Here is a 40,402-nt window from a genome sequence, read left to right on the forward strand (position 1 = left end):
TAACCAAGACGGAGTAAGACCTGCAAGTGTAACAGTTAGATTATTAGCTGACGGACAACCAACAGATAAAACTCTTACTTTAACAGAAGCAAATAACTGGACAGGAAGTTTCACAGATCTTGATGAATACAAAGCCGGAAAGAAAATAGAATATACTGTAAAAGAAGAAGCTGTAGGAAATGACTATACAAGTGTAATTACAGGAAGTGCTAAAGACGGCTTTACAGTAACAAACACAAGAGAACCTGAAAAGACAGAAGTAGAAGGAAGTAAGACTTGGAAAGACAATAATAACCAAGACGGAAAGAGACCAAAAGAAATTAAGATTAATCTGTTAAAGAACGGAACTGTAGTAGAAACAAAGACAGTAACAGAAAAAGACGGTTGGAAATGGAAATTTGAAAATCTTGATAAATTTGAAGCCGGACAATTAATCAACTATACAATAACTGAAGAAAAGGTTGAAGAATATACAACAGAAGTAAAAGGAAACGATGTTGTAAATACACATACACCGGGAAAGACATCAGTACAAGTAACAAAGGCTTGGAAAGATAATAATAACCAAGACGGAGTAAGACCTGGAATAGTAACAGTTAGATTGATAGCTGATGGAGTAGAAACAGATAAGACAGTAACTTTAACAAAAGATAATAACTGGACAGGAAGTTTCACAGACCTTGATGAATACAAAGACGGAAAGAAAATAGAATATACTGTAAGAGAAGAAAATGTTGGAAACGGATATACAAGTGTAGTAACAAAAACAGGAGAAAATAACTTTACAGTAACAAATACAAGAGAACCTGAAAAGACATTTGTAGAAGGAAGTAAGACTTGGGACGATGCAAATAACCAAGACGGAAAGAGACCAACAGAAATAACAGTAAATCTATTAAAGAACGGAACAAAAGTAGCTACAAAGAAAGTTACTGAAAAAGATGGCTGGAAATGGAGATTTGAAAATCTTGACAAATATGAAAATGGAGAATTAATCAACTACACAATCGTAGAAGAAAAGGTAGAAGGTTATACAACAGAAGTAGAAGGACATAATGTTAAGAACTCATACACACCGGGAAAGACATCAGTACAAGTAACAAAGGCTTGGAAAGATAATAATGATCAAGATAAGAAGAGACCTGATAGTGTAACAATAGAATTACTGGCTGACGGAAAAGAAACAGGAAAGAAAGTTGTATTAACAAAAGAAAATAACTGGACAGGAAGTTTCACAGACCTTGACGAATATAAAGACGGAAAGAAAATAGAATATACAGTTAAGGAAAAAGCGGTAGGAAATGGATATAAGAGTGTAATTACAGGAAATGCAAAAGAAGGATTTGTAGTAACAAATGTAAGAACACCAAAACCAAGAATACCAAAGACAGGAGCAGGAAGTAATTCAGCACTATACACAGTATTATTGGGATTATCAGGAACAGCATTATTCTCAGTATTTAGAAGAAAGAGAAAAGAAGAATTATAAGATTTCAAAAACTTTTAAATAACAAGAGATAAAAAATACAATATTGATTGTTGTTAATCGGAGGACATCTTTTGAGATGTTCTCCTTTTTTGTATAAAAAATCAATTATATCGCTTTCCGAATCAAATCCTTGCTAATATTTTTACTATAAGTGATATTCTTCAGTTATACTTGAAAGATAATATCAAATTGTAGTAAAATATAATAAAGGATAAGAGTTAAGAAGGAGGTATGAGTGTGGAAAATTTACTTAATGGTGTAGAAGATACTTTATATATTCCTCTTGTTGCAAGAATATGTATATCTGAAAAATTTCCGGAATTTTTCTATGATGAAAAAGCCTTGTCATTAAAAGCATATATTCCTGCAAATCTTATAGAAAAGAATGCCAGTGAGTATTTTCATATGGCAAGTGTATGCAGACAAGATGTAATAGATAAAAAGATAATAAAGTTTCTTGAAGAAAATGAAAATTGTAATGTTGTGTTTTTAGGTGCCGGGCTTGAAACTGCCTATAATCGTATTAATAATAAAACAGCTAATTTTTATCAAGTGGATTTGCCTGATGTTATAGAAATTAGAAAAAAAGTGCTTGGTAATGCGGAAAATGAAAAGCTAATTTCAGGGGATATGTTTACTCTTGAATGGATAAAAGAAATAGATACCGAATTGCCAACTATGATTGCAGTTTCTGGAGTTTATCAATATTTTTATAAAGAAAAATTGTAGAAATGATTAAAAAAATGAAATCTTTTTTTCCTAAAGGAGAGTTGGTCTTTGATGCGACTAACACAAAAGGACTTAAAATTGCAAATAAATATGTTAAGAAAACCGGTAATGCAAATGCACAAATGTATTTTAGTATTGACAATGTAAAAGAATTTGCAGATATTACCGGAACAAAATTAATTGAAGTTCAAGGTTTCTACGAAAAAGCATTGAAAATCTGTTCAAATGCAAAATTAATAACTAAATTATTTATGTATTTTTCTGATAAGTGGAATAGGACAAAGGTTATTCATTTGAAATTAAATTAATGGAGAAGTTATGGACAAGTTTATTATTTTAGGGATATTAATTTTACTTGGATTAGTATTTTTATATTTAATGTTTAATCCGCCAAAAAGAAAAAATATAATTTAAAAAGTCTAACTTTTAAAAATAATAATTTATATACAGAAGCACTTGGAAAAGAGCTATTTGTAGCAAAAAGTAGTAGAAAATTTATTTTGCCGACAGAATTTGACCTATGGACTGAAATTGTTCTTTTTGAAAATGGCATTGTATTTAAAAGAAATAATAAGGAAGAGAAGTTATATTTTTCTGAAATAAATGAGATAGAGCCAATGCTTATTAATTCATTTTTTGTAAATGGTAAATACTTTGGGTATATATTTAAATTTAAAGACAATAGCAAAATTATTGTAAAAAGTAATGATATAGAAGACTTAGAATTATTTATGGAAAAACTTTTTGATCTTTTTCCTAAAGAAATGATAAGAGAAATTTAAAAGGAATTTGTCGATGTGTTTTTTTAACTTTATATGAAACTACAAGTGTCATAAAGCCGATATAGAAACATAGCTTAAAACTGGTATAATATAAGACAAAAATGAGATAAAACAAAAAGTTTGAGAAGGAAACTAAAATGAATCAATACTTGAAAGAAACTAAAATGCTGGATTTTTCAAATCCGAGTATTCAAAAATTAATAGAGATGAAATGTTGGAAAGAAAAAAATAAGTTTGATTGTATTAAAGCTATTTATAATTTCGTAAGAGATGATATAGTATTTGGATACAATGTGGATGACAATATTCCTGCTTCTAAAGTTCTTAAGGATGGATATGGTCAATGCAATACAAAAGGAACTCTTTTTATGGCATTGCTTCGTGCCTGCAAAATTCCTTGCAGAATTCATGGGTTTACCATAGATAAACAACTACAAAAAGGTGCAATGAGTGGATTTGTTTATAAAAATGCACCAAAGAATATATTTCACAGTTGGGTTGAAGTGTATTTTGAAGATAAATGGTATGAACTGGAGGCTTTTATACTGGATAAAAAATATTTATACAAGTTGCAGAAACGATTTGCAAACTGCACAGGATTTTTTTGTGGATATGGTGTTGCGGTAAAGGATTTTCAGCATCCAATAATTGATTTTGACAGAAACAACACATATATACAAAGCGAGGGAATAACTAAGGATTTTGGAGTATATGATTCTCCGGATGAATTATTGAAAAATCATCATCAGGAGTTATCAGGCATCAAGACTTTTTTATACAGACATTTGGGAAGACATTTGATGAATTGGAATGTAAAGAACATAAGAAATTCCTAAATCCCGGTTGTCACAACAATAACTAAATATAACTAATACAGGGACAGTAAACCAAAAAAGTTTACTGTTTTTTTGTCTTTGAAATTTTATAATATGACAAAAAATGTCAGGTTGTGATATAATAGACATAGGTGATGTTAAGAAATGAGAGATAGTAGATTATTTAGAATATTATATTATGTTTTGGAAAAGGGAAAAGTTACAGCAAATGAACTTTCTGAAAAATTTGAAGTATCAGTGAGGACAATATATCGAGATATTGATGTGATTAGCTCTGCTGGAATCCCGATTTATGCCACACAGGGAAAAGGTGGAGGAATAGAGATAGCAGATGATTTTGTATTAAAAAAATCTTTGCTTTCTGAAAAAGAGCAGGAACAGATTTTAGTTGCATTAAAAGGTTTAGAGGGAATAAATAAACAATATGAAAATGAGCTTTTAACAAAATTGTCTGCCTTTTTCAAAATTAAAAATACAAATTGGATTGAAGTTGATTTTACAAATTGGAAAAGAGGTAATGAATATGACGAATTGTTTAATGATATAAAATCAGCAATTATAAATAAAAATATTATTAGATTTACATATTTTTCAAGCAATGAAAAAGAGACAAGTAGAGAAGTAAAGCCGATTAGACTCTTATTTAAGGGTTGGGATTGGTATGTTTATACCTTTTGTTTACTTCGAAACGAATTTCGATATTTTAAATTATCAAGGATTAGGGATTTAAAAATTCTTGATGAAAATTTTGAAGATAGTTATGAAGATGTTGTTCTAATAAAAAAAATGGAGTATAAGGATACTGTCCATGTTAAGTTAAAATTTGACAGAAAAGTAGCTTTTAGAGTTTATGATGAAATGGGAGATATTAAAGAAGATGAAGAAGGTAATTTATATGCAGAAATAGAGCTACCAAATGATTATAATCTTTATAATTATATTTTTTCTTTTGGAGAATCCGTAGAAGTTTTAGAGCCGATAGAAATTATAAATAATATTAGAGATATGATAAATAAAATGTCTAGAATATATAATATGACAAGAGGTGTCAGGTAATCTTTTGTATAATTAATATATAAGATACAAAGGAGGTTTGTTATGAAATACGAATGGAAGAAAAACGAAAAAAATTTATATGGTGTTAAACAAAAACCACAGTTAATTGAAATTCCAAGTGCATATTATATTATGATTAAGGGAGAGGGTAATCCAAATGAGAGCGACTTTTCCAATAGGGTTTCTGCTTTGTACTCTCTTGCATATGGAATAAAGATGTTATTTAAAAATATGAATGACAAGAAAAACGAATACTCTGATTTTGCTGTATTCCCACTTGAGGGGATTTGGGAGAAATCAGATGATGAAGAATTTGATAAGAGCAAACTAAAATATACAATTATGATTAAACAACCTTATTTTATTACAAAGGAAATTTTTGAGTTAGCTTTTGAAAAAGTGAAAAAGAAAAAGCCAAACGAATTATATGATGAAGTAAGTTTTGATTGTATTGAAAGTAAAAAGGCAATTCAGATTTTGCATATTGGTAGTTTTGATACAGAGATTGAGTCCTTTGAAAAATTGGATAATTTTGCAAATGAAATGAATTTAGAGAGAAGTGAAAAACTTCATACAGAAATATACTTAAATAATAAAAATCGAACTGCAGAAGATAAACTTAAAACAATATTAAGATACAATGTGAAATAAGGAGGCTTATTATGGCTAGACCAACTACTAAAGAAGATTTGCTTATTAGTGCAAAAGAAAATTATGGAAAGTTAAATGAATTGATTTCTAAATTGTCAGAAAAAGAGCTGAATACTCCTTTTGACTTTTCGGCTGATGTAAAAAAGAAAGAGGCACATTGGAAAAGAGATAAGAATTTAAGGGATATTTTAATTCATCTTTATGAATGGCATATGTTAATTTTAAATTGGGTAAATTCCAATCAAAATGGCGAAGAAAAGCCATTTATACCAAAGCCTTATAATTGGAAAACTTATGGAGATATGAATGTAGAATTTTGGAAAAAACATCAAAATACACCTTTAGAAGAGGCAAAGAAAATGCTTAATAAATCTCATAAGGATGTTTTAGTTTTAGCTGAAAAGTTTTCAAATGAGGAATTGTTTTCTAAAAATGTTTTTAAATGGGTTGGAGGGAGTACATTAGGTTCATATTTTGTAAGTGCCACTTCAAGTCATTATGATTGGGCGATTAAGAAACTTAAAGCACATCAAAAGAATTGTAAAAATTAATTCTAAATAGAAAAGGGATTAATATGCATTTTGTAAAAGTAAAGGGAATATTATCTTCAAAAAACGGAATGAATTTATTTCGTGGTTGCACACATGGTTGTATTTATTGCGATTCAAGAAGTAAATGTTATCAGATGAATCATAGTTTTGAAGATATTGAAGTAAAAGAAAATTCAATAGAGCTTTTGGAAGATAGACTTAAAAGAAAAAGAAAAAAATGTATGATTGGTATGGGGTCAATGACTGACCCCTACATTAATGAGGAATTAAAACTGAATTATACAAGACAAGCAATAGAAATAATAAATAAATATGGTTTTGGACTTACACTCATTACAAAGTCATCAAATATAATCAGGGATTTGGATTTGTTAAAAGAGATTAACTCCAAGACAAAATGTGTTGTTCAAATGACACTCACAACCTATGATGAAAGATTATGTAGGATAATTGAACCAAATGTTTCTACTACAAAGGAAAGAGTTGAAACCTTGATTAAATTAAGAGAAGCAGGAATACCTACGGTAGTATGGATGACTCCGATTTTACCATATATTAATGATACAGAAGAAAATATTAGAGGTATTTTGAATTATTGCAAAGAGGCGAAAGTAAAAGGAATTCTCTGCTTTGGAATGGGACTTACCTTGCGAGAGGGAAATAGGGAATACTTTTATTCTAAACTGGATAAACACTTCCCATATCTTAAAGATAAATATATTAGAGAGTTTGGTAATTCTTATGTTATTAACAGTAAAAATAATTATAGATTAATGAAAATTTTTCGAGACTTCTGTGAAAACGAAAAAATTATGCATGATTATAATAAAATTTTTAGCTATTTAAATACATTTGAAGAAAAAGAAATATCAAAACAACTAAGTATTTTTGATTTGTAATAAAAAATAAATAATTCGATAGATTTTATGAAAGAATATTCTTTTTTAGAGTATTCTTTTTTGTTGAAATAAGAAGTAAAGTTATTATATTTTTGTGTATGTATCTACGATACATTCACTTTTGTTTGCAACAAAAGTGTGAGATTTTTTGCAGTCGATTGTAGTCAAATTAAAGATTTGAACAATCTTTGTGTCAGACCTACAATAGATAAAATACAAGTAAATAATCTAAGTTATGAGATTTCTCCACTACACTCAGCTATGCTTCGTTTCGGTCGAAATGACGTATAAGATAATAATTTTCGTTTAGTACTCTGACGTTAAAAGTAAATAAACTTCAATTGTTTAAAAATTTATAAGAAGTAAAATGTTGCACGTCATAGTAACTATTAAAGTAATGTCTCCAACACGTCATCTTGAGCGTAGTGTAACGGAGTCAATCTAGCCCTAACTTTGTTTACTTGTAAACAAAAGTAGGTCTGACGGGGTCGTTGTATCATTTGATACAATGACTCTGGAGATCTCCTAAAGCCCCGCAATTGTGAAAGAAATGTTTTTAGTAGTTTGTATTGTAATTAAAGTTAATAAAATTTTATATTGTATGTATCTACGATACATTTAGTTTTACTTGTAAACAAGTAAAACTATGAGATTTCTCGGCTTCGCTCAAAATGACGTGTTGGGGGACTTTCATATGCAACATACTATGACGTGAATTGTTTTATTTTTATATATAAAATTTTCAATAATTTTTTTGATACCTTTTATATTTTTAAAATATTTTTTTAATTTGAAGTTTATTTTCTTTTAATGTCTATCAACTAAACAAAGCATTCTTCTTTATACGTCATTTCGACCGAAACGAAGCATAGCTGAGTGTAGTGGAGAAATCTCCTAAGGCTCTATGCTAGTAAACAAAAGTAGGTCTGACGGAGTTATTGTATTATTTGAAACAATGAATCTGTGGATTTTCTAAAGCCCCTTAACTATTAAATTTACAAAAATATTTCATATATCTAGTTTAGGATGTAAAAATAGAATTATAAATATTTCATTTGGGTAATATAGTAAAAAGAGGGTGATTATATGAATAGAAACAAAGAACAAATGTTGGATTTTTTAGTAAAAGCATTTATAGCTGATTCGGATAACTATAAAAATATGGAAATTCCTGAAGATGAAACTCAAAAAAAGGTAGTTTTACGTTCTCTTATGAATATCCGTATACCAAGAAAAATGGATGATAAAGTTTTAGAAGTTCAAGATGAATATTTAAAACTTTGCGCAGAAGAAAAGAGAATAGTAGAGATTAAGGATATTCCTGTTGTAAAAGATATTTTTCTATTTGGCAAGGAGATATTACAAGACTTAAGGTTGATGCTATAGTTAATGCGGCGAATTCAATAATGCTTGGATGTTGGGTTCCAATGCATCTATGTATTGATAATCAAATACATACTTTTGCAGGAATTCAACTAAGGGCAGAATGTAACGAAAAAATGCAGGAACTTAAGAAAAAATATGGTCAAGATTATGAACAGCCTACTGCTGTTCCGATGCTTACAGGTGCCTATAATCTACCTTCAAAAAAAGTAATTCATATAGTTGGTCCAATTGTTTATGGAGAGCTTACTAAAGAGCTTGAAAAAGAATTAGCTGACTGTTACGAAAAAACTTTGGATATGTGTTTGGAAAATGGACTAAAAAGTGTAGCATTTTGTTGTATATCAACAGGTGAATTTAGATTTCCAAAGGAAAGAGCAGCAGAGATTGCAATTGATACAACTAAAAAGTGGGTTTTAGAACACCCTTTAGCTATGGATAGGATCATTTTTAATGTTTTCAAAGATGAAGATAAAAAATATTATGAAAAAATGATATAATATTAATGATTATACTATTTTAAAAAGGAGATAATTATGAGTTTTGATTTATTTGTCTTTGAAAAAAGAGAAGAAATAAAAACTTCTTTGGATGTATTTGCATATCAGGAGGAGTTCACAGAATATAAAGAAAATAAAGATTATGAATCTTTGGATGGCTGTTCTGATGTAATATCCTGTTGGGCTAAAAAGATGTTTGAAAAATTTCCACCAATAAGTGGGAAGTATGCTTTGCCTGATGAGATTGCCTATGCAACAGAGGATTCAGAAAATCATTTGACTGATTATAGCTTAGGAAAGAATGGAGTATATTGTGCATTCTCATACAATGTTGAAGATGATGCATTGGAATTTGTAAAAAGTATTGCAGATGAATATGGTGTAGGAATTTATAATCTTCAAAGCAATGATGCAATTTTTTGTAAAGGGATTGACATATTAAAATGTAGAACAGAAAGCACGGACGACTTCGAATGTGATTGGGAAAATATTGAAAACTTTATTGAAAAATTTAATGATATTGACCGAGTAAATGAAAATGGAGGACTAACATTCATTACCATTTGGTATGAAACTGATGGAAAACAAGGTAATTTTATACAATGTACTCCTTGTTATAAAAATAAGGGATTTTTTTCATCATTATTTAGTAAGAAAATTTCAAATGAAATAGATTCTTATATTTTTGAAATAGAAAAAAACGGCGGGGTATATCAAACATTTATAGAAGATAAATCTGAACTTATAAAAGTTATAAAAGAATGGTGCATAGATAGAAAAGAGCCTGATATAAGAGAATATAAAAGAATTATAGATTTGTAGGTAAAATATGAAAGAAAATTATAATAAAACAGATGGATATAGAGAAAATATTGAAATGGGACTTAAGGGATTAAAGACTGCTGGGAAAAATATAACTTCTGAAAGTGAGTTAAATAAGGAAAAGATTGAATTTTTAAAAAAGAAATAGAAAATGCAGATGCGATTGTAATAGGTGCTGGAGCGGGGCTTTCAACTTCAGCAGGTTTGACTTATAGTGGTGAGAGATTCGAAAAATATTTCTTTGATTTTTCAAAAAAATTCGGTATAACTGATATGTATTCAGGTGGATTTTACCCTTTTCCGGATAGAGAAACACTTTGGGCTTGGTGGGCAAGACATATATATTTTAATAGATATATCGAACCACCAAAACCGGTTTACAGAGATTTGTTTTCCATTATAAAGGATAAAGAATATTTTGTTATAACGACAAATGTAGATCATCAATTTCAAAGAGCGGGATTTGATAAAAAACGTCTTTTCTATACTCAAGGTGATTATGGATTATTTCAAAGCGTGAATTCACAAAATCAAAAGACCTATGATAATGAAGAATGGGTTATGAGAGCGATAGAAGTTCAAGGATTTAAGAAAAATGAAGAGGGCGTTTTTGATATACCTGAAAATATGGAAATATCAATGAAAATTCCTACAGATATGATTCCAAAATGTCCTGATGATGACTCCGATGTTACAATGAATCTTCGTGCTGATACTTCCTTTGTCGAAGATGAAGGTTGGTATAAAGCATCGAAAGAATATTATAATTTCCTTGAAAAGTATAAAGATAAACATATACTCTTTTTAGAGTTGGGTGTTGGAAATAATACTCCTGTAATAATAAAATATCCTTTTTGGCAAATGACTATGGAAAATAAAAATTCAATTTATGCCTGTATTAATTATAAAGAAGCATTTTACCCTGAACAAATAAAAGACAGAAGCATTTGTATTGACGGAGATATTGGAGAAATACTAAAGAAAATTATGGAATAATAAATAAAAGTTTTATTAAAGAATATTCTTTTTAAGAGTATTCTTTTTTGTGTAAATAATATTTAAAAAATAAACAATGCACGTCATAGCAACAAGCAAAGTGAATCCCCCAACACGTCATCTCGAGTGAAGTGTAACGCAATCGAGAGATCTCATAAATCCCTGTAATTGTGAATGAAATATTTTTAGTAGATTGTATTGTAATTAAAGTTAAGAAAATTTTATTTTTTATGTATCTCCGATACATTCATTTTTGTTTGCAACAAAAATGTGAGATTTCCACAGTCGATTGTACCCAAATTAAAGATTTGGACAATATGCGTCAGACCTACTATAGATTATTTACAAGTAAATAATCTAAGTTATAAGATTTCTCCACTACACTCAGCTATGCTTCGTTTCGGTCGAAATGACGTATGAAGAAGAATCTTCGTTTAGGAGCTTAACGTTAAAAGAAAATAATCTTCAAATTTCAAAAGAAATATTTTAAAAAATATAAAAGGCATCAAAAATTTTTCATTTCATAAATATTTCATTTTCATTTCATAAATATTTCATAAATCTGGTTTAAAATAGCTACTGTAAAGAAAATACTTTGAAATTAAAATAAATTTGAGAGAGGGGAGCTGAATAGGACAGTGGTAAAAAATGCGATAGCATATGTTTTAAGAAAAAGAATAGAACTCTGATAGTTTTTATTATTTTGACAGTAGTTCTTTCATGTTTATACGCTTGTCTAAATATTTTGAAATCAGGAGCTAGTTTGGAGAAGTCTTTGTATAAGTCTTCAAATTCATCTTCATCCATAGCCAGAAAGGACAGTCAGGGATATTTTGATAGAAATGAGTTAAAAGGTATAAATGATATAAAGGAAATTGAAGAGATAATTACTCAATATGAAGGCTTGGCAAGATTGTCAAATACCAATGCAGTTGACAGCGGGCAACAAATCACAAGAGATGATATTCCAAGTTACTTAAAAAATATTGTATCAATTCAAGCTACAAGCAATGTAAAAAGAAATGTTTTGTTTAGTAGTGGAGTTTTTACAATAAAAGAGGGAAGAAATATTGAAAAAAATGATAAAAATAAGATTTTAGTTCATGAGGAGTTTGCTGAAAAGAACAAATTAAAATTAGGAGATAAAATTAGTTTAGAATTTGTAGATCCAAATAAAAATGATAAAAGCAACAAGCAAACTGAATTTGAAATTGTTGGAATTTTTTCAGGAAAGAAACAGGAGACACAAACAGGATTATCTTCAGATTTGAGTGAAAATATGATGTTTACGGATTATGATTCAGCACAAAAGGCTTTAAATGCTGAAGGAAACAAAGAACTTGTAAATAAGATGACATTTTTTACAAGCACTCCTGAAAAGATGGACGAGGCAATAAATAAAGTTAAAAAGCTTAATGTAGATTGGGAAAAAACTTATACTGTTGATAAGGATTCAAACTCATTTAAAGAAGCTTTAGAGTCATTAAGCGGAGTTAAGCATATTATAAGAATAATGACTTTTGCAATTATGATTGGTGGTTCTGTAGTTCTTTCATTGATATTGATATTATGGTTAAGAGAAAGAATTTATGAAATCGGAATATTATTGTCCATAGGTGTAAGTAAATTAAAAATTATAGGTCAATTTATTATGGAATTAATATTTATATCAATTCCGGCAATTCTGGTATCTTTGATATTTGGAAATTTGGTAGTAAATCAAATTATCGGAGGACTGATTAGTTCCGATGATACTACATCAATTACATCCAATTTCGTAAGTAATGGATATAATATGAACAGTTTAATAACTTTTGCACAAAGTTATGGAGTTTTATTGCTAATTATTGTTTTATCAGTAGTTTTTGCATCAGGATTGATTTTAATTAAGAAACCAAAAGAAATATTATCACAAATTAGCTAGGAGGAAATAAATGAACACATTAGAAATTAAAAATGTAACATATAGTTATGCGAATTCAAAAGAAAAAGTTTTATCATTAATAAATCAAGGATTTGAACTTGGAAAATTTTATGCGATTATCGGTAAATCAGGAACAGGAAAGTCAACTTTGCTTTCACTTTTAGCAGGTTTAGATAAACCGAACAGCGGAGAAATTTTGTTCAATAACGAAAATATAGAAAAAGCAGGTTATAGTAATCACAGAAAGAACAATATATCTTTAGTATTCCAAAACTACAATCTTATAGATTATCTATCACCATTAGAAAATATCAGATTGGTAAATAGTAAAGCATCTGAAGATATCTTGCTTGAATTGGGACTTGATAGAACTCAAGTTAGAAGAAATGTAATGAAACTATCAGGTGGACAACAACAAAGAGTTGCTATTGCAAGAGCTTTAGTATCAGAAGCACCGGTTATTTTGGCAGACGAACCTACAGGTAACTTGGATGAAACTACTGCAGGAGAAATAATAGAAGTATTGAAAAAACTTGCAAAAGAGAGAAATAAATGTGTAATAGTAGTAACTCATAGTAAAGAAGTTGCAAGTGCAGCTGATACGATACTTGAGCTTAATAATAAAAGATTAAAAGAAGTAACAAAAAGTAATTAGGAGGTAAGCAATGTTTAAAAATGCTTTTGCGTACGTAACCAGAAAGAGTTTAAAATCATTAATTATATTATTAATTATCTTATCAATGTCAGCACTTAGCTTGATAAGTTTATCTATAAAAGATGCTACAAATAAGGCATCAGAAGAAACTTTTGGAAATATTACAAACAGTTTTACAATGGAAATAAATAGAAGAGTAAATCAAGGTACTGCCAGAGGTGGTGGTAATGTAAGAGGTCAAGACATCAAGAAAATTGTTGATTCAGGACATGTGGATAATTTTGTTAAAAGAATCAACAGTGTTGCCAATCTTGACGATAATTTAGATATAGTTCAAGCGCCGGGTGCTGGTCAAAACGAATCTGCAGAAAGAGCTAAAAACTTCAAAAGAGCAGTTATGTTAACAGGTGTAAACAGTTCTCAAAAAGAAACAAAATTTGTTTCCGGAGCATATAAATTAGTTGAAGGGGAACATTTAAATAGCGAAGATAAAAATAAAATTTTAATGCATAAAGATTTAGCTGCAAAAAATAATTTAAAAGTTGGAGATAAGATTAAATTAAAATCCAATTTATATGATGCAGATAATGAAAAGAGAGCAAATGAAACTGTAGAAGTAGAAATTAAAGGTCTTTTTGATGGACATGGAAAAAGCGCTGTAACTTATAATCAAGAACTTTATGAAAATACTTTAATTACAGATGTTCATACAGCTGCCAAAGTTTATGGAAATACTGAAGATACAGCAACATACCAAGATGCAACATTCTTTGTAAAAGGTAATAGAAATTTAGATCAAGTAATAAAAGATCTTAAAAAATTGGATATTAACTGGAGATCTTATAATTTAATTAAGAGTTCTTCAAACTTCCCTGCATTACAAAAATCAATTTCAGGAATATATTCAATTGCAAATCAATTATTTGCAGGTTCTCTAATATTTGCAGGTTTAGTAGTTACATTACTATTATTCTTGTGGATGAATGCCAGAAAGAAAGAAATTGCAGTATTGTTATCAATAGGAATTTCTAAAACTAAGATATTTGGACAATTTGCCATTGAATTACTTTTCGTTGCAATCCCGGCATTCATAGGTTCATATTTCTTGGCAGGTTATACAGGAAAAATGCTTGGAAACAGTATTTTACAAAAAGTTACAGGAAGTATTGCAAAACAAATCGCAAGACAGTCAGCATCAACTAAATTAGGAGGCGGAGCTGAAGTTGACGGATTTAATAAGACATTAACAAGTTTAGATGTTAGCATTAATCCAAAAGCCCTTCTTTATGTAGTATTGTTCATGTCAATTGTACTTGCAATTGCATTGGTAATCTCTTCTTCAAATATTTTAAGAAAGAAACCAAAAGAATTATTAATTGATACAAAATAGTTTTTATCATAGGGGGTACTTCGTAATATTCTAATACGATAGCAAAAATTATCGGTGTATATACATCGATAATTTTGTTTTTATGGTAAAATATTATTAGTAAATTTTTTTATAAAAGGAGGGCTTATGAGAATATTAGTTGTCGAAGACGATCAAATAATCAGAGAGGGAATCTGTGAGTATTTATCTGCATTCGGTTATGACATTATTGAAGCGAAAGACGGACAGGAAGCCTTAATAAAATTTAATAAGAATGAGATTAATTTAGTAATTTTAGATATACAAATTCCTTTCCTAAATGGATTGGAAGTCTTAAAAGAAATCAGAAAAAAAGTAATTTGCCTGTGCTGATGCTTACAGCATTTAATGATGAGGAATATAAGATAAATGCTTTTTCAAGTTTGGCGGACGGTTATATGGAAAAGCCGTTTTCACTTCCTGTTTTAAAAGTTAGAATAGATTCTTTAGTTAAAAGGCATTATGGAAGTCATGAAAAATTTGAATATAATAATGCCGAAGTTAATTTCACAAGTTACACAGCGAAATACAATGGCGAAGATGTGGATATAAATGCAAAAGAACTTGAGATATTAAAATATTTATTGGAAAACGAAGGACATGCTTTGACAAGAGCACAGATAATAGATAATGTGTGGAAAGAAACGGATGAAATTCCTTTTGACAGAGTTATAGATGTCTATATAAAAGAGTTGAGAAAAAAACTTGGTTTGGATTGTATTGTAACAATTAGAAATGTTGGTTATAAATTGGAGAGAAAATGAAGAATTTAAAAATATTTCCAAAAATGTTTTTGCAGACATTTGGAATTCTCGGAACTGTAATTGTGTTAATACATTTATTGGTATTTTTTATTTTTCCGAGAACTTACTTGGAAACTAGAAAGCAGGAACTTTATTCAAAAGCCGATGAAATCTCAAATAATATTATGGGAAAGGATTTAAAATTTGTAGAACAGTCTTTGGAATTTTTTCTAAAAGTAGTGATATAAAGGCATTTATAAAAGGAGAAAACGGAGATGACGAAGTCCAAATAGGCGATGATATCAATGTGAATTTAAAGAGCGGAGATAATTCTTTAATTATTGAAGAAAGGGAAGTAGAATTAAAAGGTGGTAAAAAAATCTCCATACAATTTATTTCTACCGCAGATATGAAAAAGGATGCTAAAGAACTCAGCTTTAAATTCTTGCCATATTCATTGGCTATATCTTTTATTTTTTCAATCATAGTTTCACTTATTTATGCAAAGGCGATAACTAATAATATAAAAGAAATAAAAAATGTTACGAAAAAAATGATGCGTTTGGATAGAACTGCTTATTTAAAAATTAATTCTACAAATGAAGTTGGAGAATTAAAGGAACAGATTAATGATTTGTATAGTACTCTTTTAAAGCTGATAGACGATTTAGAGCTTAAAAATGAAGAAATAGTAAAATTAGAAAAATTAAAATATGATTTTTTAGGGGAACATCACATGAATTAAAAACTCCACTAGCAAGTCTAAAAATAATATTGGAAAATATGAAATACAATATTGGAAAATATAAAAATAGAGATTTGTATATCGAAAATTGTATTGACATAGTCGATCATTTGACAAGAAGTATTTCACAAATGCTGTCAGTTTCTTCGTTTGAACATTTGAAAAATGATGAAGAAATAATAGTTGTCAATGATATATTAGAAGATGTCTTGAAGCAATATATGTTACTTGCAAATCATAAAAATATAAAAATCAATAATAATCTGAAAAATGAAAAAATCTATATAGGAATGACGGCACTTAAAATTGTACTTTCTAATTTAATAAACAATGCAGTTAAATATTCCGACGAAAATGGTTTAATTAACATTGGAACAAAAGATGATTGGCTTTATATCGAAAATTCCTATAAGGATAATAAAGATTTGGATGTAAATAAAATATTTGAAATTAGTTTCAGCTTAAATAAAGAAAACAGTAATGGTCTGGGTTTATATATTGTTAAAAATATTTTATTGAACTATGGAATAAAATACAAAGTAGAAAAAAGCAAAACGGGAATTGTATTTTTGATAGAATTATCAGGCAATATGGATAAATAAATTTTTGTTTCATAATAAAGGAGCTTTATGAGATCTCCAGGACAACTGTATCTTTAGATACAATTGCCCCGTCAGACCTACTTTTGTTTGCTAACAAACAAAGTTAGGGCTAGATTCATTTCGCGTTGCTCCAGTCGAGATGACGTGTTGGGGGATTTTCTTTGCTTGTTGCTATGACGTGAATTATTTTACTTCTTAGAAGTTTTTAAACAATTGAAGTTTATTTACTTTTAACGTCTAGCTATTAATCGAAGATTTCTCTTTATACGTCATTTCGACCGAAACGAAGCATAGCTGAGTGTAGTGGAGAAATCTCATACTTTTGATTGTAAACAATCAAAAGTAAAATGTATCGTAGATACATCAACTACTAAGATATATTAATTAATTTTCGTTTAAAATTATGATGTGAATTATTACACAAAAAAAGTACAGACAATATCTGTACTCTTAAGGAGCGATAGCTCTTTTTTTGTTTTCATCATTTTGTTTTAATAATTTTTTTCTTATCAATAAATAGCAACAGATATGTGCTGTCGTTGTCAAAGCCCAAGAAATCGGATATGAAATGTAGAGTGATTCCTGTGTCCTATAAATTTGAAATATAGTAAATATCCAAATTACTCTGAACAGACAAGCACCTGTCAAGGAAACAATCATCGGCAAAATGGAATAACCCATTCCTCTTAGAGATCCGACTGTTACGTCCATTAGTCCACATAGTAGATATGTTGCTGATACAATTTTCATTCTGTTAAGTCCGTACATAATTACTTCAGGATTATCCGTGAAAATTCCAAGAAGTATATTTCCTAAAGAATATGCACCGACTCCAAGTACAAGTCCAACAACTGTAACAATTCCAAGACCTTGTAATAAAATTTTATCTATTCTATGATATTTTTTGCTCCCATATTTTGACTTGTAAAACTCAATGTTGATTGATAAATTGAATTCATTGACATATATACAAAGCCTTCAATATTTATTGCTGCTGTATTTCCTGCAATTACTAACTTTCCAAAGGTATTTATAGAAGATTGAATTAACACATTTGATATACTGAATACAATACCTTGAAGTCCAGCTGGAAGTCCTATTCTTAAAATACTAATAACTTTATCTTTTTGTAATTTTATTTTTCTTAAATTAAGATGCATATATCCTACAGTTTTTGATAAGAATGATATCATCATAATTGCTGAAACATATTGAGAAATTATTGTCGCTATTGCAACTCCGTCAACACTCATTTTTAAAATTATAACAAAAAATAGATTCAATATAACATTTAAGATACCGGAAACTATTAAAAAGAATAAGGGTCTTTTTGTATCTCCAATGGATCTTAAAAGTGCCGCTCCAAAATTATATATGGCTGCAGCGGGACTTCCCAAGAAGATTATTTTCATATAAAGCACGGATAAATCTATAATTTCATCAGGAGTTCCCATAAGATGTAACATAGGTCTTGAGGCAATAATTCCAACAAAAAGTAAAATTGTTCCGGAAATAATTGCAAGAGCAATTGCATTGTGAACAGTATCGGATGCGTTTTTATAATCTCTTGCACCACAATATTTTCCCATTGTTACACTTATTCCCATAGAAATTCCGATTAATAAACTCACAAGTAAATTAATTAGTGATGAAGTCGCTCCAACTCCTGCAAGTGCTGTGCTTCCGGAATATCGTCCGACAACTATTATGTCTATTGTATTAAAAAGTAATTGAAAGACACTTGTAAAAATAATTGGAATTGAAAAGAATACCATTTTTTTCAAGGTCTTTCCATTTATCATATCTATTTCATTGCTTTTAACCATTATATCCTCCGTAAAAATATCTAAAATTATTCTAAAATCATAACATATATTCAAAAGTTTTGCAATAAAAAATATCGAGTTATTTTTTTGTATTTAATTTAGTGTATATTTTTGATATTCAATTATAATCAATTTAATATATGAATTAGATTTCGTTGGAAAATTTGTGTTTTCAGTCTATATGAAGTACATATGTGATATTAAGTTTTTTATTTAATAAGCCATATGATAAAACTATATTGTTTCACATATATAAATAGAAAAAAATTAATGAAAGTGATATAATAAAAAAGAATAGAAAAGTAGAAATAGTACATAATTGTTGATAGTTATATGATAATTAGAAATGCTCATAGTATTATAATTATTACAATACTAAATTAAAAAATTGATAGGAGTTTTATAAGGAGAATATATTATGAATAGTGGAATATCTATCGGTAAAGGCATTTTATGGGTATTAGTTTGGTTTGGATTTATGTTTATATATACTGCTCTTGATATTGTGATATGGAGAAAAATTGCTCCGAATTACAGTAGAATTTTGAATATAATAACTGTTGCATTGAGCATGGTTGTATTTTTTGTTTTATTGGAAAGAAAAGAGAATTTCAAACTTAATTTACTAGAAAATATTTCTATTCAAGGAATAGTAATAGCTATATGTTGTTCAGTATTATTCTATCTTCTTTTAGATAAAGGATTAGATCCTATATTTGAAAGTATTTTTCCATCGAGTAAAGAAAATTATCAACAGACAATTCAATCAATAATTTCCTCACCTATTGTAAGCCTAATTGATTTTTGTATATTTGCACCTATTCTTGAAGAATTTTTAATGAGGGGATTTATACTCAACGGTTTATACGCAAATTATGGAATTATTGTTGCTTTACTTATATCTTCGATACTGTTTGCATTATTACACTTTAATATTGCTCAAATAATTCCTTCATTTATTTGTGGAATAATATTAGGTTTGATTTATTTATATACAGGTTCAATACTTTCCTGTATATTTGCTCATATGGGATATAATTTAATATCATATATTATGATAATTTTACCCATTTACAATAAGTAGTTTGTTGTAATGATAATTTTATTATAATCAATAATCTTCTTTACTACATAAAAATATCCACATAAAAAATATTCCCAAGTCTTTAATTTGGATATAATCGACTTTAGGAATATTTATAAGACTATTTACTTTTATATTTAATCAACTTTTTATCGGAATGAATCTTTTACTACATTCGAGTTATTCATTTTTGTTTAGATTACATTTAAGTCCCTTTTATGCAATTTTGTTAAAATTACATTTAAGTATTTTGTAAAATAATTAATTAAATTTTCTATCGTATAGTAATGATGCATTTAAAATTACGAGTATTGAGCCAAGATTGTGAACTATTGCACCAACCAATGGATTTAAAACTCCAAGAACTGATAAAATTACAGCTACAAAGTTAATTAAAAGAGATGCTACAATATTGAATTTTATCGTCTTAACTGTTGCATTTGCAAGTTTTTTCAGATAAACTATTTTTGAAACATCATGTCCCATTAGTACAATATTTGCACTCTCAATTGAAATGTCGCTACCTGTTTTTCCCATTGCGACCGAAACATCAGATAGTTTAAGAGCAGGAGCGTCGTTTATTCCGTCTCCAATCATACAAACGACATTATTTTCTTTTAGACTTTTTATATTTTCAAATTTTTCTTCAGGAGAAAGCTCAGCTTTAACATTTGTAATTCCAACTTTTTCTGAAAAATATTTTGCGGTTGAAAGATTGTCTCCGGTTAAAAGTAATGGTTCAATTTCAAAGCTTTTTAACTTTTCAACCATTTCTTTAGCATTTTCTCTTAGAGTGTCTGATAGAGTTACGATTGATAAAACTTCTTTTTCGTCTCCGAAAAGAATTATATTTTTAGATTCACTTGAGTATTTTTCGATTTTTTCTTTTACATTGTCTTTTATATTTATATTATTTTCTCTAAAGTATTTTTCATTTCCACAGAAATATTTATTTCCTAAAATCTCTCCTTCAACACCTCTTGCAATTTTCATTTTAAAGTTTTCAACAACTTCTTTTTTAATATTTTTTTCATCTAGATATTCTGTTACAGACTTTGCGATAGGATGTTCACTTTTTGATTCTAAACTTGAAATCAAGGACATTATTTTTTCGTCGGATAAGTCTGAAAAATTTTCTATATCATTTACATTTAATTTTCCATAAGTTAAAGTTCCGGTTTTATCAAAGGCTATTTTATTAACTTTTGCAAGTTTTTCAAGGGCATTAAAAGTTTTTATTATTACACCATGCTTACTTGCTTGACCGATTGAAGCCATAACTGCTGTCGGAGTTGATAAAAATAGGGCACAAGGACAAAATACAACTAAAACTGTAACTGCTCTATTTATTGAAGTGTATAAATCAAATTTAGATAGCACCATTATTACAAAAGTTGCAATTGCAATTAAAAGCGCAGTAGGAACGAGTTTAACTGCAAGTCTGTCAATTACTGTTTGCATAGGAGTTTGTTCTTTTTCAGCTCTTTCAACCAAGTCGATAAATTTTTGCAAGGAAGAATTTTCAACATCTTTTGCTATAATGTCGATACTTCCGAAACAGTTCATAGAACCACAGAAAACTTCATCTCCAACGGTTTTGTCAACCGGTAAACTTTCTCCTGTTAGAATTGATTGGTCAATAGAAGAAAAACCCTCTTTTATAATTCCATCAACTGAAATTATTTCTCCGGGCATAACTCTGATTAAATCTCCGTTTTCAATTTCTTCAATCGGAACTTCTTTAACAGTATAAGAATCATTAGTTTTAATAAGTTTCTTTGCTTTTTTTGGAGCGGAAGAAATTAAATCATTAAGACCTTTTTTGGCTCTGTCAACCGTATAGTCTTCCAAAAGCTCTCCAATTGCCATAAGAATTGCAATTTCGCCTGCTGCGAAGTATTCACCAACAAATACCGATGCAATTACCGCAATTGAGATTAAAAGCGAATTTTTAATTTTAAATTTTATTAAATTTTTAACAGCACCTACAAAGAAAGGAAAAGCAGAAATAAAAATACTTATCCAAACGGGCTTAAACACAGTTTCTATCTTTAAGAGATTTAAAACTACATTTAGTACAAAAAATGCTATTGAAATTAGAGTAAAGTTTAAACCGCTAAAAAGTTTTGAAATTTTGTTTATCATATAATCCTCCTTGATTTTTTCTGTCTATAATGCTACAATTAATTTAATAACGAACACTTTGTTTGATTTAATTGTACCACTATAGATATTACATATCAATAAGCAATTAATCAAAATAGTAATACTTTGAACATTTTTTAAAAAATGTATGGGGGATTTTATGAATAGACAACAAATTAAAACCAGAAAAGCAATTTTTATGGCTTTTACAGAGCTTTTATCAAGGAAAAATTATAACAAAATAACAGTTCAGGAAATAATAGACCTTGCAGATATAGGTAGGAGTACATTTTATTCTCATTTTGAAACAAAGGATGATTTATTAAAAGAAATTTGTAGAGAATTATTTGAACATATTTTTTCCAATGATTTGAGTAGGGAATGTTCAAAGGTTTTTGAAAACTCAAAGAGAAATCCTAAAATTTTAATTACACATATACTATATCATCTAAAGGAAAATAAGGAAAAATTTATAAAAGTTTTAAGTTGCGAAAGCAATGATTTATTTTTAGAATATTTTAAAACTTATCTATTTAAGATGATAGATGAATATATTGTTATTGACAATACTGATGATGAAAAATTTAAAAAATTCCTAAAAAATCATATCTGTTGTTCATTTGTTGAAACTGTTAAATGGTGGATAAATGATCAGATGAAGGAAAGTCCTGAAGAAATGGCAGACTATTTTTTCAAGGTTGTAAATCCTATATTAAAATAATAAAAAGCAAAAAGTGTAGATATAATGTCTACACTTTTTGGTGGAATGTTATGAAAAAAGCTTAGAATGCAGGAACAACAGCTCCGTTATAAGTTTTATTTATAAATTCTTTAACTTTTTCGCTTTGTAGGGCTTTTAAAACTTTTTTGTAAATTTCGTTATTTTCTTCTACAGTTCTAACCGCAAGTATATTTGCATAAGGAGAGTCTTTTCCTTCGATGAATTTAGCATCTTTTGTTGGGTTAAGTCCGGCTTCAATTGCATAGTTTCCATTTATTACAGCACCATCAACGTCTTTAATAACTCTTGGTAATTGAGCAGCTTCAACTTCAGTAAATTTAATTTTCTTTGGATTTTCAACAATATCTTTTACACTTGATAGAATATTTGTATTGTCTTTTAATTTGATTAAACCATTTTTATCAAGTAAAATTAAAGCCCTTGCTCCGTTTGAAGCATCATTTGGAATAGCAATTTCAGCACCATCTTTAATTTCAGTTTTTCCATTTAAGTATAATCCCATTGGTTCAATGTGAACATTTCCAAGTGCTGAAATCTTAGTATTTTTTTCAGAATTAAATTTGTCTAAATATGGCTTATGTTGGAAAAAATTAATATCTAATTCTTTTCCGTCTAAAGCTAAATTAGGTTGAACATAGTCTGTAAAAGTTACAATTTCAAGCTTAATTCCTTCTTTTTCTAAATCTTCTTTAACTAATTCAACTAATTTTTGATGTGGTTCCGGAGAAACTCCGATTTTTACAACCTTAGTTTCTACTTTTGTTTCTTTATTTTCTGTATTTTTATTATCTGAACTCTTTGCTCCACAAGCTGTAGTTAAAACTACAACTAATCCAAGGGCTAATGCTAATAATTTTTTTCTCATATTTTTTCTCCTATACATTTAATTTTTTATTTATTTTTTTGGGAATCAAATTTCCTAAGATTTGAACAATTTGTACTAATAGTATTATTATTATAACGGGAATTGTCATCTCTAAATACTTAAATCTGTGATAACCGTAAGTTATAGCCAAGTCTCCAAGACCTTGTGCACCTATAGTTCCTGCCATTGCTGAATAACCAATTAAGTTTATAATCGTTAAGGTAATTCCATTTACTAAAGTTGGCAAGGATTCGGAAAGCATAATTTTAATAATTTCAAAATCACTTGAACCGATTGAAATACTTGCTTCAATAGTTCCATAATCAACTTCCTTTAAAGCATTTTCAAAAATTCTTGCTACAAAAGGTATTGCTGAAACTGTCAATGGAATTATAGCAGCAGTTGGACCAATCATTTTTCCTGTCAAAACTTTAGAAACCGGTAAAATATAAACTATCAATATAAGAAATGGAACAGATCTAAAGATATTTACAATAAAACTTAAGATAGAATAAACAAATTTGTTGCTCTTTATTCCATTTTTATCTGTAATAACTAAAATAACTCCTAAAAATCCTCCAATTATAGTTGAAAGTAATGATGAGAAGAATACCATATAAATTGTCTGAAAACTCGCTTTTATCAATGAATTTGTCATTCTAATTTACCTCCTCAACTAAAACTTTTTTATCTTCAAGGAAGTTTTTAATTTCATCAACTCTGTCTTTCTCAAAGATTTCTACTATTAAATGTCCTACCTTACCTTCTTTAATCTTATCGATATTTCCACTTATTATATTTATATCAAGATTTTTTTGACGTATAAGTTCTGATATAATAGGTTTTGTTGTAGTTTCCTTTGTAAAACCAAGTCTTAGAATACAACCTTTATAATCTGCTACCGGTAATTCATCATAATCTTCAAATTGTGGAAGAGTTTCAATGAATTTCTTTGTAGTTGCAGTTTTCGGAGAAGTAAATAGTTTTAAAACAGTATCTTGTTCTATAATTTCTCCATTTTCTATAACCGCCGCTCTATCACATATTGCCTTAACAACCTCCATTTGATGAGTAATTAAAACAATTGTAAGATTAAATTCATCTCTGATTTTTAAAAGTAATTCTAAAATTGACTTTGTACTTTGCGGATCTAGGGCAGAAGTTGCCTCATCACATAGTAAAATTTTTGGTTGAACCGCCAAAGCTCTTGCAATGGCTACTCTTTGTTTTTGACCACCGGAAAGATTTGCAGGATATTCATATATCTTTTCTTTCAAATTAACATATTCCAAAAGAGTATTTACTCTTTCTTCAATATCTTTTTTCTTCCACTTATTTATTCTTAGTGGATAAGCAATGTTCTCAAAAACATTTTTTTGATAAAAAAGATTGAAAGATTGAAAAATCATAGCCATGTTTTTCCTAGCTTCCTTAAGTTCTTTGCTATTCATCTTTACAATATCTTTACCGTCTATAAAAATATTTCCTTGAGTTGGCTCTTCAAGTCGATTAATACATCTGATTAAAGATGATTTACCGGCACCGCTCATACCGATTATACCGAATATTTCTCCCTTTTTGATTTCTAAATTAATATTAGTAACAGCCTTAAATCCATTGTCATAAATCTTGACTAAATTCTCAATTTTAATCATACAAACCTCCTTTTCTATATTTTCGAAAAATTATTATTGTTTCAAGGTATAAAAAAAATCTCTGATAAGAGATTTTGAAACTAATTTCTTATCTTCCGAATACTCGCTGGAATTAGCACCTTATTTTTAAAAACAGGTTGCCGGGCTTCATAGGGCCAGTCCCTCCGCCACTCTGGATAAGTGTTATTTAATATTGTTGCTAAATTATAGCATAATGGAATTTTAATGTCAACACTTTTTAAATAATTTTGTTAAAAAATATTTTAATACAAGAAAATAGTTAATATATAGTCAATATAATAATTGCTTATTTGAGATATTAATTAAAATATGATAAAATATAAGCAACTTTATTTTTTATGGCAAAAAATTTTACCATAATATTATATTTATCAGGAGGAAATTATGAAGTGTGTAATGTTTGATATGGACGGGACTTTGATAGATTCCATTGGGGGTTGGTTTGGAAGCTGTTCTTATTTTCTTAAAGAGATGAATTTAGAAGAGACTGATGAACTAAAGGAGTTGTTTAAAGGAAAGAAACTTTATGCAAGGGGAATAGCAATAAAAAATTATTTTAATCTTGATTTAACTCCGGACGAAATTTATGCAAGAAATTTAAAATATGTAAAAGAAGGATATGATGAAATTTATGGCGCAAAAGAGAATGTAATAGAAGCTATGGATTATTTAAAGGACAAAGGTTATAAAATTTCTTTAAATACCGCTACAAATATCGGTCTTTGTAAAAATTGTTTAGAAAGAACGGGACTTATGAAGTATTTTGATTATATTCAAACTTGTGATGATTGCGGATATCTAAAAGATGATGAAAGATATTATGATTGGGCAATAAAAAAGCATAATGAAGATGTGAAAGAAATTATATTCTTTGATGATACTGAAGCACCTTTAAAAACCGCAAAGAAAAGGGAAATAAAAACAGTTTTAGTTTATGAACCTTTAACTAATGGAGAGTTTTTTGATATGACTACAGATTTTGATTACAAAATGGATACTATTTCCATTGAAAATTTGAAAAAAATTGGACTTTAAATTAAATTATAATTAAAAAAAGAGCTATGTTATGAAAACTGAACATAGCTCTTTTTGTTTAATTTTTAAATTATTTTAAATAATTTTCAAACCAATCGAATATTTCTTTTAATCTTCTTATTCTATGCATTGGTTTACCACTTCTTGAAAGCTCGTGATTTTCACCTTTAAACATTACAAGTCTTGCAGGTACATCGTGATATTTTAAAGCAGAGAACATTTGAATTCCCTCCGGTATCCAACATCTGTAATCTTCATCTGAATGGATGAAAAGTGTAGGTGTTTGTGCCTTATTTGCATATTTAAGTGGGGAATGATACCATAATTTTTCGTAATTATTCCAAGGAGTTGCAGAGATTTGATCATCAATGAAATAATATCCTATATCTGTAAGTAAAAATTCAGAAGTCATATTAGAAATTGAACGTTGTGAACAAGCAGCTTTAAATCTGTTTGTATGTCCGATTGCCCAATTAGTCATAAAACCGCCGTAACTTCCACCCATGATTGCAAGTTTTTCTTCATCAAGTGCAGGATAGTTTTTAATTACAGCATCTGTAAATTTCATTAAGTCATCAAAGTCAATTTCTCCATATTTTCCACGAATATCCGCAAATTCTTTTCCTCTACCATCTGAACCTCTAGGATTTGTGAAAAATACAAAATATCCGTTATTTGCTAAAAATTGCATTTCGTGATGGAATACTTTTCCAAAAACTGTTTTAGGACCACCGTGAACATGGAGTACACCCGGATATTTTTTCTCCGGATCATAGTCAACAGGCTTCATAACATATCCGATAAAGCCTATTCCATCATTTGTAAATGAAATTTCCTCAATTTCAGAAAGTGAATATTCTGTCGTATCATTATGGAATGAAATTCTATTTTCTTCTTCTGTTGAAATTTCGTAAATATCTTGTAAATTAGATTCTTTTAGTGCGATAGCATAAATTTTTCCGCCTTCGGAAACATCAAAACAGTCAATTGAACCTGATTTTTCGTTTAATCTTTCAAGATTTCCATTCTTATCTATTTTATATAGATATGAACTGTTTACTTCGGTATTTATGAAATACATAAATCCATCTTTAACTAAAGTGCTTTTGCCACCTGTTAATCTCATATCAGTTCCAACAGAGTTGTTCATACACATATCAAAATTGTCATTTACAATTTTTTCGAAAGATTTTTCCGCAATGTTTATAATATAGATATTTGAATTTTCATTCAAACCATATTCTTTCATATCTGTGGCTTTAGCTATGATATTTTCATTATCTATAAAGTTTACATATTCAAAAGCATAATCTTTTGCTAAAATATCAACCACTTTAGTTTTAATATCTAAAATTTTAACCTCATTTACAAGTGGCATTTTTCCTGTATAAGATGTTGTGATAAATACAGCCTTAGTTTTATCTTCATTTAATTCTAAACCGTAAATATCGGTAATATCATCACTTAACGGAATAAATTCGGAAGTCTTTTTGTTGAAAAGATAAAGTCTGCTTCTGTCTTCATTTGTAAAACCTATATTATTTCCCCAGAAAGGAATTTCAGTTGCAACAAGATAATCTTTAGAATCATCATATAATTTTTCTTTGTTTTCTTCTTTACTATCTTCCTTTTTTGATTCTTTTTCTATTTTTTCCAATTCTTTTGTTCTGTTAAAATTAGCTAAAACTAAAAATTCATCCTCATTAATTTGTTTTATTGTATTTACTAAAGCAGGAATAGTAAAGTCTAAAACAGCTTCGCCACCGGAAGTACATATTTTATAAAATTTAGTTGAATCCGAATCGTCTTTTTTGCCTTCTCTATCACTTGCAAAAAGAATAGAACCGTCTAAAAGCTCAATAAAAGAACTTTCCCTAGCACCATTAGTAAAAACGAAAGATTTTTTAGTTTCTAAATCCATTTTATAAATTCTATGCTCATAAGAATTCTTTTCTAAATTCATATTAGAAACTGTGTAGAATAGATTTTTTTCATCTTTACTTAAATGTAAATTTCCTAAAAACTTAAAGTTTTTAAATTCATCAATTTTTATACTTTTCATATTGCCTCCTTAAACAAAAATTCACAATAATTTTCATTGTTTTAATTTTTCTAATGAAAATACCTTGCAATTTGATTATACTACAAAAACAAAAAAACACAAAATTTATTTTTATAAATACTACTTATATGATAAAATATTTATATTAAATGAAACTTAAAAAATGGAGGGAATATGAAAATAGGATTGGTTTCTTATGAGTTTAAGAATGGGGAAATTGAATATAATATTGAAAAAATAGAAAAGGCGATTATCTCTGCTAACGGAAATGCGGATTTACTTTGTTTTGGAGAAACTTTTTTGCAAGGATTCGACTCTCTTTCTTGGAAGTATGAAACAGACAAAGATGTTGCAATTACAAAGGATTCTGCAATAATGGAAAAATTAAAAAACTTAGTGAAAAGTATAAAATTGACCTTGGTATCGGATATATTGAAAGAGAAAAAGAAAAGATTTATTCTTCTTTTGTAGTAATAGAAAAAGGAAAAATAATTCATAACTATAGAAGAATTACAAAAAATTGGAAAGAATATTCAATTACCGATGAACATTATTGTGAAGGAGAAATCTCAGAAACTTTTATCTATAAGAATAGAAAATTTAAAATTGCACTATGCGGAGATATGTGGATTTGCCCTGAAAAATTTAAAACAAATGGAATTTTACTTTGGCCGGTTTATTGTAATTTCACAAAAGATGAATGGAAAAATACTGAACAATATGATTATGCAGTTCAATCCAAATCTGCATCAGATAATGTGCTTTTAGTAAATTCTATCACAAAAAACGAGCCAATAAGTGTTGGCGGGGCATATTATTTTAAAAACGGAAAAATTGAAAAGAGTTTAGAATTGGAAAAAGAAGATATTTTATTTGTTGAGATATCTGATTAAAATTGATTTGTTTATTCTGTAAAAATGAGAAATATATTAATATTTGGTATAGATTAAAACTTGACTTATACGGAAAATACATTTGAAGAGAATTTGTGGCATTGGTAATCATATATAGTTAATATAAAATAATAAATAAGACTTAAAATCATAATAAAGATAAAATTGCTATAAATGATTAAAAATTTCAATTAAAATGCTAAAATTTTGACAAAAAAGTGGATTTTTTATACTGTTTTTGGTATAATAATCGAATGGAGTTATTACTAAAAATAATATAGATATAAAGTAGTTTGTATTACATAAATATACTATATTTATAGAATTTTAATTATTATCAAAAAATGAGATTTTATTTTTAATATTGAAATATCAAATATCTTAATATAGATTAGGAAGGGGAAAAATTATATGAATAAAAGGACGACATTACAAAAATTAACAGCTTTTTTCTTAGTTTTTATAATGCTATTAGGGATAATTGTTCCGAATACTGTTGTTTTTGCAGAAGGAAAATTGAATAAAGATACAATTACAGATTTTAAAAAAACTGATAAGGAAACTGACGAAAAGATAAATTCTAAAGAACAAGAAGATAAAAAGGACAATAAAACTGAAGTCAAAGACGATAAGTCAGAAGGAAAAGAAGAAAAAGAAGACAAAGTTAAGTCTATATTTAATAAATCTTTAATTAAATCTGCTTCTCTCAATAGGGGAATTCCAATGGAAAATGGTAAACTTGTGGTATATGATGACAGCCATAAGATTAATGATGCATCAAATGGAGATGGAACATCAGTAAATAAATATAATTTGGCAACTATGACAAATACATTGTTCACCATAAATTATACTCCTTTCTATCAAGTAAAAGACGATGGTAATACTGAGTTTGGTGATCAAAGAATTGTTGTAGATATACCAACCTATGGATTCAAACTTGCTAATCCTGGAATTGAAGGAGTACAATTTGAAAAAATTACAATGCTAGATGCAAAGGGCAAAGTAATTCCATTGGATGCGGTTTCACAAAAGAATTATGATAAAGTTACAAAAATTATATATGATATTAATGATAAATTTCTTGGCTCTTTAGGTGGAGGATCAAGTTTAGTATTTAATATCGCCTTTAATAGACGTAGTTTAACAGATGAAGAATGTAAAAAGTGGATTGATGAAGGAAAACTTGAAACAAATCTTAATGTTTCAGCCTGTGAAGGAGAAAACAACGCACCGATTAACAGTACAGGCAATCCGTCAACATACAAATGGAAAATGTCTCCAATTAATTATGAAGATACTAAAACTACAGTAAAAGGAAATCGTCATTTAAATGCAAGCAGTATGGCGAAGATAGCAAATTCAGGATTTATAAACTTTTATGATACAGATCCTACAAGCGGTCCATTTACCGGTAACAGAGATTACTATTATTATAATCAAGGAACAATTCATGATGGGAATACTCCTTTAATGAGCTTGAAACATATCAAGGTTTATGTTCCGAAAAATGGAAGTGTTGAAGGAAATTTCATTTTACAAAAATTACAAAACAGAAACGGATTATATGATTCAGATCTTACTTATTATGTTAAAGTAAGTGAAATGAAAAATGATGGTGATGGTAAGGGAAATTACTATCTTATAACACCAAAAAAAGCTCTATATAATAATGGAAGCGATCACAAATGGAAAGATGCATTTACAAAGGGATTTTCACCTGTATGGCAAGTTCCTGATGGAATAGAAAATATTGGCTCTGACACTTTATATGAAGCTACAACCCCTGAATTTGTCTTTGAAACACCAAATGGAATAGACGGCAAAAAGGAAGTTGTTATTAGTGCTGACGGACAAGGTGTAAAGATTAAAACTATGAAAGCTAATACTGTAGATGGATATGAGATTCATACATTCTCAGGACCGGGATATCAACTTTATAAAAATGCCGGAGGATTTTTTACTGCAAATGCAGTTTCTCCTGATGCAAATTATACAGATGTGGGTTATACTCGTTTAAGTAATGAATATTATATTCTAAAGGATGCAAATGGAGCTTGGAATGAGTATTTTCCGAAGAACAAAACCGGAGCTACAACTGAAACTTTTGAATTTCCGGAAGAAATTCAACCTACTGTGTGGAAAGGGACTGCACAGATATGGGATAAAACTTCTTATAAAGTAGCAAAAGTAGTTTATACTACTGCAGATGGTAATCAACATACAGCAGAAGTAAACTCACCTGTTCATTTAGCAAATAAAGTTCATAATTTCCCTGAAGTTAAATTTGATACTTCCGGTGGAAGAGTAACTAAAGTCGAGGTTTATTGGGAACATTTAAATAATGATGCTTTTAATGCAAGTACACATTATGCAGGAAGATATAATGCAAATACTCATAGATTATCATATGCTCAAAGTAAGTTCGATTATTATGTAACACCTACAGCCACAGGGCATTTACAGGTAAAATATTCTGCAAAATCAACTGATTCAAATGCGGATACAAATGATAATTTTGATTATGAGGCTAATAAGGCTGTAAAAAATCCTGTTAATAATGTTAGCGGAACAGCAAAGGATGATTTCTTTTGGACAACAGTAATTCAAAAAAAATGTACACCTTTGAAGGCGGAAAGCACTGGAGACAGACTAAAAGAAAATGTGCTATATCCTAATCAAGCGGAAAATGGAACTTTTTATGATACTTGGAAATTATTCTTTAATTATGGAACTAAGAAAGAATTTTCTCCTGTAACAAAAAATCCTAGAATTGATTTGACAGTAGGAACATTAAATCTTAAGGGATTGGATACTAAGGCTGAGAAAACAGGGCTTATGACCGGGAAATTCACAGCTAATAAATCCTTAAGCGGATGGAAAATAATTTATAAAACTGCAGACAATATGTTTGGAGTAGAAGGTGCAGAAAAAGTATATAATATTGGAGATATTGAAGATGGAACAAAAATAGATCTTGGTATTAATAGAGATATTGAGCATTTATCAAGTATTGTTTTAACTTATGATGGAGTATATAATATTGAACCATTTGTCAATAAAGAAACAGGAGAAGCTGTTTTATTTTCCAATATTGAATATGAACTTAGAAATACTGATTTTAAAGGTAATCCATTGACTATAGAGAAGGATAAGGGACTTGCTTGGTATGGACCTAATTACTTTATTCAAAATTTAGAAGGTAGATATTATAATGAAAATTGTAGTGATGGTAATCATATTCACGATGCCGGAAAAGGACAAACCTTTGGTGGTAGGGCATGGAATGCTGTAAAATTACCACAACGTTATGGACTTCTAACAAGAACATATATTGTTACAAATAAGACTGCAGATAATGTAATTGAACCTGCTGGAAATGAAACGAATAATTCTATTTCACAGTCCGGAACAAGTTTGTAAAAGGTTAGATTTAATACAAAAGCTTATGCTTATGCAATGAATTCAGATATGCCTGAAGCTGGCAAAATGCCTTATGGAATTCCTGAATCCGCTTATGTAGAAATTACAGATAAACAGTTTTCAGCAGATGTAGATAAATGTAAATTCTTAGGATATGATAATGCATCCGGTAATGTAATAATTAAGCAAATCAAAGATGCTGATGGAAGAGTATGGATTAAAATGTCTATCACAGATGCCGGAATAAAGGCTTTAAATAGACAAATTAGAGAAATTACCAAGAATAAGGCATTTTCTTACTATTATTACTATAATGATAGTGCACTTAAATTTATGGAAGATCCTATTGTAATTGCACTAAAGAGTTTTAGATATACTAGTGTTACTTCTCCCGGAGAAAATGAACATCATCCATACGGAATGGTTTACTATGATATGAGTAAACTTGAGAGTAAACTTGACGGTAGTAAAAAAGAATATTATAGTTATGCAAAGATTGAGGGAGATTTGTTTAAGCTAACTGAAAATGCATCAAAAGCTCTTCAAGCTACTAAAGAAAAGAAATTATTTGGAATAGATTTGAGCAAGGTGGAAGTTATTGTATCCAAGAATACAGCGGTAGGATCAAATATATTTCCCGGAAAATATGATAATATCGTATATGGAACAGCGGGAAGTAAATTCCCAACACAGACTTTCTATCCTGATGAAATAGATAATTTACGAGGAGATTTCTTCGTTCAAGCTCCGGATTCAGATGGATTTAAGGATTTTAAGGCTATTATTGAAATTCCTAAAAAAGGTAAATCTGTGTCCTATACACAACAAAATGAAACGGTTCAAACTCCGAAAACAGAGGTTAATATGTATTTGACAGGTGAAGTTGCTGTAATGGGAGATAGTCGTCCTGGCAAACAGGAATTCAGTTATAGTATAGACGGTGGAAATACATTTGTTTCAGCAGAAAATATAACTGATTGGTCAAAGGTAACTCATGTTAAACTTGATTTAGGAGAACTTCCAAAAGGTAGTCAGGTAAATATTAAATTGCCACTAAAAACTCATGCTAAAACTACAACTGATGAGCTTCAAGCATACATTGGGGGAAGTTTTGAAGCAACTGACTATACAGGATTTAAAACGAGTGGATATATAAATCCTGCAAAGTATATTTATGGAAATTTTGCAATTATTTCATCAGATGTTTGGTGGGATAAAAACGAAAACGGAAAACTTGATGATGGAGAAACAAAAGCAAAAGATATTAAACTTGAACTATATTCTCCAAATCATGACATAACTATTAATAATAAGTTAATTCCTGCTAATACTTTGATTCATAGTACAACAACGGATGAAAATGGAGGATATGAATTAAAGAGCTTTATGCTTGATGCCGGTCAATGGATAAAGGTTACTATGCCAAATGGTGAAACTAAACTTACATTGAAGGCAGAAGATTCGGATATGTTAAAATCAAAGAACTCTGATTTTGACAGAACAAGCTATAAAACGGCTGAATTACCGGAATTGGTAAGAGAAAAAGCACTTGATACTATCGGTTGTGGACTTATCAAAATTCCAAAGATAAAAACTGAAACAGTTAATCTTCATGTTGGAGAAGAGTCAAATGAAGGAGCAGGTAAAGCTGTGGCAACAAGTGACCATCCTACTGTAACTCCTGAATTGAAATATCTTGAACTACAAAATGATGTAGCGGATGTTGATAGTCAGGGAAAAGTTAGTGGAAAGACTACAGGTAAAATTAAAGCCGAAGTTACAACAACCAACACATTGGCAAGTACTAATCAAGCAATACCTGAAGATACTGTAAAAGCGGAGTACGATATTATTGTTTATGGAAAAGTAAATTATAATAAAAATCACGCTGATGTAAAGGGAGAAGCACCAAAGGATAATAACGAATACTATCCATCCGTTAAAGCAGACGGAAATGATGCTGATACTGATAAAGTGACTGTTTTAAATGCCGGTACGATGAAAAGAGCAGGATATATCTTCAAAGGGTGGAATACACAAGCTGACGGCAAAGGAACTATGTATTCTATAGGAGATACATTTAAAACAGGAATTCTTGATAAAGATATTGAGTTATATGCGATTTGGTCTTTAATATGGACTCCGATGGAAATTCCTACAAGAGATTTAAAGGTAACAAAGACTTGGGAATTGCTTGAAGGACATACAATACCTGTTAATGAAATTCAAGTAGAATTATTTAAAGATAATGTTTCAACCGGTAAAAAACTTACTTTAAATGAAGCAAATAATTGGACAGTTACTTTTGAAAAATTACCAGTATCATCAACTTTAGGTGGAACAAATCACAACTATACAGTTAAGGAAGTTGGCGAAAGTGGTTCAGCAACTAAATTAGATAATAGATGGTTTGGAGTTAGTTATGGCGGAACAATGAAAGACGGTCTTACAGTAACTAATAAAGAAAAACTACCTTGGACACCGATGATACCGCCAACAAGAGATATTAAAGTAACAAAAGAGTGGAAAGACATTAAAGGAAATACTATTGAATCACCTGTTGAAAAAATAGAAGTAGAATTATACAAAGACGGAGAAGCTACAGGAAAGAAATTAGAACTAACAAAGGACAATAACTGGACAGTAACTTTTGAAAAACTTGAAGTGGCAGATAAACTTGGAAGTACAAACTACTATCAATACACAGTTAAAGAAGTTGGAGAAAATGGTTCAGCAATTCAACTAAATGACAAATGGTATGGAGTTAGTTATGGCGGAACAATGAAAGATGGCTTTACAATAACTAATAAGGAAAAAATGCCATGGGCACCGATGATACCGCCAACAAGAGATATCAAAGTAACAAAAGTGTGGAAAAACTTTTTAGGAACTGATGCAGAAGCATCTGTTGAAAAGATAGAAGTAGAATTGTATAGAGACGGAGAAGCTACAGGAAAGAAAGCAGAACTAACAAATGAAAATAACTGGACAGCAACTTTTGAAAAACTTGAAGTGGCAGATAAACTTGGAAGTACAAATTACTATCAATACACAGTTAAAGAAGTTGGAGAAGATAAAAATGCAATTCAACTAAATAACAAATGGTATGGAGTTGCTTATGGCGGAACAATGAAAGATGGTCTTACAGTAACTAATAAAGAAAAATGCCGTGGGCACCGATGATACCGCCAACAAGAGATATCAAAGTAATAAAAGAGTGGAAAAACTTTTTAGGAACTGATGCAGAAGCTCCGGTTGAAAAGATAGAAGTGGAATTGTACAAAGACGGAGTAGCTACAGGAAAGAAAGCAGAACTTACAAAAGCAAATAATTGGACAGCTACATTTGAAAAACTTGAAGTAGCAGACGGACTCGGAAGTACAAACTACTATCAATACACAGTTAAAGAAGTTGGAGAAAATGGTTCAGCAATTCAACTAAATAACAAATGGTATGGAGTTAGTTATGGCGGAACAATGAAAGATGGCTTTACAATAACTAATAAGGAAAAAATGCCATGGACACCGATGGAAATTCCTACAAGAGATTTAAAGGTAACAAAGACTTGGGATTTGCTTGAAGGACATACAATGCCTGTCAATGAAATTGAAGTTGAATTATTTAAAGATAATGTTTCAACCGGTAAAAAACTTACTTTAAATGAAGCGAATAATTGGACAGCAACTTTTGAAAAATTACCTGTATCAGCAACTTTAGGCGGAGCAAATCACAACTATACAGTTAAAGAAGTTGGAGAAAATGGTTCAGCAATTCAACTAAATAACAAATGGTACGGAGTTGCTTATGCCGGTACAATGAAAGACGGCTTTACAATAACTAATAAGGAAAAAACACCTTGGACACCGATGATATCGCCGACAAGAGATATCAAAGTAACAAAAGAGTGGAAAGATATTAAAGGTAATGTTATTGAAGCACCTGTTGAAAAGATAGAGGTAGAATTGTACAAAGATGGAGTAGCTACAGGAAAGAAAGTAGAACTTACAAAAGCAAATAATTGGACAGCAACTTTTGAAAAACTTGAAGTGGCAGACGGACTTGGAAGCACAAATTACTATCAATACACAGTTAAAGAAGTTGGAGAAAGTGAAAATGCAATTAAATTTGGTAGTAATTCATACAATGTAAGTTACAGCGGAAGTATGAAAGGCGGTTTTACAATTACTAACAAAAATGTAGAAATTCCAAAACCTCTTAAACCTAGTACAAAATTACCTAAAACAGGAAGTTCAAATGACTTATCTCTATACATTTACTGTATATTAACATCAGTAACACTATTAGGACTAATTGCTTATAGGCGTAATAAATATACAAAATAATGTATAATATAATCTGCAAATAACCTGATTATAAATTAAATGGTACAATAAAAACAGATAGCAATAAAAGCTATCTGTTTTTTTGTCATTTTTTTTGTTTTGTGGTATAATATAATGCACTATAATTGATTTGAAATTTATTATTTTTGTTTATATATCTTTTGGGGAGATTGTAAATAAAAAATATATTTCAACATCATAATATCGAATTATAAAGAAACATAAAAGGAGGAACATTTATGAAAAGCTTAACGAAAAGAAGATTAAGTTTTCTTTTAGTATTTGCTATGATTTGTTCGGTTTTATTGCCTTTTAGCAATAGATCAAACGCAAAAGAAGTAGAAGGAGATGTAATTAAAAAAGCATCAGTTACAGATGCAGACGGTAATCCTTTTAAGCCGGGGCAAAAAATTGGAGCATGGCAACCGTTCAGGATATATGCAGAATTCGAATTGCCTGATAATGTTGTAAAAGAAAATGATACTACTACAATGACCTTGCCGGTTGGATTTAACACTTCATCGCCTGACCACTTTGATATAAAGGATGGGGATGAAGTCATTGCACATGCAAAATTGTATAATCAAAATCCTGCAAAAATAGTACTTACATATACTAAATATGCAGAAACTCATTCAGGTGTTAAAGGGAAATTTTATTTTAATGTTTCTGTTAATGCTGAAACACAAACCGGATCAGGGGAGCTTCCTGTAACTTTAACTGTGAATGGAAAGATTATTCCTGCAGGGAAAGTTGACTATAATCCACCACATTTTGTTAATTCTCAATTTACTAAAGGTGGCTGGATGACAAATGATAAAACTGAAGGAAAGTACGATATAAGAATTAACCAAGACAATGTAATTCTTGTTAAAGCTAAGTTTGAAGATACAATTCAATCTGAGGGTGTTTCATTCATTGAAGATAGTCTTGAAATATGGAATGGAAAATGGGTAAACAATGTAACTTCTGTAGCTCTTATAGGTAAAAAAAATGTTACTAAAGATTTTAAGGATGCCGGTAAAATTAAATTTGACGGTAAAAAACTTACGATTGATATTGGAGATTATCCGGAATCAAATGAAAAAAGAGGCTTTCAAATTCTATATAAAGTTAAGTTAAATTATGACCCGGTAGCAGGAGAAGAAATTAAAAACAAAGCAAAATTAACATATGGCGAAGATAATTATAGTCAAGAAAGTACTTATAAAATTAGAGATGCCGGTGGTATTGGCGAAGGCTATGTATTTAAAATTAAAGTACAAAAGACAGGCAAGGACAATGCTCCATTAGCCGGTGCAAAATTTGATGTTATTCGTGTTCGTAACAAGCAAAAGGTTGGAGAAATTATAACAGGACAGGATGGAAGCGGTGAAATTGGAAAACTACTTAGAGATGAGTATCAACTAGTTGAAACTGAAGCTCCAAAAGGTTATCAAAAATTAAAGGATCCTATCACTGTTAAGCCTGATGATTTTGGAACTACTAAAGTTGCAATAAAAAATATCAAAAATGAACCTGAAGAAAAGATAAAAGTATCAGGAGAAAAAACTTGGGATGATGCAAATAACCAAGATGGAAAAAGACCTGATAGTATCAAAGTTATTCTAAATAAAACTGTAGATGGAGTAACAAGTAAAGTAACTGATAAAGTAGTTACAAAAGGTGCAGATGATAAATGGAAATATGAATTCAATGATTTACCAAAATATGAAAATGGTAAATTAATAACTTATTCTATAGATGAAGAAGAAGTACCGGGATATACAAAAACTATAGATGGAAATAATATTAAGAATTCATATACACCTGGAAAAACAAAAGTATCAGGAGAAAAGACTTGGGATGACAATGATAACCAAGATGGAAAGAGACCTGAAAAAATAACTGTAATCTTGAAGAAAACGGTAGATGGAAAAACAAGTGAAGTAACACGAAAAGATGTTACACCGGATACTGATGGCAAATGGAAATATGAGTTTGCAGACTTACCATTATATGAAGGTGGAAAACCAATTGAATATAGTATAGATGAAGTTAAAGTAGATGGTTATGATAAAGTTAAATCAAGAACAACAAATGGTCCAGACTACAATTTAATAAACAAACATACACCAGAGACAGTAGATGTAAAAGGGAAAAGACTTGGAATGATAATAACAACCAAGACGGAAAGAGACCTGAAAAAATAACTGTTAAGTTAATGAAAAAAGTTGGAAATGCAGAAGCTGTAGTTGCACAAACACAAGAAGTCAGAGAAGGTGCTGACAAGAAGTGGACTTATGAATTCAAGAATTTACCAAAATATGAAAAAGGTACAGAAATCACTTATTCTATAGAAGAAGAAGCTGTAGCAGGTTATGTAGGAGCATTATCAGGTTATAATCTTACTAATACTCATACACCGGAGACAGTAGATGTAAAAGGTGAAAAGACTTGGGATGATGCAAACAACCAAGATGGAAAGCGTCCAAAATCAATTACAGTTAAATTAATCAAACAAGTTGAAAACGGACAGCCTGTAGAGGTACAAAGAAAAGAAGTTAAAGAAGGTACTGATAAGAAGTGGACATATGAATTCAAGAATTTACAAATATGAAAATGGTAAGGAAATCAAATACACTATAGATGAAGAAGAAGTAACAGGCTATACAAAAACTATAGATGGAACTAACATCAAGAATTCATATACACCTGGAAAAGTAAATATTTCAGGAGAAAAGACTTGGGACGATGCGAATAACCAAGACGGAAAACGTCCAACAACAATAAAAGTTCAATTGATTAAGAAAGTTGGAGATAAAGCACCTGAAGTTGTAGAAACAAAAGAAGTTAAAGAAGGAACTGATAAGAAGTGGAAATATGAATTCAATGATTTACCAAAATATGAAGATGGTAAATTAATAACTTATTCTATAGATGAAGAAGAAGTACCTGGATATACAAAAACTATAGATGGAAATAATATTAAGAATTCATATACACCTGGAAAAACAAAAGTATCAGGAGAAAAGACTTGGGATGACAATGATAACCAAGATGGAAAGAGACCTGAAAAAATAACTGTAATCTTGAAGAAAACGGTAGATGGAAAAACAAGTGAAGTAACACGAAAAGATGTTACACCGGATACTGATGGCAAATGGAAATATGAGTTTGCAGACTTACCATTATATGAAGGTGGAAAACCAATTGAATATAGTATAGATGAAGCTAAAGTAGATGGTTATGATAAAGTTAAATCAAGAACAACAAATGGTCCAGACTACAATTTAACAAATAAACATACACCGGAGACAGTAGATGTAAAAGGGGAAAAGACTTGGAATGATAACAACAACCAAGACGGAAAGAGACCTGAAAAAATAACTGTTAAGTTAATTAAAAAGGTTGGAGATAAAGCACCTGAAGTTGTAGAAACAAAAGAAGTCAGAGAAGGTGCTGATAAGAAGTGGACATATGAATTCAAAGGTTTACCAAGATATGAAAAAGGTACAGAAATAACTTATTCTATAGAAGAAGAAGCTGTAGCGGGTT

Annotated in this window: 38 protein-coding genes, 1 pseudogene and 1 riboswitch; of the genes and pseudogenes, 32 read left to right on the forward strand and 7 right to left on the reverse strand. The window is 29.4% G+C overall.

Going from position 1 to position 40,402, the window contains the following annotated elements:
• The 21 genes and pseudogenes from HMPREF9127_RS00045 to HMPREF9127_RS09675 form a co-directional block, all read left to right on the forward strand.
• Positions 1-1,489, forward strand: a 1,489-nt coding sequence (locus HMPREF9127_RS00045; protein ID WP_039849331.1) for a Cna B-type domain-containing protein, incomplete at its 5' end; no start/stop codon positions are given.
• 237 nt (positions 1,490-1,726) lie between these two features.
• On the forward strand, positions 1,727-2,218 hold the full coding sequence (locus HMPREF9127_RS08520) for a class I SAM-dependent methyltransferase (protein WP_009447522.1): 492 nt from the start codon (positions 1,727-1,729) through the stop codon (positions 2,216-2,218).
• Between the two features lie 2 nt (positions 2,219-2,220).
• The gene (locus tag HMPREF9127_RS08525; protein ID WP_255261643.1) at positions 2,221-2,526 is read left to right on the forward strand and encodes a hypothetical protein; all 306 of its coding nucleotides are present in this window, start codon (positions 2,221-2,223) and stop codon (positions 2,524-2,526) included.
• A 192-nt stretch (positions 2,527-2,718) separates the two neighbouring features.
• Positions 2,719-3,000, forward strand: coding sequence for a hypothetical protein (locus HMPREF9127_RS08530; protein WP_009447555.1), 282 nt, complete (start codon positions 2,719-2,721; stop codon positions 2,998-3,000).
• Between the two features lie 137 nt (positions 3,001-3,137).
• Positions 3,138-3,836, forward strand: a complete 699-nt coding sequence (locus HMPREF9127_RS00060; protein ID WP_009447561.1) for a transglutaminase-like domain-containing protein — start codon at positions 3,138-3,140, stop codon at positions 3,834-3,836.
• A 144-nt stretch (positions 3,837-3,980) separates the two neighbouring features.
• Positions 3,981-4,892 (forward strand): helix-turn-helix transcriptional regulator, encoded by a 912-nt coding sequence (locus HMPREF9127_RS00065; RefSeq protein WP_009447558.1) that lies wholly within the window; start codon positions 3,981-3,983, stop codon positions 4,890-4,892.
• Positions 4,893-4,934: 42 nt separating this feature from the next.
• A complete protein-coding gene (locus HMPREF9127_RS00070; protein WP_009447554.1) occupies positions 4,935-5,543 on the forward strand; it encodes a GyrI-like domain-containing protein in 609 nt (202 codons plus the stop codon).
• A gap of 11 nt (positions 5,544-5,554) precedes the next feature.
• Positions 5,555-6,094, forward strand: coding sequence for a ClbS/DfsB family four-helix bundle protein (locus HMPREF9127_RS00075; protein WP_009447521.1), 540 nt, complete (start codon positions 5,555-5,557; stop codon positions 6,092-6,094).
• Between the two features lie 23 nt (positions 6,095-6,117).
• Positions 6,118-6,993 carry an SPL family radical SAM protein gene (locus tag HMPREF9127_RS00080; RefSeq protein ID WP_009447532.1) on the forward strand — a complete coding sequence of 292 codons (876 nt, stop codon included), beginning with the start codon at positions 6,118-6,120 and terminating at the stop codon, positions 6,991-6,993.
• A gap of 1,086 nt (positions 6,994-8,079) precedes the next feature.
• The gene (locus HMPREF9127_RS08535) at positions 8,080-8,379 is read left to right on the forward strand and encodes a macro domain-containing protein (protein ID WP_009447550.1); all 300 of its coding nucleotides are present in this window, start codon (positions 8,080-8,082) and stop codon (positions 8,377-8,379) included.
• Between the two features lie 20 nt (positions 8,380-8,399).
• Complete coding sequence (locus tag HMPREF9127_RS08540) at positions 8,400-8,876, forward strand: macro domain-containing protein (RefSeq protein ID WP_009447538.1); 477 nt, start codon at positions 8,400-8,402, stop codon at positions 8,874-8,876.
• A 36-nt stretch (positions 8,877-8,912) separates the two neighbouring features.
• Positions 8,913-9,698, forward strand: coding sequence for a hypothetical protein (locus tag HMPREF9127_RS00090; RefSeq protein ID WP_009447547.1), 786 nt, complete (start codon positions 8,913-8,915; stop codon positions 9,696-9,698).
• A 7-nt stretch (positions 9,699-9,705) separates the two neighbouring features.
• Positions 9,706-9,846, forward strand: coding sequence for a hypothetical protein (locus HMPREF9127_RS08545; RefSeq protein WP_009447540.1), 141 nt, complete (start codon positions 9,706-9,708; stop codon positions 9,844-9,846).
• Between the two features lie 56 nt (positions 9,847-9,902).
• Positions 9,903-10,694 carry an SIR2 family NAD-dependent protein deacylase gene (locus tag HMPREF9127_RS00095; protein ID WP_009447541.1) on the forward strand — a complete coding sequence of 264 codons (792 nt, stop codon included), beginning with the start codon at positions 9,903-9,905 and terminating at the stop codon, positions 10,692-10,694.
• A 763-nt stretch (positions 10,695-11,457) separates the two neighbouring features.
• Positions 11,458-12,618, forward strand: a complete 1,161-nt coding sequence (locus tag HMPREF9127_RS00100) for an ABC transporter permease (RefSeq protein ID WP_482197880.1) — start codon at positions 11,458-11,460, stop codon at positions 12,616-12,618.
• A gap of 10 nt (positions 12,619-12,628) precedes the next feature.
• Positions 12,629-13,273, forward strand: coding sequence for an ABC transporter ATP-binding protein (locus HMPREF9127_RS00105; RefSeq protein WP_009447539.1), 645 nt, complete (start codon positions 12,629-12,631; stop codon positions 13,271-13,273).
• Positions 13,274-13,283: 10 nt separating this feature from the next.
• Positions 13,284-14,663, forward strand: coding sequence for an ABC transporter permease (locus HMPREF9127_RS00110; protein WP_009447543.1), 1,380 nt, complete (start codon positions 13,284-13,286; stop codon positions 14,661-14,663).
• A gap of 126 nt (positions 14,664-14,789) precedes the next feature.
• Positions 14,790-15,445 (forward strand): annotated as a pseudogene (locus tag HMPREF9127_RS00115) (response regulator transcription factor).
• Complete coding sequence (locus HMPREF9127_RS09665; RefSeq protein ID WP_009447552.1) at positions 15,442-15,672, forward strand: hypothetical protein; 231 nt, start codon at positions 15,442-15,444, stop codon at positions 15,670-15,672. Before HMPREF9127_RS00115 ends, HMPREF9127_RS09665 begins: the two are co-directional and overlap by 4 nt.
• Positions 15,673-15,731: 59 nt before the next feature.
• Entirely contained in the window at positions 15,732-16,169 is a 438-nt protein-coding gene (locus tag HMPREF9127_RS09670; protein WP_009447556.1) for a HAMP domain-containing protein, read from the forward strand.
• Positions 16,170-16,198: 29 nt separating this feature from the next.
• Positions 16,199-16,771, forward strand: coding sequence for an ATP-binding protein (locus HMPREF9127_RS09675; protein WP_009447537.1), 573 nt, complete (start codon positions 16,199-16,201; stop codon positions 16,769-16,771).
• A gap of 450 nt (positions 16,772-17,221) precedes the next feature.
• On the opposite strand, the gene HMPREF9127_RS08550 is transcribed toward HMPREF9127_RS09675, so the two are convergent.
• Both HMPREF9127_RS08550 and HMPREF9127_RS00125 read right to left on the reverse strand, forming a co-directional pair.
• On the reverse strand, positions 17,222-17,740 hold the full coding sequence (locus HMPREF9127_RS08550; RefSeq protein WP_482197884.1) for an MATE family efflux transporter: 519 nt from the start codon (positions 17,738-17,740) through the stop codon (positions 17,222-17,224).
• Positions 17,659-18,597: an MATE family efflux transporter gene (locus tag HMPREF9127_RS00125; protein WP_009447536.1), complete on the reverse strand. Its 939-nt coding sequence runs from the start codon at positions 18,595-18,597 to the stop codon at positions 17,659-17,661. Before HMPREF9127_RS00125 ends, HMPREF9127_RS08550 begins: the two co-directional genes overlap by 82 nt.
• A gap of 418 nt (positions 18,598-19,015) precedes the next feature.
• Between HMPREF9127_RS00125 and HMPREF9127_RS00130 the strand changes: the two genes are divergently transcribed.
• The gene (locus HMPREF9127_RS00130; protein ID WP_009447549.1) at positions 19,016-19,681 is read left to right on the forward strand and encodes a CPBP family intramembrane glutamic endopeptidase; all 666 of its coding nucleotides are present in this window, start codon (positions 19,016-19,018) and stop codon (positions 19,679-19,681) included.
• Between the two features lie 261 nt (positions 19,682-19,942).
• On the opposite strand, the gene HMPREF9127_RS00135 is transcribed toward HMPREF9127_RS00130, so the two are convergent.
• A complete protein-coding gene (locus HMPREF9127_RS00135; protein ID WP_009447523.1) occupies positions 19,943-21,826 on the reverse strand; it encodes a heavy metal translocating P-type ATPase in 1,884 nt (627 codons plus the stop codon).
• Positions 21,827-21,986: 160 nt separating this feature from the next.
• Here HMPREF9127_RS00135 and HMPREF9127_RS00140 point away from each other — a divergent pair, with 160 nt between their 5' ends.
• The gene (locus tag HMPREF9127_RS00140) at positions 21,987-22,547 is read left to right on the forward strand and encodes a TetR/AcrR family transcriptional regulator (protein WP_009447559.1); all 561 of its coding nucleotides are present in this window, start codon (positions 21,987-21,989) and stop codon (positions 22,545-22,547) included.
• Between the two features lie 61 nt (positions 22,548-22,608).
• On the opposite strand, the gene HMPREF9127_RS00145 is transcribed toward HMPREF9127_RS00140, so the two are convergent.
• The 3 genes from HMPREF9127_RS00145 to HMPREF9127_RS00155 are packed head-to-tail and all read right to left on the reverse strand — an operon-like array spanning position 22,609 to position 25,088.
• Positions 22,609-23,433: a MetQ/NlpA family ABC transporter substrate-binding protein gene (locus HMPREF9127_RS00145; RefSeq protein ID WP_009447544.1), complete on the reverse strand. Its 825-nt coding sequence runs from the start codon at positions 23,431-23,433 to the stop codon at positions 22,609-22,611.
• A gap of 10 nt (positions 23,434-23,443) precedes the next feature.
• The gene (locus tag HMPREF9127_RS00150) at positions 23,444-24,091 is read right to left on the reverse strand and encodes a methionine ABC transporter permease (protein WP_009447528.1); all 648 of its coding nucleotides are present in this window, start codon (positions 24,089-24,091) and stop codon (positions 23,444-23,446) included.
• 1 nt (position 24,092) lies between these two features.
• Positions 24,093-25,088 carry a methionine ABC transporter ATP-binding protein gene (locus tag HMPREF9127_RS00155; protein WP_009447560.1) on the reverse strand — a complete coding sequence of 332 codons (996 nt, stop codon included), beginning with the start codon at positions 25,086-25,088 and terminating at the stop codon, positions 24,093-24,095.
• Between the two features lie 85 nt (positions 25,089-25,173).
• Positions 25,174-25,271, reverse strand: a riboswitch (SAM riboswitch).
• 222 nt (positions 25,272-25,493) lie between these two features.
• On the opposite strand from HMPREF9127_RS00155, the gene HMPREF9127_RS00160 reads away from it, so the two are divergent.
• Positions 25,494-26,144, forward strand: a complete 651-nt coding sequence (locus tag HMPREF9127_RS00160) for an HAD family hydrolase (RefSeq protein ID WP_009447535.1) — start codon at positions 25,494-25,496, stop codon at positions 26,142-26,144.
• 70 nt (positions 26,145-26,214) lie between these two features.
• Here the strand turns inward: HMPREF9127_RS00160 and HMPREF9127_RS00165 are convergent, their stop codons facing one another.
• Positions 26,215-28,206, reverse strand: a complete 1,992-nt coding sequence (locus tag HMPREF9127_RS00165) for an alpha/beta hydrolase family protein (RefSeq protein ID WP_009447525.1) — start codon at positions 28,204-28,206, stop codon at positions 26,215-26,217.
• A 174-nt stretch (positions 28,207-28,380) separates the two neighbouring features.
• Between HMPREF9127_RS00165 and HMPREF9127_RS07365 the strand changes: the two genes are divergently transcribed.
• From HMPREF9127_RS07365 to HMPREF9127_RS07390, 8 genes are all read left to right on the forward strand, one after another.
• Positions 28,381-28,677 carry a nitrilase-related carbon-nitrogen hydrolase gene (locus HMPREF9127_RS07365; protein ID WP_009447531.1) on the forward strand — a complete coding sequence of 99 codons (297 nt, stop codon included), beginning with the start codon at positions 28,381-28,383 and terminating at the stop codon, positions 28,675-28,677.
• 152 nt (positions 28,678-28,829) lie between these two features.
• Positions 28,830-29,099, forward strand: coding sequence for a hypothetical protein (locus tag HMPREF9127_RS07370; RefSeq protein ID WP_009447524.1), 270 nt, complete (start codon positions 28,830-28,832; stop codon positions 29,097-29,099).
• Between the two features lie 411 nt (positions 29,100-29,510).
• Entirely contained in the window at positions 29,511-32,522 is a 3,012-nt protein-coding gene (locus HMPREF9127_RS08270; protein WP_009447546.1) for a hypothetical protein, read from the forward strand.
• A 36-nt stretch (positions 32,523-32,558) separates the two neighbouring features.
• Positions 32,559-35,705, forward strand: coding sequence for a Cna B-type domain-containing protein (locus tag HMPREF9127_RS08275; RefSeq protein ID WP_009447545.1), 3,147 nt, complete (start codon positions 32,559-32,561; stop codon positions 35,703-35,705).
• Positions 35,702-36,865: a Cna B-type domain-containing protein gene (locus HMPREF9127_RS00185; protein ID WP_255261644.1), complete on the forward strand. Its 1,164-nt coding sequence runs from the start codon at positions 35,702-35,704 to the stop codon at positions 36,863-36,865. The genes HMPREF9127_RS08275 and HMPREF9127_RS00185 overlap by 4 nt, the downstream gene beginning before the upstream one ends.
• 239 nt (positions 36,866-37,104) lie before the next feature.
• Positions 37,105-39,057, forward strand: a complete 1,953-nt coding sequence (locus HMPREF9127_RS07380; RefSeq protein ID WP_009447527.1) for a Cna B-type domain-containing protein — start codon at positions 37,105-37,107, stop codon at positions 39,055-39,057.
• Complete coding sequence (locus HMPREF9127_RS07385) at positions 39,054-39,464, forward strand: Cna B-type domain-containing protein (RefSeq protein ID WP_255261646.1); 411 nt, start codon at positions 39,054-39,056, stop codon at positions 39,462-39,464. Before HMPREF9127_RS07380 ends, HMPREF9127_RS07385 begins: the two co-directional genes overlap by 4 nt.
• Positions 39,439-40,402: Cna B-type domain-containing protein (locus tag HMPREF9127_RS07390; RefSeq protein ID WP_009447542.1), on the forward strand; the 964-nt coding region annotated here is incomplete at its 3' end. The genes HMPREF9127_RS07385 and HMPREF9127_RS07390, both read left to right, overlap by 26 nt.

This window comes from Parvimonas sp. oral taxon 393 str. F0440, from assembly GCA_000223315.2.
Classification (GTDB): Bacteria; Bacillota; Clostridia; order Tissierellales; family Peptoniphilaceae; genus Parvimonas.

Bases quoted from the DNA above. Each gene is read 5' to 3' on its own strand.
- HMPREF9127_RS08525 (WP_255261643.1), top strand. From the start codon at position 2,221: ATGATTAAAAAAATGAAATCTTTTTTTCCTAAAGGAGAGTTGGTCTTT.
- HMPREF9127_RS00060 (WP_009447561.1), top strand. From the start codon at position 3,138: ATGAATCAATACTTGAAAGAAACTAAAATGCTGGATTTTTCAAATCCG.
- HMPREF9127_RS00065 (WP_009447558.1), top strand. From the start codon at position 3,981: ATGAGAGATAGTAGATTATTTAGAATATTATATTATGTTTTGGAAAAG.
- HMPREF9127_RS00070 (WP_009447554.1), top strand. From the start codon at position 4,935: ATGAAATACGAATGGAAGAAAAACGAAAAAAATTTATATGGTGTTAAA.
- HMPREF9127_RS00075 (WP_009447521.1), top strand. From the start codon at position 5,555: ATGGCTAGACCAACTACTAAAGAAGATTTGCTTATTAGTGCAAAAGAA.
- HMPREF9127_RS00080 (WP_009447532.1), top strand. From the start codon at position 6,118: ATGCATTTTGTAAAAGTAAAGGGAATATTATCTTCAAAAAACGGAATG.
- HMPREF9127_RS08535 (WP_009447550.1), top strand. From the start codon at position 8,080: ATGAATAGAAACAAAGAACAAATGTTGGATTTTTTAGTAAAAGCATTT.
- HMPREF9127_RS08540 (WP_009447538.1), top strand. From the start codon at position 8,400: ATGCTTGGATGTTGGGTTCCAATGCATCTATGTATTGATAATCAAATA.
- HMPREF9127_RS00090 (WP_009447547.1), top strand. From the start codon at position 8,913: ATGAGTTTTGATTTATTTGTCTTTGAAAAAAGAGAAGAAATAAAAACT.
- HMPREF9127_RS08545 (WP_009447540.1), top strand. From the start codon at position 9,706: ATGAAAGAAAATTATAATAAAACAGATGGATATAGAGAAAATATTGAA.
- HMPREF9127_RS00105 (WP_009447539.1), top strand. From the start codon at position 12,629: ATGAACACATTAGAAATTAAAAATGTAACATATAGTTATGCGAATTCA.
- HMPREF9127_RS00110 (WP_009447543.1), top strand. From the start codon at position 13,284: ATGTTTAAAAATGCTTTTGCGTACGTAACCAGAAAGAGTTTAAAATCA.
- HMPREF9127_RS09665 (WP_009447552.1), top strand. From the start codon at position 15,442: ATGAAGAATTTAAAAATATTTCCAAAAATGTTTTTGCAGACATTTGGA.
- HMPREF9127_RS00125 (WP_009447536.1), bottom strand. From the start codon at position 18,597: ATGGTTAAAAGCAATGAAATAGATATGATAAATGGAAAGACCTTGAAA.
- HMPREF9127_RS00130 (WP_009447549.1), top strand. From the start codon at position 19,016: ATGAATAGTGGAATATCTATCGGTAAAGGCATTTTATGGGTATTAGTT.
- HMPREF9127_RS00135 (WP_009447523.1), bottom strand. From the start codon at position 21,826: ATGATAAACAAAATTTCAAAACTTTTTAGCGGTTTAAACTTTACTCTA.
- HMPREF9127_RS00140 (WP_009447559.1), top strand. From the start codon at position 21,987: ATGAATAGACAACAAATTAAAACCAGAAAAGCAATTTTTATGGCTTTT.
- HMPREF9127_RS00145 (WP_009447544.1), bottom strand. From the start codon at position 23,433: ATGAGAAAAAAATTATTAGCATTAGCCCTTGGATTAGTTGTAGTTTTA.
- HMPREF9127_RS00150 (WP_009447528.1), bottom strand. From the start codon at position 24,091: ATGACAAATTCATTGATAAAAGCGAGTTTTCAGACAATTTATATGGTA.
- HMPREF9127_RS00155 (WP_009447560.1), bottom strand. From the start codon at position 25,088: ATGATTAAAATTGAGAATTTAGTCAAGATTTATGACAATGGATTTAAG.
- HMPREF9127_RS00160 (WP_009447535.1), top strand. From the start codon at position 25,494: ATGAAGTGTGTAATGTTTGATATGGACGGGACTTTGATAGATTCCATT.
- HMPREF9127_RS00165 (WP_009447525.1), bottom strand. From the start codon at position 28,206: ATGAAAAGTATAAAAATTGATGAATTTAAAAACTTTAAGTTTTTAGGA.
- HMPREF9127_RS07365 (WP_009447531.1), top strand. From the start codon at position 28,381: ATGAAAATAGGATTGGTTTCTTATGAGTTTAAGAATGGGGAAATTGAA.
- HMPREF9127_RS07370 (WP_009447524.1), top strand. From the start codon at position 28,830: ATGTGGATTTGCCCTGAAAAATTTAAAACAAATGGAATTTTACTTTGG.
- HMPREF9127_RS08270 (WP_009447546.1), top strand. From the start codon at position 29,511: ATGAATAAAAGGACGACATTACAAAAATTAACAGCTTTTTTCTTAGTT.
- HMPREF9127_RS08275 (WP_009447545.1), top strand. From the start codon at position 32,559: ATGAATTCAGATATGCCTGAAGCTGGCAAAATGCCTTATGGAATTCCT.
- HMPREF9127_RS00185 (WP_255261644.1), top strand. From the start codon at position 35,702: ATGATACCGCCAACAAGAGATATCAAAGTAATAAAAGAGTGGAAAAAC.
- HMPREF9127_RS07380 (WP_009447527.1), top strand. From the start codon at position 37,105: ATGAAAAGCTTAACGAAAAGAAGATTAAGTTTTCTTTTAGTATTTGCT.